We start from the raw sequence: 55215 nt of genomic DNA on the forward strand, positions 1-55215 counted from the left end.
GACGGCCGCCCCGGTGGTGTGTCGGGGCGGCCTTCCGGAGGATCGCGACGGGGCTTACGGTCAGCCCGCGTTCGCCCCGCGGTGGGCACGGACGATGTCCGCGTAGCGGCGTCCGCTCGTCTTCACGGTCCTGCGCTGGGTGGCGTAGTCGACGTGGACGAGGCCGAAGCGCTTGTCGTAGCCGTAGGCCCACTCGAAGTTGTCCAGGAGGGACCAGGCGTAGTACCCGGCGAGCGGGGCGCCCTTGCGCAGGGCGCTGGCGCAGGCCGCGAGGTGCTGCTCCAGGTAGCGGGTGCGCTCGGGGTCGTGGACCTCGCCGTCGGGGCCGACGGTGTCGGGGAAGGCCGAGCCGTTCTCGGTGACGTACAGCTTCCGCACGCCGTAGTCCTCGGTGAGCCGCAGCAGGAAGGCCTCCAGGCCGCCGGCGTCGATCTGCCAGTCCATGCCGGTGCGCGGCACCTCGGGGAGGCGTACCTCGCGGGCGTACGGGGCGGGTCCCGTCGGGTCGTCGGCGACGGTGACCGGGAAGTAGTAGTTGAGGCCGTGCCAGTCGAGCGGGGCGGCGATGGTCTCCAGGTCCCCGGGCCTCTCGGGCAGGTCGACCCCGTACAGCTCGCGCATGTCGGCGGGGAAGCCGCGGCCGTACACCGGGTCGAGCCACCAGCGGTTGGTGTGGCCGTCCGCGCGGGCGGCGGCGGCGATGTCCTCGGGCCGGGTGGAGGCGGGCGCCACGGTCGAGTGGTTGGTGACCAGACCCACCTGGGCGCCGGGGGCGGCGGCGCGGATGGCCTGGGTGGCGAGCCCGTGGGCGAGCAGGAGGTGGTACGAGGCGCGGACGGCGGCGGTGAGGTCGGTCAGGCCCGGGGCCATCCGCCCCTCCAGGTGCCCGATCCAGCCGGAGCAGAGCGGTTCGTTGAGGGTGGCCCACTGGGTGACCCGGTCGCCGAGGCGTTCGGCGACGACGGAGGCGTAGGCGGCGAGGTGCTCGGCCGTGGCCCGCTCGGTCCAGCCGCCCCGGCTGTCCGTCACCCGGTCCTGGAGGGCCTGCGGCAGGTCCCAGTGGTAGAGGGTGACGGAGGGGGTGATGCCGGCGTCGAGGAGTCCGTCGACGAGCCGGTCGTAGAAGTCGAGTCCGGGCGCGTTGACGGGTCCGTCGCCGCCGGGGAGGACGCGCGGCCAGGCGACGGAGAGCCGGTAGGCGTCGGCGCCGAGGCCCTTCATCAGGGCGACGTCCTCGGGCCAGCGGTGGTAGTGGTCGCAGGCGGTGTCGCCGTGGTCGCCGTTGTCGATCGCGCCGGGGACGCGGGAGAAGGTGTCCCAGATGGACGGAGCCCTGCCGTCCTCGGCGACGGCGCCCTCGATCTGGTAGGCGGAGGTCGCGGTGCCCCAGGAGAAGTCCGGCGGGAAGGCCTCCAGGTCGAGCGTGGTGCGGGAGTCGGTGGATTCGGACACGGGGAACCTCTTCGTGATGGGTGTGGAGAGGGACGTCACTTGACCGCACCTGCGGTGAGGCCGGCGACGAGATAGCGCTGGAGGAGCAGGAAGCCGACGACGACGGGGACGCTGACCACGAGGGAGGCGGCCATCACCTGGTTCCAGTAGACGTCGTTCTGGGTGGCGTACCCCTGGAGACCGACGGCGAGGGTGCGGGTGGTGTCGTTGGTCATGACGGAGGCGAAGAGGACCTCGCCCCAGGCGGTCATGAAGGCGTAGACGGCGACGGCGATGATGCCGGGGGACGCGGCCGGGACGATGACGCGGAACAGCGCGCTGATCGGCCCGCAGCCGTCGACCTTCGCGGCCTCGTCGAGCTCGCGCGGGATCGAGTCGAAGTAGCCGGTCAGCATCCAGATGGAGAACGGCAGCGAGAAGGTCAGATAGGTGAGGATCAGGCCTTCCCGGGAGCCGAAGAGGGCGATGCCGGTGGCGTTGCCGATGTTGACGTAGATGAGGAAGAGCGGCAGCAGGAAGAGGATGCCGGGGAACATCTGCGTGGACAGCACCGTGACCGTGAAGACCCGCTTGCCGCGGAAGGTGTAGCGGCTGACGGCGTACGCGGCGAAGATCGCGACCATCACCGAGAACACCGTGGCCGCGCCCGCGACGACGATCGAGTTCATGAAGTAGTCGGCGAGCGGGACGGTCTCCCAGATGTCGACGTACGGGCGGAGCGTGAGCCCGGACGGGAACCACTCGAACTTCCCCGAGACGTCCTCCAGCGGCTTCAGGGAGCTGGAGACCATGACGTACACCGGCAGCACCACGAACGCGGTGAGCAGGGTGAGGAAGATCCGGCGCGCCCAGAGGAACGAGCGGGGCGCCGCCATGGGGGAGCGCGGAGCCGCGCGCCGGGATGCGTGCTCAGACATCTGAGGTCTTCCTTCCGCGGCTGGTGAGCAGGAGGTAGACGCCCGTGACGACGAGGAGGAAGAGCAGCAGGAGCACGGACATGGCCGAGCCGGTGCCGAAGTTCCAGGTCTGGAAGGACGACTGGTAGATGTGCAGCGAGATCAGGTCGGCGGACTCGGGCGCCGCCTTGCCGAAGAGCACGAACGGCGTGTTGAAGTCGTTGAACGTCCACAGGAACAGGACGAGCACGAGGACCTGGTTGACCGAGCGCAGCGACGGCAGGGTGATGTGCCGGATCTGCTTCCAGACGCCGGCGCCGTCGAGCGCCGCCGCCTCGTACATGTCCCGGGGGATGTTCTGCAGTCCGGCCATGACGGTGAGGAAGGCGAAGGGCCAGCCCTTCCACACCGAGACGACGAGCAGCGTGTAGAAGGCGTTGTCGCCGATGAGCCAGAAGGCGGGGCTGTCGCCGATGCCGAGCTGGTCGTGGAGGACGTGGTTGATGAGGCCGTTGTCCCGCTGGAACATGAACGCCCAGGTGATCACGGCGGCGTACACGGGCAGGGCGTACGGGACGAGGAACAGGGTCCGCAGGAAGCCGCGGCCCCGGAAGTTCTCCTGGAGGAAGATCGCGGCGGCCGTCCCGAGGAACCAGCACAGCCCCACGGAGAGGACGGTGAACAGACACGTCGTCAGGAAGGACTTCAGCAGCGCCTGCCCGACGGGGGCGTCGAAGTCGATCGCGACGGTGTAGTTGTCCAGGCCCGACCAGGGAGCCTCGCCCCAGTTCCGGATGTAGAACTGGGTCAGCTCCTTGAAGCTCATGGCGATGCCCATGAGCATCGGCACGAGGTGCACGAGGAGTTCGAGGAGCAGGGCGGGCAGAAGCAGCAGGTAGGGCAGTGCGATGCGGCGACGCCCGGAGCGGCGTGGTGCGCGTGCCTCTCCGGGTGTGGCCTTGCGCACCGCCGGCTCGGTCGGGTGAGCGACGGCGGTTTCGGTCATGGTGGGGCGGCCTACTTCTTGGGCATCTGCTGCTGGGCCTTTTCGAGCTTGGCCTTCACGGACTCCGTGGTGACCGGGCGGCCGGCGGCGGCGTCGGCGAACAGCTCCTTGACCGCGGTGCCCACGACCGTCTCGAACTGCGACTCCTCGGGCACCTGCGGCAGCGCCGCGGCGCTGGTGGCGAGGGTGTCGCGGATGACGGTGAGCGAGGGGTCGGCGAAGGCGGCGTCCTGCTGGGCGCTCTTGACCGGCGGGACGGAGCCGTACGCCTTGTTGAGGGCGATCTGCTCCTCGTCGCTCGTCATGTACTTCACGAACTTCAGCGCGCCGTCGAGGTTCTTGGTGTTCTTGAAGACGGCCAGGTTGATGCCGGCGACCATCGAGTTGGTCTGGGCGCCCTGACCGGGCTTGCCCGACGGGACCGGGGCGGGGGCCACGCCCCACTCCTCCGGACCCATGCCCTGCGAGGAGAAGGTCTGCGACGGGGTCTGCCACAGGACCATGCCGGTCTTGTTCTTGGCGAAGTCGCTCAGGGACTGGTTCTGGGCGTACTCGGCGTTGCCGGGGGCGACGATCTTCTGCGCGGCCATCAGGTCGATGTACTGCTTGACGGCGGCGACGGCACCGTCGGAGGTGAAGTCGGGCTTGCCGTCGGCGGTGAAGAAGTCGGCGCCGTGCTGCTTGCCGAGGACGAAGACCTGGTGGATGTTGTTGGAGAGGTTGGAGCCCTCGACACCGATGCCCGCGTTGCCGCCCTTGCTGAGCTTCTTGCCGGCCGCGATCACCTCGTCCCAGGTGGTCGGCGGCTTGGCTATGCCCGCCTCCTTGAACATCTTCTTGTTGTAGTAGAGCGCGTAGGCCATGGAGTACAGCGGGACGGCGGCCGGGTCCTTGCCGGGGACGCCGGTGGAGCCGAGTGCGGAGTCGACGAAGCGGCCCTTGCCGCCGATGGCCTCCAGGTTCTTCGCGTCCCACGGCAGGAGGGCGCCGGTGGACTGGAGCGAGGCGCTCCAGGTGTTGCCGATGTTGAGGATGTCGGGGCCCTGGCCGGAGGTGGTCGCGGTGAGGATCCGGTTGAGGAGGTCGGACCACGGGATCACCTCCAGCTTGACCTTGATCCCGGTCTCCTTCTCGAACTGGTCGAGCTCGGGCTGCAGGACCTTCTTGTCGACCTCCAGGCTGGCGCCCTGGTTGGAGGCCCAGTAGGTGAGGGTCTTCGGCGACGACTCGCTCCCCTCACCCCCGCCGCAGGCGGTGGCGGTGAAGGCGAGGGAGAGGGTGACGACACCGGTGACAGCGGCTCTGACTCTGCGCATGGCTCCTGGGCCCTTTCGGGGACGAGGGGATCGCCGATGTGAGGGGCGGCTGGAGGCCTCGCCGTAACATCGGCTTAATTTAGGATGTGAGTTAAACCCCATGAGAAGGTCGCGTCAAGGCTTGTACTGCGGGTATGTTGCAACGAACGACTTCAGAGACGGGGACCAAAGTGCACGCGAGAACTGGCCGCACGGTGCGTGACCTGCGGCGCGAGAACCGCACCGCCGTTCTGCGCAGGCTGTACTTCGACGGACCGATGAGCCGCCTCATGCTCGGCCCCGCGACCGGACTCAGCTCGGGCTCCGTCAGCAACGTGGTCGCCGAACTCGTCGCCGACGGCCTCGTCGAGGAGGCGGGCAGCGTCGACTCCGCCGGCGGTCGCCCCCGCACCCTCGTCCGCATCACCCCCGCCAGCGGCTTCATGATCGGCGTCGACATCGGCGAAACCCGGGTCAGGATCGAGCTGTTCGATCTCACCCTCACCGAACTCGCCCGCACGGAACGCCCGTTGGCCTGCTCCGGACCCCGTACCGCCCGCTACGACGTCGACCTCGTCGTCGACCACCTCCGCGAGGGCATCGCCGAGGTGCTGCGCATCGCGGACGTACCCGCCGACCGCCTCATCGGTGTCGGCGTCGGCGTGCCCGGCATCGTCGCCCGCACCGCCGAGGACGGCGCGGTCGTGCACGGCCAGACCGTCGGCTGGGACGCCGTCCCCTTCGAACGCCTCCTCCGCGCCGCCGTCGACCTGCCCGAGTCCGTCCCGTACTGGATCGACAACGGCGCGAAGACCCTGGGCCAGGCCGAGATGTGGTTCGGCGCCGGCCGGGGCGCGCGCAGCGCCGTCGTCGTCCTCTTCGGCTCGGGCGTCGGCGCCTGCGTGGTCACGGACCCGATGGGGCCGGGCCGGGCGATCGAGTGGGGACACCTGACGGTACGGGTGCGGGGCCGCCGCTGCCGCTGCGGCGCCCAGGGCTGCCTGGAGGCGTACGCCGGATCCGAAGCCCTCCTGGAGCGGTGGCGGGAGGCCGGCGGCGTGCCCCCGGCCGGTGCGGACGAGGAGACGGCGCTGACGGCGATGCTGGCGGCCGCCTACCCGGCGGAGCCCGGGACGGAGCCCGACGCCACGGCGCTCGCCGTCCTCGCGGAGACCGCCGAGTACCTGGGCGCCGGATTCGCCGACCTCATCAACCTCTTCCAGCCCGAACGCATCCTCGTCGGCGGCTGGGCCGGCCTCCAGCTCGGCACCCGCTTCCTCGAGACCGTGTCCGGCTACGCACGGGAGTACGCGCTCACGTACCCGGCCAGCCGTACCGGCATCGGTCTCGGCACCCTCGGCCCGGAGGCCGTCACCGTCGGCGCGGCCCTGCTGCCGCTGGTCGACTTCTTCGCCCAGGGAGGCCGACGCCCCGAGAGCAAGCCCACGATCCCCGCCCCCGCCTGGCAGTCGGCCCTCCAGGACCGCGTCTCGCCCTGAAGCGCGTCGACCGGGCCGGGGGACCCCGCCGGGCGGCACCCGTGCCGCCCGGGGCCGTCGGCAAGGCCCCGGGACCCCGGCAGTGCGGCGGCTTCAAGAGTCGTCAAAGACCTTCTGCGCGTTGGGCAAGGCAAGGCCGGGCGGTCCCACGGAGTCGTACGTTCCTGGTGTGACTCCTCCTTCTGAACCTCACATATCCCAGGGCCCGGCCGTGGCCACCTCCTCCTCGCGCCGCACCGTGCTGCGCACCGCCCTCACCGGAGCGGCACTGACCGCAGGAGCGTGGGCAGGTGGCCTTCCGGCGGCATCGGCGACACCACCGGCGAACGGGAAACCGCGGCCCACCACACCCGCCGCGGCCTTGCGCGAGCTGAACGCGGGCAACCGGCGCTGGCGCAGCCACCACGAGCGACACCCCCACGAGTCGCTCGCCGTCCGGAGGGAGATGGTCTCCGGACAGCATCCGTTCGCCGTCGTCCTCGGTTGCATCGACTCCCGCGTCGCGCCCGAACTCGTCTTCGACCAAGGCCTGGGCGATCTGCTCACCGTGCGTTCCGCCGGAGAGGTCCTCGACGAGGCGGTGCTCGGCAGCGTCGCGTACGGAGTGCTGGAGCTTGCCATCCCGCTCGTCGTGGTCCTCGGACACCAGTCGTGCGGCGCCGTGTCCGCGGCCGTCCACGCGGACCGGACCGGTGAGCGTCTTCCCGCGCACATCCAGTACATCGCCGACCAGATCAAACCCGCGATCGACCGTGCGCAGGAGGGCGCCGCCCGCGTCGACGCGACCGTCTCGGCGCAGGTACGGCGCGTGCGGTCGCAGCTCGCGGCGGAGCCCGACCTCGCTTCGAGGATCAGCGAGGGACGGCTGGCGATCGTCGGCGCGCGCTACGAGCTGACCAGTCAACTGGTCCACACGGTCGACTGAGCGTCCCCCTGCCCACCCTTCGGCCGGTACGCCCGCCGGTCGAAGGGGGAGTGGCACGGCCTGGGGCTGAAGCCCCGCTTCGCGGGGGTCAAGAGGCGTCACGCGCGCTTCCACGCCAAAAAGGGGGTGGTCCGACGTGCGGTTAATGGCTGGGCGCCACCCTGCCCCGAGGTGCGCGGGCACCTAGCATTCGACCATCCCCGCTCACAACTGCGGGGCGGTCGGACAGAGTTCATACGCATGATAGTTCAACCGTTGCCGGTTGGACTACCCCGCTGCGTACGTCCGGCCTCGTCGATCTCCCGCACCTCGCACCAGTTCTCACCGCATCAGGTCTCCACCGCACCAGGTCCATGACGGCCGCCGCCCTCGAGCGCGGCGCGCCGCATCCCAGCCCGTGGCCCGGACGCACCCGTACGTCCGAGCCCATCGGGAACCGAAGCACCGGATGGGAGAAACATGAGAGGTCCCCTGCTCGTGAGCGCGGCGGTCGCCGCCCTGTTCGCCTCGGCCCTGCCCGCCCAGGCCGGACCGGGGTCGATCGTCGACCCGCCGCCGGACAGGATCGTCATCGACATCGCGACGGTGAACGGATCCGGCTGCCCCCTGGGCACCGCCGCCATCGCCGTGTCCGAGGACAACACGGCCTTCACCGTCACCTACAGCGAGTACCTCGCGCAGGTGGGCGGCGGCTCGTCCCCCACGGCGGCCCGCAGAAACTGTCAGCTGAACCTGCTGGTGCACGTGCCACAGGGCTTCACGTACGCGATCGCCAGCGCCGACTACCGGGGCTACGCCTCGCTCCAACGCGGGGCGAGCAGCACGGAGAAGGCCTCATACTACTTCCAGGGCTCGCCCAGCACGGCCTCCCGCACGCACACCTTCCGAGGCCCGTACGAGGACAACTGGCAGGCGACCGACGACACCGACTGGGCACAACTGGTCTGGGCGCCCTGCGGCGTCCAGCGCAACTTCAACATCAACACCGAACTCCGGGTGAACGCCGGCACGTCGAGCCCGAGCACCACCAGCTACATGACCATGGACTCCACGGACGGTGACATCAGCACTGTCTACCACCTGGCGTGGAAGGAGTGCCCGGCCGGCTGACGCGCGCGGCGGCCGCGGCGCACCACCGCGCCCGGCCGCCGACCGGACACGGTCCCGCAGTCCGGCTCCGGCGGCTTCGGCCGCCGCGCCGCGGCCGTCACACGCGGCCATCCGCTCCGACGTCCGTCTCGCTGACGATCTCCCATCACCGCGTAGTACTTGAGGATGATCCGGCGCCCATACGGAGACGGACTTTGCGACCGATGGGGAACCCGGGCCCGAGAGAACCGTCTTGATCCTCGCGTCGGCTTGATCGTCGAGCCGACCCGAGGAGGTTCTGATGGCAGGTCAGGTGACGGAGAGGCCGGCGCGGGCGTCGGCGCCGGAGTACCAAGGGGCGCTGGGGTCGCTGTCGGTGAACGCCTCCCTGCCCGAGGTGCTCGCCCGGGGCGTCCGGGAACTCCGGGCGGCCGAGGAGGCAGGGGACCGTCGGGAGGCGGCGCGCTGCGGTCTCGCCGTGGCCGAGGCCTGCCGCAGGCTCGGGCGGATCGAGGAGGCCGACCGGGCGTGGAAGGCGAGCTACCGGGCGGCGCGTTCGGCCGGTCACGAGGGTGCCATGGCGTGGGCGCTGTGGAGCGGCGGCACCCTGGCCCGCCAGCGCGGTGCGCTCAGGCTGGCGTACCGGCTCCTCGGGCTCGCGGCCGAGGCCGGCGAGCGGGGCGGGGACATCGTCGTACGGGGCTACTCGCTGGCGGGGCTCGCCGAGACCGGACGCATCCAGGGCGACTACGAGGCGGTGGGACGGCTGCACGAGCAACTGCTGGCCGAGGCCCGCCGTCGCGGCGAGGCCCGCCACACGGTGTGGGCCCTGGAGGGCATCGCGCAGATGCATCGCAACACCGGCTCCTACGACAAGGCCCTGGCCCTCTTCGAAGAGGCGGCCGAGACGGCGTCGCGCGCCGAGGACCGCCGCGGGTGGGCCTGGGCCCTGCGGGGCATCGCCGACGTGGTGTCCGTACGGGACGGCGATGTGGAGCGCGCCCTGTCCCTGCTGTCGCGGGCGGAGGAGGCGTGCAAGGAGATACGGCTGGCCAGCGCGCTCGCCTACAACCACAAGATGCGCGGCAACGTGCTGTACCGGGCGGGTCGCTACGAGCAGGCCCGCGAGCTGTACGCGCAGGCCCTGGCGGAGTTCCGCGAGATGGAGGAGCCGCGGGGGACGGCACTGTCGAGGCTGGGACTGGTCAAGGCCGAGGCCCGCCTGGGCCACGACGCCGCGCACACCGCCGCCGAACTGACCGACCTCCGCACGACGCTCGACCGCATCGGGCTCCGGCCCGCCCGGGACATGGTGGACAAGGCCGCGGCCGAACTGGGCGTCGGCCCGCTGCCCGACCACCACGGAGACGGACCGGGTGAAGCCGGCCCCGTGCTGCCGGCCGTCGGCGCGGAAGCCCTGCGGAAGGCCGACGTGGAGGGGCTGCGGTGAGCGCCCTCCCGACATCCGCCCGGCCGGTCCGCGCCCGCACGGGCGCGCCTGGCACCACGGCCGTGACCGTGGTGAGCGCCACCCGCGGTCACGAGTCCTCGGCGACCGCCCTTCTGGACCGGTGCCGTGACCGGGTCCGGCCCGCGCTCGCGGAGGCGGTGGGCCGGCTGCACCCCTGGACCGGAGAGATGGCGGCGTACGCGCTGGGCTGGGCCGACACGGCCGGCACCCCGGACCCCGGCGGATCCGAGGGCAAAGGGGTGCGGCAGGCGCTCGCCCTGCTCGGGGCCGAGGCGGTCGGCGCGGACGGCGCCGACGCGATCCCGGGCGCCGTCGCCGTCGAACTCGTGCACACCTTCTCCCTGCTGCACGACGACATCATGGACGCCGACGCGCTGCGCCGGCAGCGTCCCGCGGTGTGGAAGTCCTACGGGACGGGCCCGGCCGTCCTGGCCGGCGACGCGCTCCTCGCCCAGGCCGTGACGAGCCTGGCGGAGACCCCGGGCCCGCGTACGGCGGCCGCCGTACGGCAGCTCTGCGGGACCCTGACCGCGCTGGTGTCCGGACAGGCGGAGGACCTGCGCTTCGAGGAGCGTCCTTGGTCAGGGCCCGGCGCGGTCGAGCCGGAACAGTACCGGTCCATGGCCGAGGACAAGACAGGCGCCCTGCTGGGCTGTGCGCTCGCGCTCGGCGCGATCCTCGGCGGCGCCCCCGACAGGACCGTGAGCGCGCTCGACCGCGCCGGACGCCGACTCGGCCTGGCTTTCCAGGCGGTGGACGACATCCTCGGGATCTGGGGTGACCCGGGAGTCACCGGAAAGCCCGTCCACGCGGACCTCCGGCAGGGCAAGAAGACCTACCCGGTCCTCGTCGCCCTGGCCGGCGGAGGAAGGGCCGCACGCGAACTCCAGGCGTTCCTCGGGTCGGGACGGCGGATCGACGGCGAGACCGCCGAGCACGTCGCGGCGCTCGTGGACGAGGCCGGCGGGCGGACCGAGACCCGGGAGCAAGCACGCCGACACCTGGCCGCCGCCCGCCACGCGCTGCGGGAGGCGCCGCTGAAGCACTCCGCGGCACAGGAACTGGACGTGCTGTTCACCCACCTGCTCGACCGCACCTGGTGACGTGGGGGCGGGTCGGGGACCCCGCTCAGGAGGCGCCGCGGGCCCCGCGGGGAATCGCCAGTTCCGTCAGGAGCGCAGCACCCGGGCGCAGCCCGGTCCAGGCGCCGGACCAGGTCAGGACGGCGACCGCGGACGTCGGGAACTTGGTCCGCACACGGTCCAGGAGGTCCTCGTCCGCGCCCGCCGTACCGGCCGCCCGGGCCGCCCCGTCGGCCCCGTCCGCGCCCGTCGCGAGCAGGAGGATCAGGTCCTCCAGACCCGGGTTGTGCCCGACCAGGAGCAACGTGCCGACGTCGTCGGACACGCCGTGGAGCACATCGAGCAGTTCCGGGCCGTCCGCCCCGTACAGCCGCAGGTCGTGACGGGTCGGCACAGCGCGCTCCAGCTCCGCGGCCGCCAGCTCCCAGGTGTGGCGGGCACGCCGGGCCGGGGAGCACAGGACCAGGTCGGGCAGCCCACCGGCCTCGGCCAGGAAGCGCCCGACGGCCGGGGCGTCACGCAGCCCGCGCGGGCCGAGGGGGCGGTCCTGATCGGCGACCCCCTCGGGCCATGCGCTCTTGGCGTGGCGCAGGACCAGCAGGCGGCGGGGCCTGCCGTCGGCGCGGCGGGTCCCGGCGGCACGGGTCCCGGGAGAACGGTCGTGCTCAGGGGGCTCGGTGGAGGGCTGCACGACCTTGAGCGTACGGGGTGGTGCGCCGCACGGCCATGGACGCTACGGGCGGGCCCGCGCGGCGAGGCGGCCGGCCCGGCCGCGGTATCGGTTCACAGACGGATGACGACGAGCGCCGTGTCATCCGAGTTGCCGTTGGTGTTCAGGAGGTCCGCGAGGAGGGCGTCGGCGAGGTCCTCGGGGTTGTCCCTCCTGCGCCGGCGCAGGGATTCGGCGAGCCGTGCGAGGCCGGCGTCGATGTCCTCGGTGCGGCGCTCGATCAGGCCGTCGGTGTACAGCACCAGCGTCGCGCCTTCGCTGAAGGCGGCGGTCGCCTGGGGGCGGGAGACGTGCTCAGGGCGGGCGCCGAGCGGAGGGTCGGTCGCTTGGTCGAGGAAGGTCACGTCGCCGCCCGGGCTGAGCAGCGCGGGCGGAGGATGGCCGGCGCTGCTGTACGTCAGGGTGTGCGTGCTCCAGTCGATGAAGGTCGTCGCCACGGTCGACGACTCGGCGCCCTCGACGGAGCGGGCGTAGAGACCGAGGACTTCGAGCGCCTGGGCCGGGCCGTCGGCGACGAGCGTCGCCGCGCTCAGCGCGCTGCGCAGTTGTCCCATGACACAGGCGGCGCTGAGGCCGTGGCCCACCACGTCCCCCACGGCCACCGCCATACGGTCCCCGGGGAGACCGACGAGGTCGTACCAGTCGCCGCACACGTTGAGGCCGCCCACCGCGGGGCGGTAGCGGACGGCGGCGCGATGGTGTCCGACGGGGCCGGGGGAGGGGAGCATCGCCGCCTGGAGGGCCAGTGCCACCTTGCGCTCCCGGGCGTGCGCCTTGCGCAGGCGCTCGTTGACCTCCTGCAGTTCCCGGGAGCGGGTGTAGAGCTCGGCCTCCAGTCGGGCCGCCTTGGTGGTGCCCGCGAGACCGCCACGGGCACGGATGAGCTGAGTGACCTCCTCCACCCGGTGCACGATGAGCACCACCTGATCGTCGGGGCCCAGCACGGGCGCGTTGACCGGGCTCCAGAAGTGCTCCTGCCAGTGGCCGGGCCGCTGGGAGTCCTCGATGTCGTAGCGGAGCAGCGCCATGGTGTCCCGTTCGCCGGTGGCGACCACACGGAGCATCGACGCCTCGGTCTCCCGCATACCGGCGGCGGCCGGGTCGCCGGGGTTCTCGGGGAAGGCGTCGAAGATGTAGCGCCCGACCAACTCCTCGCGGGAACGCCCGGCGAGACGTGCGAAGTCCTCGTTGACGTCCACGTACACCAGCTCGGGCGTGAGCAGCGCGACCATGCCGGGCAGGGCCTGGAACACGGCCGCGTAGTCGACCTGCTGATCGTTCATTCCCTGCCCGTCCCGGCGCCGACCGCCGTTGAGTGCTCTTCCACGATAGGAGGGAACGTGCCACGGAGACCGGGGCGGAGAGCTCCCCAGCCCAAGATCGTCACCCGGTTGGCCCCATGAGGGTCACCACATCGAGACGCCGGAACGTTACGTCATTCAGCTCGCGGAGTCCCCGCCAGGACCGTCGCGCGGAAGGACGCCACCACCGGCCGGAGATCGACCCGGTGCCACGCCGCCCAGAGCCGCACCGATCCGTCGTACCAGGGGAGTTCCCGTACGACGATGCCCTCGGTCGAGCCGCGCACCATGCTCCGCTGGACGAGCGCGAGGCCGAGGCCGGAGGCGACCAGCCCCAGTGCGGTGAGGGCGTCGGCGGCGTCGAGGCGGATGTCCGGGGTGAAGCCGGAGGCGGTGCACGAGGCGACGAACGCGTCACGCCAACCGGGGGCGTGGGAGTCGCCCACCGCGATCCACGGCTGACCGTCCAGATCGTCGGGCGTCACGTCCTCCCGACCCGCGAGGGGATGGTCCGCGGGCACCGTGAGCAGCAGCGGATCCCGCAGCAGGGGCGCGGCGTCCAGGTCCGGATCGTCCTGCGGAGGTGGCGTGCGGACGAGCGCGATGTCGAGGCTCCGCTGGCGCAACCCCTCGAACTGGTCGGCCGAGTCCTGGTCGTACAGCGCCACGTGGATGCCCGGGCGCTCCTCGCGCAGGGTGCGCAGAGCCGTGGGCAGGACTCCCGTGTGCATGGCGTCGGCGACGTACCCGATGCACAGCCCGCCCTCCTCGCCCCGGCCGAGTCGCCGGCCGAGGTTCTCCAGCCGGTCCGCGTGGCGCAGCAGAGCGCGGGCCTCGGTCAGGAAGACGTGGCCGTCCGAGGTGAGCCGAATGCGTTGCTGGCTCCGCTCGAAGAGGGTGAGGCCCAGGTTCTTCTCGAGCTGGGCGATCTGCCGGCTGAGGGGCGACTGGGAGATGTGGAGCCGTTCGGCGGCCCTTCCGACGTGCTCCGTCTCGGCGACGGTCACGAAGTAGCGGAGTTGTCGCAGGTCAAGCATGTGGGACCTCAAAGGACTGAAGTGAGCCCGAGTAAGTCTTGGACAGTCTCATGTAGGGATCCTAACCTCGGAAGCACAAGGTCGACGGATCGGCCATTCATCGGCAATACGTTGCAATTCCAAGCCAAAAGGATCTTTCGTGACCATCTCCTCCCTCCTCCCCGGCACCCTCGGCTTCGGCACCGCCCCCCTCGGCAACATGTTCCGCGCCATCCCCGACGACGAGGCCGCGGCCACCGTCGAAGCCGCCTGGACCCAGGGCATCCGCTACTTCGACACCGCCCCCTTCTACGGCGCGGGCCTCTCCGAGAGCCGCCTGGGCGACGTCCTCGCCCAGCACCCCCGCGACGAGTTCGTCCTCAGCACCAAGGTCGGCCGTCTCGTCCTCGACGAGATCGAGGACCCGGCCGCCCGCGACCTGGGCGAGAAGGGCGGCCTCTTCGAGCACGGACGCCCCCACACGATGGTCAACGACTACAGCGCCGATGCCACGCTGCGTTCCATCGAGGACAGCCTGAAGCGACTCAGGACCGACCGCCTCGACATCGTCTGGGTGCACGACGTCGCGCAGGACTTCTACGGGGACGCATGGCTGGCCGCGTACGAGACCGCCCGCACCGGCGCCTTCCGCGTCCTCCAGCGGCTCCGCGACGAGGGCGTCATCAAGGCCTGGGGCCTGGGAGTCAACCGCGTCGAGCCCCTGGAGCTCACGCTCGACCTCGACGAGCCGAAGCCCGACGCGTTCCTCCTCGCCGGCCGCTACACGCTGCTCGACCACGGCCGGGCCCTGCAGCGCCTGCTCCCCGCGGCCGCGGAACGGGGAGTCGACATCGTCGTCGGCGGCCCCTACAGCTCGGGGATCCTCGCCGGAGGCACCCACTTCGAGTACCAGAAGGCGCCGGCGGCCATCGTCGACAAGGTCGAGCGGATCAAGGCCGTCGCCGCCCGCCACGACGTCGGCATCAAGGCCGCCGCCCTGCAGTTCTCCCTCGCCCACCCGGCCACCGTCGCCGCGATCCCGGGGGCCACGAAGCCCAGCCGCATCGCGGAGGACGTCGCCGCGCTGGAGGAGACGATCCCCTCCGCGTTCTGGAACGAGCTCCGCGCCGAAGGGCTCATCGCGGGCGACGCCCCCGTGTCGGCACCCACCGCCTGACCTGCATCCCCACCGCCGGACAGACCTTCCCCTCCCCCCCACACACACACGCACGCACAGCACCGAAGGAGACCTCCGTGGCCACCACGACCGCGACCATTGACATCCCCGCCTCCCCGGAGAGCGTCTGGCAGCTCATCGGCGGCTTCGACTCGCTCCCGGAGTGGCTGCCCTACATCCCCACCAGCCGCCTGGGGGAGGGAGGCCGCGTCCGCACCCTCACCAACGAGGACGGCGGCGTGATCGTCGAACGCCTCGAGGCCTTCGACGACAAGGCCCGCAGCTACAGCTACTCCATCCTCCAGGCGCCGTTCCCCGTCACCGGCTACCTGTCCACCCTCAGCGTCCACGCGGGAGAGGACGAGGCCACGGCCCGTGTGGAGTGGACCGGCACCTTCACGCCCGACGGCGTCGGCGACGACGAGGCCGTCGCCCTCTTCCACGGCATCTACCGGGACGGCCTGGCCGCGCTGCACGAGACGGTCACCTCGGGCCACTCCCTGCGGACCTCGTGACGCACCCGATCCACGGCGCCCCCGGTCAGCTGTCCGGCAGGACCAGCCAGACCTCGGACAAGGCGAGGCCGTGTTCGCGGGTCACCACCCCGCACGGGCAGCCCAACGACATCCGGCCGTCATCACAGGCCACCGTCCACGGGCCGGTCACACCCGCGCACGCGGGGCACCCGAAGGTCTCGGCCGTCCACACGCCGGCAGCGGGTCTGCCGTAGTGACGGAAACGCCCCGCGTACCGGACCTGCCAGGGGTCGACCCGGGGAGTGACCGGAAGCGTGCCGACGGGGACCGTGCCGACCGGAACCGTGCCGGGCCGGCTTCCGGAGGCCAGCAGGGTGAAGAGCTCGACCAGGGCGGGGAGAAGCGCCTCGCCGGCGTCCGTCGGCGGCACCGACGGGCCGCCCGTCGCCCCGATCGACGATCCGTACCTGGGGGCCGCCGCCGCGGGCGGCGGGTTCGGAGCTCCGTGCCACGGCAGGAACGCGCGGGCGACGGCGGCCAGGAGGGCTGCCGCACGTGGGCTGACGGCGCCGGCGTCGAGATGATGGAGCGCAGTGCGCAGGATGCGCTGGAGCCTCCGGTCCCGATCCGTGAGCGTTGTCCGTGCGGACGCCGCTTGCCGCGACGGGAGCGGAGCCGCGAGGCGCTTCAGCACCGCCGTCGCCGCCCCGGAGTCCGGCGCCGCCGGGCGCCACTCGCCGGCGACCAGGAGTTGCCGCGCTCGCCCGGCCTCGCGAGCGAGCGAGCGCGTGGGCAGCACCGGCGAGCCGAAGTCCGCCCAGGACGCCTCGTGCCCGTCCGTCATGTCGCTGCCCTCCCGGCGGTGTCCGCGGCCGCGTGGTCAGCCGAGGATCGAAGCATCGGACTCGGCCGCCTCGGCGGCAGGCACCGTGACCTTCACCGGCCTGCCGAGCTCGGTGAGCGTCAGCGTGTTGACGGAGGAGGCGGCACCTTCGATCGTCATGGACAGGCGCACCTGCACGGCCCGCTTCCGGCTGTCGACCCATACGTCGACGGTCGCGGGAATCAGGCCTCCCATGAGGTCGCGGAGCCGGTCCGTCTTGGCCCGCATCTCCTTGTTCATCTGCAGGGTGAGCGCCTCGTGGGTGAGGAGACCTCGGTACCGCGTCACGGCGGAGCCGTTCAGGTCCTCCTCGCCCACCTGCTGGAACCTCTCGCCCATGGCGGCCTGGCGCAGCGTGTACTCGGGGTCGTTGGCGGGTGCCCGCAGTATGTGGCGGGCCTCGACCTCGTCGCGGTCGACGTAGGACCACGGCATGGTCTCGTCGCCGGCGGCGCCGCGTATGTACACGCGTCCGTCCGCGAGGACCTCCTCGAACCGGGCTGCCGTCGCGATTCCGATGCTGACGGTGCCACGGTGCTCGGCGAAGTCGTGCGCGCCCTTGCCCGAGATGACGTACGCGGGGACCGAACCCTTGCCGAGCTCCGTCCTGACCGACGTGCGGGCGGTGGTGCGCCCCGTGGCGTCGAGGGCCACCCGTACCGTACGGGTGGAGTCGACGGCGGCCGCGACCGTGGGCGTCGCCGTGGGTGTGGCGCCGGTCGCGCGCGAGGGCGTCGCCCCGGACGCACCGCCGCCGGACTTCGCGGCCCCGCATCCGGTGGACAGAAGGACGCTGCAGACGACGACGGTCGACGAAAGGGCACGGCGCACGGTGGCGGAACTCCCGGTCACATGAGGTGGGGTACGGCAGTGCCCCCTGATCATGCGACACGCCTACTGCGCTGACCAGCGTATAGAGCGAGATCAGCGGTCCCGGCCCCGGGGGCCGACGCACGACACGGCGGCTCGTGGGACGACAGGGCCGGCGGCCTCGCCGTGCGCCTCCGGGAGTCGCCGGACGGGGCCGGGCCGAGGGGCCGTCGTCCTGGTGAGCAGGTCGCGTGCGAGCAGTCCCGCGCCCAGACATGAGGCGCCGTCACCGAGGGCGGCCCGAACGACAGCGGGCGTCCGCTGGAACGTGACGCGTTCCTCCACCGCCGCCCGGAGCGGGGTGAGGAGCGTCTCGCCGGCCTCGGCGAGTCCACCCCCGATGACCAGTGTGCGAAGGTCGAGGACGGTGTGCGCGGCGATCAGTCCGTCGGCGAGCGCGGCGACCGCCTCCCGCCAGACGCGGCTCGCGGCCTCGTCGCCCGCCGCGACGGCTCGGGCGCAGGCGGCGCCGCCCACCGAGGGGTCGCCGCACAGGGTGCTCCAGGCGCGGCCGACCGCGGCCTCGGATGCCACGGCCTCCAGACAGCCGCGCCGACCACAACCGCACGGCGGGCCTCCGGGGCGTACGACGACGTGCCCGATCCGGCCCGCGTGTCCATGGGCACGGGCATCGGCCTCGATGCCGTCGCCGACCCCGATCACCCCGTCGACGGCGCTGCCGAGCGACACGAACAGGAACCGGCCGGCACCGCGCCCCGCCCCGAGGCGGCCCTCGGCGAGACCGGCGGCGCGGGCGCTCCGCTCGACCGCGACCGGCATGCCGTCGAGCCTGTGGCGCAGCGGCTCCCGCAGCGGGACGTCGCGGCGGCCGTGGCGGCCGAGGCGGGCGGAGTGCACGGCGATGCCGCCGTGCTCGGCGGACACCAGGCCGGGGACGGCGACACCCGCGGCGTCCGCGATCGTGCCGAGGCGCTCCCTGCCGCGGGCCCGCAGGTCCCCCGCGAACCGGAGGATCGACTCCACGACGGCAGCCGGGCCGAGCCCGCGCGCGAGGGGCCGCCGCTCCTCGTACAGGAGCCCGCCGTCCAGCGCGACCAGTGCCGCCTTCATTCCGGTGCCGCCCACGTCGAGGGCGATCACATGTCTCATGGGAACACTCGCACGGTGCCTCACGTCGGTGGGTTCCCAGGGGAGGGGCGCTCCGCCTGGGTGGTGCCCCGGCTGCCGGGACGAGACGCCGGGCCCGCCCGGCAGCCGGTCGTTCAGGCGCCGCACGGTCAGATCCCGGGCATGTCCTCGATGCGGACGAGGTGATGACCGCGCATCGTGTAGAGCCGCCCGCGTTCGTCCACGTTGACGTGCGGGCCGCTGTACCAGGCACCGTTGATCTCGGGGACGACGGTGGTGACGGCGAAGGTCCTCGGGTGGATGCGGAAGAGCGTGGTGTCGGAGACGCCGTAGACCGTTCCCCGGCTGGTCACCATGGCCGCGAAGCCGGGACAGATCCCCCGCAGGTCGGCCGTGTGGATCACCCGGCGGGCCGGCAGGTCGACGACGAAGAAGCCGCCCTTCCGCGTGAGGCCGAACAGACGCCGCTCCTGGACCGCCAGTGCCGCCACGCCGGTGGAGAACGGAAGATCGATGCGCCACACCTCCCGCCCCGCGACCGGGTCGAAGGCGACGAGCGTGCCCCGCGGCCCCTGCGCGGTGGGATTGTCACCCCCGAGGTACGCGATGCCGTTCCGCGTGGCCACGGCACGGACCAGCTGGGTCGCGTCGACCGGATTGACGAATACGGCCTTCCTGCCCTTCCTCGGCGAGTAGGTCCACAACGAGCCGCCGCCCTCGGTGTCGGACTGCACGCCGACCAGCAGCAGACGGTTGACCGCGTCGTGGCAGACGTCGAGCGGCCGGTTCTGCTCGCTGGGGAACGACGCGAGCTGGTGGGGCTGTTCGTCGGCCGACGGGTCGTACGTCCACATGCCCTGTCCGCTGTACTGGCCGGTGTAGAGCACCCCGTTCAGCACCTCGGCGTCCTTCGCCTCGCCCGGAGCACGGAGGTTGACGACCTTGCCGGTGCGCAGGTCGTGGCGGGCGATGACGTTGTTGCCGCCGACGTAGACGTACCGGCGGTCGGCGGCGATCCCCATGACGGTCTGCGGATCGACGGACGCGCCCGCCGAGCCGAGGTCGGTGACGGTGGACGTACCGGCCGCGATGTCGACCTCGGCGACGAAGCCGTAGCCGGAGACGACGGCCAGTGTCCCGCCGGTGTGGTCGAGGCCCCAGATCTCCCCGAGTTCGGGCCCCTCGAACGCGACCGGCGCGATGGTCCGGGTCGCCATGGTGTACGCGTGCAGTCCGGCGTCGCCGGCGAAGTAGATCCGCTCGCCGTCCGTCGTCAGGGTCTTCGCCACCTTCCCCCGGGTGGGCGTCACGGTGTACGAGGAGAGGTCGGCCAGGTCCATCACGGCGAGCTTGGCGGCCTCCGTCGATCCCGATGTGCTGACGACGAGCCGGTCGCCGAAGACGGCGATTTCCCGCAGGCTGGGGTCCCCCTCCAGCTCGGGCGGAGTGACGTCGCTGAACGTGCCCGCCGCCCGGTCGTAGGCGTACAGCGAGGCCCTGCTCGCACCGCCCCCGCCGGACAGGACGCTGCCGGCGCCGAAGAAGACGGTCGTGTCCGTGGCCGCGACGGCCCTGGCCAGAGTGGCGTTCGGGTCGGGCACGCCGAGCTTCGTCACCCGTCCCGTGCCGGGGTCGTACATCCACAGTGCGGGCGCCTTCCCCGGCACGCCGCCCACGGCGTACACGGTGCCGTCCGGGGCGACGGCGAGCTCGCGGATGTCCCTGTCCTCGGTCCGGCCGACGCCCACGGCGGGCCTGTCGGGGGTGGTCAGGTCCCAGCGGAAGAGGTTCGGCCCGCCCTCGTCGGCCTTGGCCAGGACACCGGCGTACAGGTACCTGCCCGACGGGTCCACGGCGAGGGCCTGGACCGAGTGGCCCGTCCCCAGGTCGGTACGGGCCACGACCCTGCGGGTCGGAAGACGGAAGGCGATCAGCCGGGTGGGGGTGAGGTTCCGCGAGCCGATGTAGACGGTGTCACCGACGAGGATCCCGCTCATGAGGGCGAACTGCTCGATGGCGGGCCCGAGATCGGTGACGGTCGTACGGGGGCGGGGCGGCGCCGCCTGCGCGGGCGCGCCGAGCAGCGGCGCGGCCGCCGCGCCCAGGCCGAGGGCGCCGCCTGCGCGGAGCAGCTGACGCCTGTCCATCGACGGAGAGTGCTGCATGGGGGACTCCTTGGGTCGTCGTGCGGGACATGGAGGGAGGGGCGGAGGGCCCGGGATCAGGCCGACGTGGCGAGTGCTGCCTGGTGGACGGCGTGGACGAACGGCCGTCCGGCGCAGTACCGCTCGACCTCGTCGAGCGCGCCGGCGGCGATCCGGCGGAGCTCACCGCCCAGCGAGCCCGCGATGTGCGGTGTGAGCAGGACGTTCGGCAGGGAGTAGAGCGGCGAGGCCGTGGGCAGTACCTCGGGCTCGGTGACGTCGATGACCGCGTGGATGCGTCCGGCCGTGGCCTCCACGGTGAGGGCGTCGGTGTCGACGAGCGAGCCCCGCGCCGTGTTGACGAGCGTGGCGCCGTCCCGCAGGAGGGACAGTCGGCGCGCGTCCATCAGATGGCGGGTGTCGGGCAGCGCGGGGGCGTGCAGGGAGACGACGTCCGACGCGGCGACCAGCTCGTCGAGCGCCACGTGCCGCGCCCCGAGCGTCGCGGCCCGTGCCGCGTCGACGTGGGGGTCGGCGAGGAGGAGGTCGAGGTCGTAGGGCCGCAGCAGTTCGAGCACCTTGCGGCCGACGAGCGAGGCACCGACGATTCCCACGGTGCGGCGGTAGTTGCCGAACCCGGGGAAGAGCCGTGACCAGTCGAGCGGGGAGCGCCGGTCGCGGTACAGGCCGCCGATCTCCAGGACCCGCTTGTTGGCGAAGAGGATCGCGGCCACGGTGTACTCGGCGACGGGAACGGCGTTGGCCGCGGCCGCCGAGGTCACCGCGAGCCCGCGGTCCCAGCAGGCCTGCGTCACATGGTGCTTGACGCTGCCCGCCGCGTGCACGACCGCCCTGAGGGCCGGCGCGCGGTCCAGGACGTCGGCGTCGAGGGGAGGACACCCCCAGGAGGTGATCAGGAGTTCCACGGTCTCCAGCCCCGGTGCCCGGGAGAAGTCCTCGACCACATGGTCCGGGTCGAGGTCGACGTACGCCCTGAGGCGTGCGGTCTCGGACGCCGGGAACAGAGCGTCCCGGTGGCGCCGGCCCATGGCGAACAGGGCTCGGGGACGAGGGGGTGTCGTGGTGCCGGCCGCACCGGTGGCCGTGGCGTCGCCGGCCGTGGTGCTGGCGGCCGTGGTGCCGGCGGCTGTGGTGCCGGTCGTGCTCGTGCTCGGGGGCATGGGCGAGTTCCTCGGGTTCCTCTGGTTCGTCACGGTGACGGCCTACTTGACGGCGCCGGCGGTCATGCCGGACTTCCAGAACCGCTGCAGCATCAGGAAGACGGCGATCAGCGGGGCCACGGACACCAGCGAGCCGACGACGGCCAGCAGGTAGTCCTCGGGGTGGCCTTGGGAGAGCGCGGACGAATACCACACGTACAGCCCGAGGTTGACCGGATACAGGTCCTGATCGGACAGCATCACCAGGGGCAGGAAGAAGCTGTTCCAGATCTGGGTGAACTGGAAGAGGAAGATGGTGACGAAGCCCGGGGCCAGCATCGGGAAGGCGATGCGGAGGAACGCCCGGAACTCGCCGGCGCCGTCCATCCGTGCCGCCTCCAGCACCTCGTCCGGTACGTAGGCGGCGCTGAAGACCCGCGCCAGGTACACGCCGAAGGGGAAGACCAGTCCGGGAACGAACACGCTCCAGAAGGTGTTGACGAGCCCCGCTTCGGCGGCGAGCAGGTACAGCGGGATCGCCAGCGCCGTGCCGGGCACCATCACGCCCAGCAGCACGAGCGAGAACAGCCGTTCCTTGCCGGGGAAGGCCAGTTTGTCGAAGGCGTAACCGGCCGCCACGCTGAACATCGCCGCCAGCAGCGCTCCGACACCCGCGTACACCACGGTGTTGCCCACCCAGCGCAGGTAGACGCCCCCGTCGGCGGTGAAGAGGTGCTCCAGGTTCTCCGCGAGGCGGACCTCGTTCCCGAGTGCGAAGCCGTTCGTGCCGAAGAGGTCCTCACGGCTCTTGGTGGACGACAGCAGGAGCCAGGTCAGCGGCAGCAGGGTGTAGAGGGTGGCGAGGGCGAGGAGCGCGGTGACACCGGCCTTGGACAGCAGCGCCGAGGGCCTTCGCGGGGCACGTCCCGGCCGGTGGGGGAGCGGGACCGGCCCGGGCGGGAGCGTCGTCGAGGGCTCGGGGGCAGTCGGGAGAGGAAGGACGGAGGACGTGGTCACGGCTTGCTCCCGCGGCGTGAGATACGGGTGACGACGAACGACAGCGCGGCGGCGAACAGGGCGATGAGCAGCGAAGCCGCTGCCGCCAGGCCGAAGTCGTCGTTCTGGAAGGCGGCGGTCTGGACGTACATGTTGGGGGTCCAGCTGCTGCCGATCGCGCTGGAGGCGTTGTAGATGACCTTCGGCTCCGTGAAGAGCTGGATCGACCCGATGACGGTGAACAGGACGGCGAGGGCCACCGCGGGGCGGATCATCGGGACCTTGACGGACAGGGCCGTCCGTACGGCGCCGGCGCCGTCGACGCGGGCGGCGTCCAGGGTCTCGCGGGGCACGGCCTGGAGGGCCGCGTAGAAGATGACCATGTTGTAGCCGGTCCACTCCCACACGGCGATGTTGGCGGCGGAGAGGACGGCGTTGTCGGCCGACAGGAAACTCAGGTGGATCCCGCCGGATTCGAGGAGGTCGATCACGGGACTGAGGCCGGGCGTGTAGAGGTACACCCAGATCAGCGCGGCGATCAGTCCCGGCACCGCGTGCGGCAGGAACAACGCCAGCTGGAAGAAGGAACGGGCCTTGGCCAGGCCGGTGTCCAGGAGCAGGGCGAGGGCCAGTGCCCCGCCGATCATCACGGGGATGTAGACGGCGCAGTACGCGGCGACCACGAGGAATCCGTCACGGAACTCCGGATCGGACAGGGCGCGTACGTAGTTGTCCCAGCCGGCGAACACACTCTCGGTGCCGCCGAACCCGAGGCCGGAGGTGCGGGTGGTGAACAGGCTCAGCCAGGCCGCGTACAACAGCGGGGCGAGGGTGACGGCCGCGAAGAGGCCGAGGAAGGGTGAGAGGAGCAGCGCGGCGGTCCTGCGCTGTCCGAGGGTGGAGGGGGTCGCCATGACGGCCCTTTCGAGGTGGGGCTGGACTGATCGGGAGGTCCGTTCGGGAGAGCCGGCGGGCGCCCGCCGGGGCGGCCTGCGCCGGAGTGCCCGACCACGGGGCTCCTACGGAGCGGTGACCTTCATGCCCCGCTGCCTCATCTGCGCGACGGTGGTCCGCTCGGCGAGGGAGAGGACGGCGGGCAGCGACGCCGTGCCGTCGGCGACCTTGGGAAGCTCGTCGACGAGGGCGGTGTTGGTGGTCCCCATGACCGGGCCCCAGGTCCAGCCCGGCCGGATCGCCTCGTACGAGGCCTTCCCGACGGCGTAGACGTCCTGGCCGCCGTAGTACGCGGTCCCGAACGCGGCCCTGGTGACGGGAACGAGCGCCGGGTCGGCGGGGAACATGCTGCTGGTGCCGGAGGAGACCCACGCCTTCATGCCCTCGGGATCGGTGGTGATCCAGCGGATGAACTCCGCGGCGGCGCCGCTGTTGTCGGAGCCCTTCGGGATGACGAAGGAGGAACCTCCGTACATGGCCGAGGCCGGCCTGCCGTCCCAGGTGGGCACGGGCGCCAGGGCCCACTTGCCCTTCTGGTCGGGGACGGTCGCCTGGTGCGCTCCGGCGCACCAGCTGGCGCAGACGTAGGCGACGGTCCGGTTCTTCTGGACGCTCGTCCAGAACGGGTCGAGCGAGCTCAAGGAGCGGACGAGGTCCTCGCGGGCGAGGTCGCCCCAGTAGGCGGCGGCCTTGTTCGACGGGCCGTCGTCGAGCGTGACCTTCCAGGAGTCCTTCCCGGCGCTGAACCACTGGCCGCCGGCCTGCCAGGCGAGCGCGGTCAGCAGCCCGGGGTTGTCGGTGAAGAGGACACCGCCGCGGGCTCCGGGGTCGGCCTTCCGCACCTGCTGGGTCATGTCCCGGTAGGAGCTCCATGTGGTGGGCACGGCGATCTTGTGCCGGGCGAAGAAGTCCTTGCGGTACATCAGCACGAGGGGGGCCGCGTCACGCGGGACCGCCCATGTGCTGCCGCCGAGGTCGACCAACTGCCGTACCGCTTCGGGGAACCGCTCCTTGACCACCGGGCCGAGGGTCGCGCTCAGGTCCTCGATCTTGCCCTGGGCCGCGAACTCCGGGAGCTGCGGGTACTCGACGACGGCGACGTCGGGCGCGGTGCCGGCCTTCACGGCGTTGGTGAGCTTGGAGTAGTACTCCTGACCCGACGGGACCGTTTCGAACGTCACCTCGATGTCCGGGTGGCTGCGGTTGAAGGCGGCGGCCACCTGATCGGAACCCTTGACGAAGGACCAGAACGTGACCTTGCCGGTCTTCCTCCCCGTGCCGGGGGAGTCGTCCTGACCGGTCCCTCCGCAGCCGGTCACGAGCAGGGCGAGGGCTGCGGAGCAGGCCAGGGCGGCTTTGGTTCTGCGAAGCATGATGTGCACCGATCGTTCGCTGGGGCGTCGAACGGAATCATTCGACAGCCCTCATGCTTCGTCAATGCTTTCGGCTTCATATGCTGGAAAGTGAAAGTAAGTGAAAGTGAAGTAGTGTGCACGAGACTGCGACGGGCCTTACGGGTGATGCCGGTCGCCCCCCTGAGCGGCGCCACTGGACTCCCGGACCCGCAGCTCCGGGCGGAGCAGCAACTCGGCCAGCGGGGCGCCCGGATCGGCGAGCCGGCGCCGCATCAGATCGACCGCCCAGGCCCCCACGGCCCTCTTGGGCGGCGCCACGGCGGTGAGCGGCACATCGCTGAGCTCGGCGACCTCGTCGTCGTACGTCACGATGGCGAGGTCCTCCGGAACGCGCAGGCCGCGCGCCTGGAGGAGGCCGACCAGCGTGACGGCGTCGAGGTCGTTGTGCACCAGGGCCGCCCGGACGTCACCCGCCTCGACCGCTGTCGCGAGAGCCTCGAACCACTCCGTGGCCGACGGTCCGTCGCTCGGCCCGACCCGGTACTCCGGGCCGGCGGGCAGTCCCAGGGCCTGGCAGGCGGCCAGGTAACCCTCGCGGATCAAAGGCGTGTTGGGGCTCTCGGCCCGGGCCGCCAGGGCGATGCGCCCGTGCCCGAGGCCGGCGAGATGGCGGACGGCCAGACCGGCACCATGGGCATGGTCGGACGCGACCTGTTCCAGTCGGCCGGACTCCGGGCCGGCCCGCCGGTCCACGAGCACCACCGGTACGTCGAGGTCCGCGGGCCACTGCTCGGCCCCGTCCGCGGGCTCGAGCCCGGCGCGCGGCATCAGCAGCAGACCGTCGGCCCCCGCCGCGACGAGCCGCCGTGCCTGCTCCTGGTTGTCCGCCAGCGTCTCACCGGAGACCGCGAGCACGACACGCACCCCGTGTGCGCGAGCGGCCTCCCGCACCCCGCGGATGATCTCGGGGTAGTAGTAGTCCCCGGGCGGAACGACCAGCCCCAGTACGCAGTCCCGGTGGGCTGCGGGGCGTGGTGCCGCGGTGCCGGAGGCGGGAGTCTGCTGGGCCGCCGCGAGGGACATTGCGCCGCCGTGCACGCGGACGAGGAGACCGCGGCCGGCCAGGTCCCGTACGTCCTGCCGGACCGTCACGGCGGAGACACCGGTCTCCGCCGCCACGTCCTTGACCGTGACCGTTCCCCGGCGCTCCACCATGCGCAGGATCGCCTCACGCCGCTCTTCCGTCAGCACCGCCCACCCCTCTCGTCGTGAATGAAGTCGTTTACTTTCACTCGACAAACGAAAGGTACCAACGAAGCACTGCTGCCCGCCCGCCGCTGCCCGCCCTCCTGCCCGCCCGGGTGCCTGGCCGGCCACCGCGACGCGTCAGCGGGTCTCACCGATTCTCACTGATCGAGTACGGCGGCGACGGCCTCGATCTCGACGAGCTGGTCCTTGTAGCCGAGCACGGTGACGCCCATCAAGGTGCTGGGGACGTCGTGGTCGCCGAACGCGTCGCGGACGACCTCCCAAGCAGCGACCAGATCCTTCTGACGGGCCGATGCGACGAGGACCCGGGTGCTGATGACGTCCTGGAGCGACGCACCGGCGGCGGCGAGAGCGACCCGCATGTTCTCGACGGCTTTCGACGCCTGACCCGCGTAGTCCCCGACCGCCGCCGTCGAGCCGTCGTCGTTCAGGGGACACGCCCCGGCGAGGAAGATCAGGCGGGACTCGGCGGGTGCCGTGGCGGCGTAGGCGTATTCGGCGACGTCGGACAGGGCGGTGGAGCGGATCAGAGTGATGGCACGAGCCATGGTGAGGGGTCCTTTCCCAGCGGGTGCGGAGCGCGGACATCCTGCCAACGGGGCGTCGCGGTCGCCTCTCCTTTTCTGCCGAACCGTCACCGGGCACCGGTTCCTGTGGGGCGGACACCCTGATCGAACCGAGCGACTGCATCCTTTGGCCTAGTGCGTTCTCGGCCCTGTGGAGGATGATCTTGCGGCGCCGCCGCGAGAGGCTTGATCCGTGCGAACAACCATCGGATACACCCTCGAAAGCATCGGCTACGTCATAGGGGCCCAGGGGCTTGTCAGCTTCGGCTCGCAGACCCTCTTCGGCACGGAGTGGGGCTGGCTGCACAAGGTCGTCGACCTTCCGTCCGCCGCCTACCTCGGCATCCTCGTCGTGGGGCTGGCGCTCGTCGCCGGCGGCGTGAAGACCCGGAAGGCGGCCGAGCGCGGGAAGGTCGCCTGACCGACGGGCGGCCCGGGCCGGGAACCCGGGGAGCGGGGAGCGGGAGCAGGGGACCGGGGGAGTGCGGGGAGCACGGGTCTACAGGCGGTCCGCGTGGGCAGGCGGCGAGGCGACGGCCGCCCTGATGCGCGGGAGGTACGGGTAGTCGGTGTAGCCGTTCTCGCCGCCCGTGTACATCAGACCCTCCTCGCGGACGGGGTTGACGGGTGCGCCGGACCGCAGCCGCTCGACGAGGTCGGGGTTGGCGAGGAAGGGGCGGCCCAGGGAGATGAGATCGGCTCCGGAGGCGAGGAGCCGCTCGGCGGCGTGCCGTCCGCCGTCGGCGGGCAGGGGCCGGCCCCAGCCGAGCACCGGGTTGGCGATGAGGGTGCGAGGCCAGGCCTCTCGGATGGCGTGGAACAGCGGCTGGTCCGGGTCGGCGAACACGAGGTGCAGGTAGGCCGGGGCGATGTCGTTCAGGGCGGCTACGAGTGCGGGGTAGATGTCCTCGGTGTCGCCCTCCTCGATGCCGTTGACGGTCAGGCCGGGGGCGATCCTCACGCCCACCCGCTCGGGGCCGACGGCGTCGGCGACGGCCCGGACCACCTCCACGACGAAGCGGATGCGGTGGTCGACAGATCCGCCGTACGCGTCGGAGCGGCGGTTGGTGCCCTTGGCGAGGAACTGGTGCAGCAGATAGCCGTTGGCGGCGTGCACCTCGACACCGGCGAAGCCCGCGTCGACGGCCTTGCGGGCCGCGGCGGCGAAGTCGGCGACGGTGGAGCGGATCTCCTCCACGGTCATCTCGCGCGGGACGACGGCGGTGCGGCTGCCGCGCGCGGTGTGGATCGGCTCGGGCAGGGGGATCGGCGAGGGTGCGACGGGCGTGAGCCCGCTGTTGTCGGGGTGACCGACCCGGCCGCCGTGCTGCAGTTGGAGGAACATCCGGCCACCGGCGGCGTGCACGGCGTCGGTGACCTGCCGCCAGCCGACCACGTGGGCGTCGTTGTGGATGGCGGTGATGTTCGGGTACGTCTGTCCGACGGCGTTCGGCGTCGAGGCCTCGGCGATGATCAGGCCGGCCGAGGCGCGCTGGGCGTAGTAGGTGGCCATGAGGGGCAGCGGGACGCCGTCGGCCGTCGCGCGATTACGGGTCATCGGCGCCATGACCAGGCGGTTGGGGAGTTCCAGCGGGCCGAGGACGGCGGATTCGAAGAGGCGGGATTCAACCGGTGCGTTCGTCATGCCCGTACGGTAAAAGTTGACACTGGTGTCAGGTGCAAGGCCGCAATCGGCGATCGGGGTGGGGAATGCGGATCGGTGAACTCGCTCGGCGCAGCGGGGTGAGCGACAGGTCGCTGCGCTACTACGAGGCGCAAGGCCTGCTCGCGTCCGAGCGAACGCCCGGAGGACAGCGGGAGTTCGGCGAATGGGCGGTCGACCGGGTCATCCGCATCCAGGCGCTGTACGCGGCGGGGCTCACCAGCAAGAAGATCGCGCGGCTGCTGCCCTGCATGCGGGACACGGACGGCGCACCGAGCGAGATCGCGACACCGAGGCTGGTCGAGGAGCTGCACGCGGAACGCGAACGCATCGACCGCACGATCGCGGACCTGATCCGCTCCCGGGACGTCCTCGACGAGGTCATCTCCGCCGCCGCTTCCTCCCTCCCGGCGGCCCGCCGCGCGGAGGCATCGAGCGCCGCCGTGTGACGCACGCGCACCTTTACCACGGCCGACGTGCGGCACCGTCACCGGCGGGGGCGCCCCGGCCCATTACTCCCACGCCTGCTCAGGGCCGTAGCCCGATGCGTTGGAGAGCGACCGCGCTGAGGTCGGCGATGGCTTCCCGGTCACCCTGACGCCAGGCGTCGGCCCATCCGCCCGGCGGGACCGGCACCTTGGCGAGGGCGCCCGGAGGACCGGTGAGCGCGCGCAGGGCCAGCAGGTCGGCACCGCCGGGAGCCTCGGCGAGCCGACGCAGGGTGCTGCTGCGCCGGATCCAGAGGAGACGCGGCGGGAGCCAGAGCAGCAGGACGAAGAACACCGGGATGACGATCAGAGCCGTCGTGACCACGTTGGCGACCTGGCTGACGGTCTCCTGGAGCGACACTCCCGCGTCGGAGAAGCCGGCGCCGGCGTCGGCCGCGGCTTCGAGGGGCTTCTTCAGGACGCCGCCGATGAGCGGCACACCCGACGCCGCGTCTCCCGCGTTGCCGAGCCCCTCGGCGAGGCGGTCACCGGAACTCTCCACCCTGCGCCCCGGTTCGGCCAGCAGCATGATCGTCTCGCGGACGACGAGGGCCGCCCACACCGCGACGGCGATCAGGGCCACGGCGATCAGGTCCACGAGCACCTGGAGGTTCCGACGTGTGGGTGTCTGGGCGTAGAGGCGCAAGGAGTGACTCCCGTTCGAGGCGTGGCGTCGAGGAGGTCCGGCCGCCCGGGCCGCGACGCGGCCGGCCGGTCGTCGGATTCAACTCTTCCACGGCGCCCCACGGGCAAACATCCGACACACGAGGCGCACCGCCGAGCTGTCGGGGAGCGAGTGCTGACCAGCGCATTCACCAGCCGTTGAGCGGATGTCGATCCGGGTTCGGCAAGGTGACCCGAGAACGGAACAGAACGGACCACGGCGATTCCTCGAACAGGTGACGCACATGCTCAAGATCGGCCTCGGATCCCCCCAGTACGGATTGTTCACCGAGCCCGCGGTGATCTCGGAGTTCGCCGCCACGGTCGAAGCGATCGGCTTCGACAGCCTGTGGGTGGGCGACCGGGCCCTCGTCCCGACCGAGCCCCGTGACCGGTACCCCGGCGGCGGTCACGCGCCGAAGGAGCACCGCACCTTCCTCGACCCCATCGTCACCCTGTCCTTCCTGGCGCACGCCACCCGACGGCTGCGACTCGGGACCAGCACGCTGAACGCACCCTTCTACTCGCCGCTCCTGCTGGCCCGTTCGCTGACCTCCGTCGACATCCTCAGTGAGGGGCGGCTCGACATCGGCTTCGGGCTCGGGTGGTCGTCCGACGAGTACGAGGCCATCGGTGTGCCGTGGCGGGGACGCGGGGCACGGCTGGAGGAGATCCTGGACGTCCTGGACCACGTCTGGTCCGGCTCGACGGCCGAGCACGACGGGGCTCTCTGGAAGATCCCGAGCGCGCACATCGGGACGCTCCCCGTCCAGCGTCCCCGCCCGCCGGTGCTCCTGGGCGGCTTCGCCCCGGCCACGCTGGAACGCATCGGCCGCCGCGCGGACGGCTGGGCGGGGGCAGCGATGCCGTTGCCGCGACTGGCCCACGTCATCGCCCGGATCCGGCAGATCGCGGAGGCGAACGGACGTGACCCCGAGGCCATGCGCACCGTCGTCCGGGTGAACCCCGCGGTGACCTCCGAGGCGGCCCCGAGCGACGCCGTACCGCACCGGGGAACGGTCGTGCAGGTGTCGGACTACCTCCTCGCCGCCCATGCGGCCGGGGCCGACGAGGTCCTCGTCGACCTCCAGCAGACCGCGCGGAACGCGGAGGAGCTGACGGATCTCGCCCATCGCTTCCACGCCCGGCTGAGCAAGGGCTGAAGGGGCCGGCCGGTTCGCGAAGGGCGGGCCGTTCGCGAAGGGCCGGCCGGTCCGCGGCCTCCGCCGGGGACCGGCCCGCAGACGGTCACCCCTCGTGGTCCCTCGTTCCTCGGCCCGGTCAGGCCGCGAGCCGGTTGATCTCGGCGGTCCGCAGGACGTGGGGCCCGGCGCCGTGGAGGCGGGTGGCTGCGAGCATCGCGCGACCCACCTGCTCGGTGCTGGTCACGTAGCGCGGGGCCACACGGCGGATGACCGGGTAGAGCCATGAGGTGAGGCGGTACATCACGCGGTACCAGCGCGTGCCCGACGTCTCGCCGTGGACGGGCTGGATCCATCCGGGCCGGAAGGCGTAGGCATGCATGTCCATGGCCAGGAGGGCGTTCTCCGTGCGTCCTTTGACACGGGCCCATGCCGAGCGGCCCTGTTCGGTGCTGTCGGTGCCCTCGCCGGAGACGTAGACGAACGTCAGCCCGGGGTTCTCGGCGGCGACCACGCGGGCGGCCTCGAGCGTGTAGGTGTAGGTGATGGTCTCGTACTCGGCGGCGTCGCGCCCGGCCGCGGAGACGCCCAGGCAGTAGAAACACGCGTCGGCCCCGCCCAGGTCGTCTGCGATCGGCGTGAGGTCGGTGAAGTCGGCATGGAGGACCTCGCGGAGCTTGGCGGCGGTGCGACCGAGCGGACGGCGGGCCACGGCGAGGACCTCGGTCACCTCGGGGTCCTCCAGGCAGGCGCGCAGCACGCCCTGGCCGACCATGCCGGACGCCCCGAACAGGATCACCTTCAACGCGTGGCCTCTCTCGGGTGGTTCGTGCCGGAAGGACCGGTGCGGCAGTGACCGCGGGCGCCAGGGCGGGCAGGCGGGTCCCTCACGACGGGTCCGTCACGAGTAGACGCCATCGCACCCGGCCGGGCGAGCGGCCACGCCGGGGCCGGGAGGTTCGCGCCTCACGGTTCCGGCCGGGGCGAGGGCTCCGCCGCAGCGGCAGCGCCCTAGGGTGTGGGGGAGCGGACCGGATCTCCGTGACCGTGACGACGCCTGTCGCTCCATGGTCGCTTTATGGGTGCCCGGTGCACTGTATCCGCCGTTGAGGCATTAGGTTAGGCTGACCTTGCCTGACGTGCGGACCCAGGCGTGCTGGGTCGGGTTCCTGTGCTGCAGGTGGGACCCAGAGGACGGATCGGACAAAGGCGGGGCGCAGGTGAGAAGCGGTGACCGGGCTTGTGCCCGTCGTGCGCCCGGCGAAGCGGGACGCCCCATGAGCGTGGCACGGGACGGGGGCTCCGGCCCGGTGCCCGGGACGAGGCGTCGTGGATAAGATCGCGCTCACGGCCGGAGCCCTCTACGTCATCGTCCTGCTTCGCGCCGGAGGGACGTTCGCCGTCGGGTGGCTCGCCGGCGCCGGTGCCCGGCGCAGCAGGTTCGCCGGGCGGATCTCGTCGGCGAAGTTCGGGCGCGCGGAGCGGGCGATCCAGCGGTGGGGCGCGCCGGTGGTGGCCGTCTCCTTCCTGACCGTCGGCTTCCAGACGGCCGCGAACTTCCTCGCCGGCAGCATGCGCATGCCGCTGCCGCGCTACCTCCCTGCCCTGTTCGTGGGCGGAGCGGCCTGGGCACTGGTCTACGCGACCGCGGGGCTCGGGGCGCTCGAAGTGCTGGGAAGGCTTTTCGCCGAGCGGACGGCCCTCGGGGTGTCCGCCGTGGCAGTCCTTCTCCTCGTGGTCTGCGGGGTGGTGGTGTACCGCAGAAGGAGGGCGGTCCCGTCCTCCGCCGACACCGTGGCCGAGGAGTCGTGAGCGCGAGGTGAGAGGATCACGAGATGCCTCTGCCTCAGCCCGATGATCTGACCTCGCTGGTTCTGCGTGCCGATTTCGGTGACGACGGAGCCTGGGGCGCGGTCCGAGCCGCCCTCGACGCGGCCGGCGATCACCCCCATGCCACGTACGTCAGCGAGCCGCGGTTCGCCGGCGTGGGGGTCCAGGACCTGGTGGCCGAGGAGGCCGCCGCGGACGAGGACGACCAGATCGTCTACGTGTTCCTGGCGGACGAGGCCAGGATGAAGGACCCGGGTCACACGCTCCTGGCCGTGGACCTCTCGGACGAGCCCGGCAGAACGTTCAGGGTCCCCGCTCGGTGGTTCCCTGACATCTCGGCCAACCTCAGCATCGCCAACGTGGACTTCGCGGATTTCGCCGATGCCGCTGACGGATCGGGGACCTTCCGGGGCTTCGACGAGGGCTGACGCCGTCTCGCCGCACACGCGGAGCCCCCGGAAGGGCACCCCTTCCGGGGGCTCCGCGCGCAGGGACGCGAACCGTCAGTAGGCCGCGACCGGCTTCGGGCTCGGACCGTAGGCGTTCTGGTGCTCCTCGCCTTCGCCGGCGAGGAAGACGATCAGGATGATGCCGCCGACCACCGGTATCAGACCGAAGAGGACCGACCAGCCGGACCGGCCGGTGTCGTGCAGGCGGCGGACGGTCACGCCCAGGTGCGGCAGGAGCACGGCCAGGAAGTAGATCGGATAGAGCAGCGGGAAGGTGCCGATCGCGAGGTCGACCGTCGCGACGATGATCACCGCGACGATGTTGAACAGGAAGAACATCCAGTGTTCCTTGCGACGTGCGCGTCCACTGAACACCACGTACTTCTTGAGAACTTCGAGATACCAGTTCACTTTTCCCCCATTGGCCAGGTACTGCGATCGGGGAGCCGGTCCCCATGGAGCACGCCGTCGGACCGCGTACTCGGCGGCAGGCGCGGTACAGCGCTGCGAAGTGTACGGAGGGCTCGAAGGGTGTAGTGCGGTAACCGGCCAGATGGGGAAGGGAGTTCACCGTTGCCGGGCTCGGGTGAGGAACGACCTGCCGCAGGCTGTCCGGCACGGCCGAGCAGGCCGCCTCTCCAGCGGGTGGAGAAGGCGGGTCCGAGCTCGTTCCCTCGTTTCAGGCTGCGACGGTGAGGAGGTCGACGACGAAGACGAGTGTCGAGCCGGCCGGGATGAGCGGTGAGGGCGACTGCTTGCCGTAGCCGAGACGTGGGGGAACGATGATCTCGCGGCGCCCGCCGACCTTCATTCCCCTGATCCCTCGGTCCCAGCCCTTGATGACCCTGCCGCCGCCGACGGCGAACTTGAAGGGCTGGTCGCGGTCCCAGGAGGAGTCGAACTCCTTCCCCGATGCGAAGGCGACTCCGACGTAGTGAACCCGGACGACTCTGCCGGGCTTGGCCTCGGCCCCGTCCCCGACGACGAGGTCCCGGATCGTGAGCTCGGTGGGCGGGTCACCCTCGGGAAGGTCGATCTCGGGCTTCGTCAGTTCACTCATCGCGGCCTCGCCAATCTCCGCCGGAGGTCCGGGTACGGACCGGCCGGGCGCGTGGTCGCTCCACGCGGCGGATGGTCACGTTACAGAGAATGCCCGGCCTGAGGTTCGTACGTGCCCCGCTGCCGACGGCCGACCGCCGGGCTCGCGGACCGTCACCCCAGCGGGGTGAGATCCGCCCACAGGGCCACGGCGTCGGGCGAGAGCGGTGTGACCCCTTCTCCCGGCGCGCTGTCGTCCTCGTCCCACCACACACCCTGGCCGGATGCCAGGACAGGCCCGTTCTCGCCGGGCTGCCAGCGGCCGCGCAGGACGTAGAACACCCCGGCGTGTCCCCGTGGCGGCGCGACCCGGACGGCGACCCGCTCCACCCGAGCCGTCCAGTGCGCGCGCCGCACCATGATGTTCAGTACGCGGCAGCCGCCGCCGGGGAGTTCGGCGGAGAGGGCGAGGTCACCGGAGAACGGGACCGGCTCGCCCGTGCGTGCCGGCAGCCGCTCGAACACCCCGGGACTGGTCAGGAGAACGCCGTCTCCCGCAAGCAGGGTGAGCGTCCGGTCGACCCCGGCGAACGTCGAGAACGGCCCCTCCCGGTCGATGTCGGCGACACTCGCACGCCACCCGAAATCCTCGGCGCCTACGGGCCGGGAGATGATTTCCCTGGTCGCGCCGCCGCCGTTGCGCCACCGGCCCGGAGTCAGCGTCTCGACATCGAAGTGGTGCATGGGCGGGCTCCTGAGCTGCGTGCGGTACGGGTACGGATACCCCGGGGTTGCGCCACGGCCCGGCGGCGGCACCTGCGCTGGAGTCGACCGCCGGGTCTGCATCCGCGTCGGGCCGTCGGCGCCGGGGCCCGCCGACGCAGTGTATGCGGCCGGGCAGGCCCGGCCGGCGTCCGAGCCGGTGCGGCCGTTCGGTGTGCAACGGCAGGTTCGCGGTCGAGGCCGCGAGCCGGACCCGCCCTGACGTGCGGAACCGCGGACGGCGCGATCGCATCTCGGTTGTCCTCCCGCCGGTGGAACTGGGCCGTGGGCGCGCGGGGGGCGGGCCCGGGGGCCCCGGGGCGGGGGTTGGGGGGGGGGGCAAACCCCGCCCCCCGCCCCCCCCCGCGCCGGCGCACCCGGGGCCGGCGCTTCCGCACGGGGGGGCCCCCCCCGCGGGCGCTCCGGGGCGGGGCCCGCTCCGGAGCGGGCACGGACGACCGGGTGCAGGAGATGGCGGCGCTCGACATCCCCGACTCCCGGCCCGACGGGGCCACCGTCGCCGGGGGGTTCGAGGAGACGGACGCCGGCTGCTGGGCGGACAGCGGCGACGTCGTGGTGTACGCCGAGCGGCGGAACCTCCTCACTGGATCAGTTCGATGTGCGGATGATCCGGGGATGCCGGGCAGACGTGGAGTTGCAGGTCGTAGCCGCTTGCGATGACGATCATGGTGATGTTCCCCGGAGGGGTGCCGGGGAGGAGCGGCGTGGGATGGGCCCGCTCCTCGTCGGGGATCCAGCTCTCGTTGCCCGAGCTCCATTCGGTGCTCGCGATGGTGAGCAGCGGCACCGCCTCGGTGCCGCACTCGGAGCAGACCCGGGGCAGGGGATCGGTGAGGCCCCAGCGAGTCCAGCCACCCGCCTTCCAGCCGGGAGCGATGGACAGATGGTCCCCGTAGAACTCCTCCGGGGCGACCGCGTACGCGCCGTCCCACGCCTCTCCGGCCTTCTCCCACCTGCTCGGATCCCTCACCTGTTCCTGTAGTTCCTTGCTCAACTCCATGGAGTGGGGGTACTCGGTGACCTGCTCCGGCGCGAGCACACACGGCTCCGGCAGGTAGCCGTCGAACTGGACCGCGGGCGGCTCGGGTGGTGCGTCGAGTACGTCCGTCACGGTCGCGGCGGTCCGCCAGAACACCGCGGTGGTGGGGTGCTCCGAGTGATCGAAGGGGCACCAGAGGACTTGGAGCAGATCGGCCCCCGACTGCCCCGGCGGGCACAGCAGGGGGACGTCGCGCACGTACAACTGAGCGACGGGCACCATGGCGATCGGGCCCTCGGGCCACGGGCGGCCCGCCAGGAGCCGCTCCTCCGCCTCCAGCTCCTCGGGCGTGACCCAGGGCCCCTGGGGATCACGGCCCCGCCGACTCTCCGCCGCCGCCCGGCCGAGACGTAACTCCCGTATGTCCTGCGGCGAGAGGATCACCCTTCCTCCCCGCACATGCGGTCCTTCGCAGTACGGCCACGGCTCGTCGGCGGGCCAGAGCAGTGGCCCGCCGACGGAGCTGTCGCGCGGCGTGGGCGAACCGGGAAGGGGGTGCAGCCGGGTCGCCGTGCGTGCCAGCGGGGCCAGTCCGGGGAAGACGGCGGTGACGTCAAGCGGTCGTGGAGGGGTGGTACGAACGACATCCATGACGACGATGCTGCCAGCGCCCTCTGACACCGGCACCGGCCTTCCGTCCGCATCCGTTGAAGGCGGAGGAGCCTTCGCTCGCTCCGGCGAGGATGCCGGCTGTCAGAGATGGCCTTCGAGGAACGCCCGGACCTCGGCGGTGGTCGAAGGCCCTGCGCCGTGCGCCACCGGCTCGCCGTCCTTCAGCAGGACGTAGGAGGCGGCTCCGGTGATCCCGTACCGCTCGGTCGCCGCCGGACAGCGTGTGATGTCGGTCCGGACAGCCGTGAGGCGGCCCGCGTACTCGTCGGCGACGCCACCGACGACGAGGTCCATCGCCCGGCAGGGCTCGATCGCCTTGGGCCATGTCCCGGTGAAGTACGCGAGGACCGGGACCGCGCTCATTCTGAGGATGAAGTCGAACTCCGCGTCCTCACGGGGCTGGTGAACCCGCTTCGCCATGGAGGCTCCTGACCTCGTGTTCCGTCTTTCCACCCCCATCATCCCCTGCGGGACACGGCGGACCGACCAGGACACCGGACTCCCCGCGCCGAGCCGTGCCGGTGGGCGCGGACGACCGCGGGATCGACGGACAGACACCAGCCAGTCGAGGGCACGTGCCGTCGTGACCGGTCTTCACGATCCGGTGGTGAGGCGGCGGGCGCGCAGGTGCCGGACGCCCTTGATGGCGTACGTGGCGGCGATGATCGCGAAACCGGCGAGGGCGAGCCGGAACCAGGAATCCGCCACCACCAGGCTCAGCATCAGAGCGCCGAAAGCGAGCAGGTTGCCCACGGCATCCACGAGGTCCCAACGCGCCGAGGAGCGTACCGCCGGATCAGCTCCGCGCATCCGGCGGACGACGGGAACAAGGCCGAGGACCTGCAGGACGGCCAGGCCGAGAATGATCCACACGAACCAGTCGGGTATGTCCACGGTACGCACCGTACCGGCCGCCCCTTACGGTTGCCGCCCTTCGAGGTGAACTGAAGGTGGATCCGGGCCTCTTCGCGCGCCGTCAAGGGAGACCGACCGGGTGGTGCGGGGCCTCGGGACCGCGCGGTCGGTGGCGGTGCTCTCGGGGGCTGAGTCGGGTTCGCGGTGGAGGATCGCGACGCTTCCTCTGCCGTACCTGGCGGCCAGCCGCTACCGTGGTCCTCATGGCGCGGGAAATCAGGATCGAGATCAGCGACGAGGCGTACGAGGCGCTGGAGCGTGTCGCAGCCGAGAAGCACGTGCCCGCCGAGGACTACGTGGGCCGGGTGCTGGACGCCGACCTCACCCGGGCACGCTTCGTCGAGGGCGCCCGTTCCTTCGTCGCCCAGCACGGTCAGGCCTTCGCGAAGCACTTCGGCCGCCCCGCCGGCGCCGACGCGGCCTGAGCCCGGCCTCCGCGTGATACTCACCGTCGATCTCTCCTGGCTGCTCGAAATCGCCCAGCAGGAGATCCCCGGCGACCCCGAGATCTCCGACTGGGGCTCACTCGAGGCCGCTCGCGCCCGCCACGCCTTCCGCGTCATGGACGTCCCGGTCTACGAGCGCCCGCACCACCGCGCGGCCGCGCTGCTGGAACAGCTCGTTCGCGTCCCGGCCCTCGAGCACTCCAACGAGCTGTACGGCGTGGTCGTCGCGGCTGCCTACCTGCACGCCTGCGGGTATCCGGTCGACGTGACGGCGGAAGAGGCCATCGACCTCGTCGAGCGGGTAGCCGAAGGCCGGGTCGACGTCCGGCAGGTCGCCGCCGTCCTCAAGGAATGGGTTCGCTGACCCAGGGGCTCCAGCGGCGCGCGAGGGCTGCCGGGGCGCGGGATCCCCTCCTGCTCGGGCTCTTCCCCCGCCGCCGACCAGCGGCCGGGGCAACACCGGTCCTGGTGCCGGGCGCGGGACATCAGCCCCCGCCCGGGGCGATCCAGCGGCAGTGATGGCGGTCATCGGGAGGCACGGCGTGCGTCGCGGGGGAGCACGCCTGATCGCCGTGCCCACCCCGTGACCGCGAGCTGCGCCGTTGTGCGGCGCGCCACGCGAGCCGTGCCTCACGTCACGATCCGCCGGATTCCCGCTCCGTCTCTCCCCAGCCCCGCAGAGCGCCGGAACCGGGCACCGTGCCGGTCAGGCGTACCTCGCCGGCCGCGTTCGTGCGGACCGCCAGGCCCTGCCCTCGTACGGTGGCGGAGACGGGACCCCGGGCGGTGATCGCGGTCACCGCGCGACTGCCGGCGGCGAGGTAGTAGCGGGTCCCGGACGGCGCCGTCCAGTACGTGCCGGCCAGCAGGTGCTGGCCGAAGCGACTGCACGCCGCCGTGTCCTCGGGCGCCGGGCCCGGCACCCGCACCGGCCGGCCGCGTACGTCCGGCCCCTCCCACGCCACCGCCACGCGGCCGCGCCCGTCCCAGTGCTCCGCGCGCGTGCACGTCCAGGTGACGCGTCCGGCCCGCTCCGGGAGGGTCTGGCGGGCGAACTCCCACCGGTTCACTGCACGTACGCCGGTTCCCCGCAGCCCGGGCAGCTCGCAGGCCGAGCGGGCCCAGGCCGCGAGGCCCGCCGCCGACGTCGCCTCCCGCGGCTGGCGAGCCGGGGCTCCCGTCCCCGGTGCCGGGGTCCACGTGAGGTGCGTGGGGCTGAGCTCCCCGAGGTCCGCAAGGAGGAAGGAGTGGTCCTCGACGATCCGGGTGGAGGACCGCACCTGCAGGGCGGGTACCTGGCGGCAGTCGCCCGGCGCCTGCGGTACGGGGTCGGTGACGCCGTCTTCGGACACGGCCAGCCGCCGGGCGGGCACGTCGGGCCGCAGCAGGTCCCGCACCGCGCTCTCGTCGATCCAGGGAGCGAGCAGGAACCGTGCTCCGAGTAGGGTCCTGCTCACCGCCACGGCCGCGCCGGTGGTCACGTCGGCGTCGTCGGCCCGGGCCAGTTCGAGGACCGCACCGCCCCGGCCGATGAGCGGCTCGGCGTACCGGACGATCCGGTCGTCGGCGTGCAGGAGGACCACGGCGGAGCCGTCGACCGGGCCGGCGAAGAGCAGTTGGGCCGGTGCGGCGGGCGGGCTCGTCGGTGTGCCCGGCGTGACGGTCAGCCGGACGTCGGTCGGGGCGCCGGTGCCCCGCGCCCAGGCGTCGAGGGCGCGGGACAGCAGGGCCTTGTCGCCGGTCCCGGCCCCCCGAGCGGGCCACTGGGTCAGGTCGACGCGGGCGGTGTCGGACCATCGGTCGGCGGGGGCGCGGAGCAGGAGCTCGGGGTCGGCCGCGCGCGCCGACGCGGCGGCGAGGGCCGTGAGGGGCTGCGACGACACGGGCGGTGGGGGCGGGTCGGACCGCAGGGTGAGCGCCGCGGTCGCGGACCCGGCGAGCAGGAGGGCGGCAACGAAGGCGGTGAGTCGTGTGCGATGCCGGCGGCGCAGCAGGTCCGTCGGCCGTGCCTGCACGGTGCAGGGGTCGAACTCCGTGCCGTGCAGGAGCGATTCGGCATCGGCGCCGACGGTGGAGCGGAAGCGTTCGGCGTCGCGGAGGGCCTCGTCAGGCGCTGCTACGCCCGCCGTGGCCAGGAGACGGGAGGCGGACCGCGCGGTGAGTCCTTCGAGGACGCGCAGGGCGAAGGCGGCCCGTACCTCCGGGGTCGCCGTGGCCAGTGCGGATTCCAGCGCGAGCTCGTCGTCGCCGCCGGCCCCGGGGAAGAGCCGCAGTCCCAGGACGGTGGGGAGCGGGGTCCGCCCGAGGGACCACCGGGGGCGGGCGGCCGCGCGCAGCGCGGCGGCCACGACGCCTTGCCGCAGCCAGGCGAGGACGGGTCCCGGCTCGCCGCGCTGCGCGGGAACCGTCGGGCCGGGTGCTGCAGCGGGGCGTGACGGGCCCGCCGTCGCGAGGGACTTCTGCACGAGCGCGTGCGCGGCGAGCACCCGGCGGTGTCTGCCGAGGGAGGGCGGAAGGATCAGGTGGGCGAGCCGGACGAGCCGTGGATAGTGCTCGACGAGCGCCGCCTCGGCGTCGCTCCGGCCGGGGCGAGGGGGCGCGGAGTGCGGTATGTCGGTGCTCGGGAAGGTGTCGTGGGACTGCATGCCTGTGCAAACGAGAAGGGCATGGAGCGGTCACCTCGGACGCGTGCTCTGGGGGTCCCCCGGACCGCGAGCCTCCCTCGCAGCGTCACGCATCGCTCGCATCGTTTGTGCAACACGCCGCGGCGGGGAGGGAGGCATGACCGACGCGGAGCGCGGCGGGACCTCGGGGCCGCAGCCCGGAGCCTTGAGGCCTCCCCGGTTGCGCCGTGGTCGCGAGATGAGGTGGTACGGGAATCGGCCCGGCGGCGCCTGGGGACGAGGCCCGTACCGCGTCGGACGTGGTCGCCTTCGCCTCGGGTGAGCCGCCCGCTCATTCCCTGGAGGCGGGGCTCCACCGCGAGCCAGACACCGGCCGACACCGGCCGACACCGGCCGGCACAGGGCGGCACAGGGCGGCACTGTCCGGCACAGGGCGGACACCTCGTTCGGCGTCGGGTGAGCCCGGACGGCGGCCGGAAGCCCGCCGAGTGCGGCGGGGCGCCGATTCCGCAGGGCCGCCGGATCCGCGCGACGGCCCCATCCGCGCGTCGGCCCCATCCGCGCGTCGGCCCCATCCGCGCGTCGGCCCCATCCGCGCGTCGGCCCGATCCGCGCGGCGGCTCGACGCGGCCTGTGCTGCCCCCCCGCCCGCGTCGACCCCTGCCCCTGCCACCCACTCACGTCTCAACCCGGCCCTCCCCGCCGGGCTCAGCCCCCTGACTCCGCCCGCGACAGCAGCGCCGCGGTGAGTGCGGCAGTGCGACGGTGCCAGTGGACGGCGCCGTGGAGCATCGCGTGCCCTCCGGTCGGCATCGGGATCCCGACCGCCTCGGCGCCCGCCGCCCGGGCCCGCCGCACGAAGTCCCAGGACTCCCGGGCGGAGGTGATCCGGTCGGCCTCGTCGTGCAGGACGTGGATCGTGCGTCCCTCGAGGTGCTCGACGGGTTCTCCCGGTGGGCACCAGGGCGCCAGGGCCACCACACCGCGCACCATCAGGTCGCCGGCGGCGCTCAGCGCCGCGCGGCCGCCCATCGAGTGGCCGATGAGGACGACGGGGATCCGCCCGGCCCGCTCTCGCAGGAGCACGAGCGCCGCCGCCGCGTCGAGGGCCGCGTCGCGGCGTGCGCCGTTCCAGCCCCGGTGCCGGTAGCGGACCTCCGCGACGAGGACGTCGCGGTCGGAGAGCGCACGGGCGACGGCGGTCGCGAACGGGCGCATGCGCAGGGCGGCCAGGTCGACGAGGGGTGGCGGCCCGAGGCCCTCGGAGCGGCCGCCGTGCAGCAGGAGCACGGCTGCGGCGGGGACGGTCGGCGCGCTGCGTACGACGAGACGAGCCGATGCGCCGCCCCGCCGTCCCGCGCCCCACAGCCTCCGCCGTTCCCGACGTCCCGCGCTCCCCGCTTCCTGCCGTGCCCCCCGCCATGTCTCCCGCCGCAGGGACTCCGTGGCGGGAGACCCGGGTGAGGCCGGGACCGGTCGGGCGGCGTCGGGTGTCATCGGGCCTCGGTCCTGCGCGCGGTACGGCGGGGCGGGCGGGGCAGGAAGCCGCTCGTGCGGGCGGCGTAGGCCGCGTAGCCCGAGCGCTGCGCCATGTGGGCCTCCAGGAGGCGTTTGCCGCTGCCCCAGATCAACAGGGCGCTCATCACCAGCGGTGACACCAGGACGAGGAGCGCGGTCCGCCAGTCCGCGCAGGCGGTCAGATAGAGCCCCCACCAGACCAGGAAGTCCCCGAAGTAGTTGGGATGCCGCGTCCAGCTCCAGAGCCCCCGGTCCATGATCCGTCCCCGGTTGGCGGGGGCGGACTTGAAGCGGGCGAGCTGATGGTCCCCGACCGTCTCGAAGCCGAGGCCCGTCGCCCAGAGCACGAGGCCGAGCACGAGCAGGGGGTCCGGTCCTTCGGGCAGGTAGGCCGCGGCCTGGACGGGCAGGGAGACGAGCCAGACGAGGGCGCCCTGGAGGAGGTAGACGGTGCGCAGCGCGTAGAGCGCCGGGTGGCCGGGGGCCCGGGCGAGCATCTTCGCGTAGCGGGGGTCTTCGCCGTGGCCACGGCCCCGGCGGGCGATGTGGAAGGCGAGTCGCAGCCCCCAGAGACTGGTCGCGAGGGTCACGGCGAGTCTCCGTCCGTCGTCCCCGTACCCGGCGGAGAGCGCCCAGGTGACGACGGCGACGGCGGTGAACGCGAGACCCCAGGCGACGTCGACGATCCGGTGGACGCCCTTCACCGAGGCGATCGCGAAGGTCACCAGCATGACGGCGAGGGCCGCTCCGGCCGAGGCGGCCAGATTGACCGCCAGCGCGGACGCGTTCATCGGAGCGTCCCGGGCATCCCGTGCGGCCCGGGCATCTCGTGTGCCCCGGGCATCCCGGGCGCCCCAGGCACCCCGGAGGCATCGGCGGCATCGGAGGCGACGAGGCGGAGCTGGCGGACGTCCAGGTAGTGCGCGCGGAAGCCTGCCTCGGAATAGGCCAGGTACAGCTCCCACATGCGCTGGAAGACCCGGTCGAAGCCCAGGGCGCCGACCGCCGCCGACTCCTGGACGAACGTCTCCCGCCAGAGTCGGAGCGTCTCGGCGTAGTGCGCCCCGTAGCCGGTGTCGTGGGTGATGCGCAGGCCGGCGGCGGCGCTCTCGCGGACGAGGGAGTCCGGCGACGGGATGAGGCCGCCGGGGAACACGTACTTGCTGATCCAGGTGTGGGTACGGGCGGTGTGCAGCATCCGCTCGTGCGGCATCGTGATGGTCTGGAGGGCGACGGCCCCGCCGGGCGCGAGGACGCGGCGCAGGGCGTCGAAGTACGTGGGCCAGTACTCGGCGCCGACGGCCTCGATCATCTCGACGCTGACCACGGCGTCGTACCGGCCGTCGACCTGCCGGTAGTCGCGCAGTTCGACGCGTACCCGGTGCGACAGGCCGGCCTCGGCGATCCGGCGCAGCGCGAGCGCGCGCTGCTCCTCGGAGAGCGTGACGGTCAGGACGTCGGCGCCCCGGGACGCGGCGCGTATCGCGAGTTCGCCCCAGCCGGTGCCGATCTCCAGGAGCCGGGTCCCCCGGCCCACGCCGGCCAGGTCGAGGAGGCGGTCGATCTTGCGGTGCTGCGACGCGGTGAACGCGTCCGGCGTGGCGGGGAGGGTGTCGAACACGGCCGAGGAGTAGGTCATGCTCGGGTCGAGGAAGCGGGCGAACAGGTCGTTCGACAGGTCGTAGTGCCGGTGGATGTTGTCGCGTGCGCCTTCGATGGTGTTGCGGTCGTGGGCCGGGCGGCGGCGGACCCAGGCGCCCCGGAGCCGCCGCAGCGGTGCCGGTACGAGCTCGTCCACGTGGGTGGCGAGCACGGTGAGGAGGCCCACGAGGTCGTCGCTGTCCCACTCGCCGGCCATGTACGCCTCGCCGAAGCCGATCAGCCCGTCGGAGCCGATCCGCCGGTGGAAGGCGGCCGGGTCGTGCAGCGTCAGGGTGGGTGGGCCGACTCTGCCGGCGGCGGCCTCGCCCGTAGCGGGGCGGGTTGCGGAGCCGGCTCCTCCGGGGGCGGGGCGGGGTACGGTTCCGGCTTCTCCGGTCGTGGGGCGGGGTACGGAGCCGGGCGGGCCGCCGTGGTGCGTTCGTAGCGGCAGCCGGGCGAAGGCACGGGCGAGTATCCGCCTGGCGATGGCCGTACGCAGGGCCGAGGCGCGCGGGAGGCGGGCGACGTCGGGCCAGCGCTCCGGATCGACGGGCGGGTGGCCGAGGTTCGTGACGCTGGGGGCGGCCGGCGGGACGGAGACGGTCACAGCATGCCTTCTCGGGTGGGCGGGACGGGACGGGGGCGGACGGGAAGTCCCTTGAGGTACAGGCGGATCCCGTGCCAACGGATGCCGGCGCTGACGGCGGCGGTCGACCACGGGTGGCGCAGCGCCGCGGTGAGCAGACCGCGCGTGTCGGCGGGCCGGCGGTGGCCGCGGACGGTGGCGGTCAGCGGCCGGCTTCCGTCGCCGTGCCGCAGCTGGACGGTGACGTCGAGGCGCTCGCCGGGCAGCGGCAGCCGCATCCGGTAGGAGCCTTCGACGTCGAAGAACGGGGAGACGTAGAAGTCCTTGGCGACATCGGCGCGTCCGGAGGCGTCGGGCCGCAGGAGGTAGCAGTGCCGACCGCCGTACGTGTTGTGGACCTCGGCGACGACGCAGACGGGGCTGCCGCTCGTGTCGTGGCACCAGTACAGGGTGAGCGGGTTGAAGACGTGACCGAGCACGCGCGCGTGGGCCAGCATCAGCACCCGTCCGTCGGCGTTCCGTACGCCCTGGGACGCGAGGTAGGCGTCGAGGCCCGCGCGGAGGGTGGGGGCCCGGCCGCCGAAGTGGTCGCGGGCGTCGAAGCGGGCGAGCGGGCGCAGGACGCGGGGGAGGCGGGGCAGGGCGTCGAGGTCGACCAGCCACAGGTACGTGCGCTGCCGCAGGCTGTGGCGCACGGGCTTGACGCGGGTGTGGGCGACCTCGCAGGGGTAGAGAGCCGGCACGACAGGTGAGGTGGGCGCGGTCGCCGTGGCGGGCGCGGCGCGGGTGGTGGTCACCAGGTCACCCCCAGAGCGCGGGCCGCCTCGACTCCGGAACGGCAGCCGTCCTCATGGAACCCCCAGCCGTGGTAGGCGCCCGCGAAGGCGGTCACGGACGTGGCGAGGCCGGGCAGTTCGCGCTGGGCGGCGACGGAGCGGGGCGTGTAGACGGGGTGCTCGTACACCATGCGGGCGAGCACCGTGCTCTCGTCGACGCGGCCGTCCGCGTTGAGGGTGACGAGGTGCGGCTCGTCCACCGGGAGGCGCTGGAGCCGGTTCATGTCGTAGGTGACCTTGACCGCCCCGGGGCGCGCGTCGCAGGAGGGGAGCCAGTAGTTCCACGAGGCCCGGGCATGGGGCCCGGCCGGCAGCACGCTGGTGTCCCGGTGCAGCACGGTGGGGTTGTGGGAGTACGTGAACGCGCCGAGGACCCGGCGCTCGTCGGGGGTGGCGTCGGCGAGCATCCGCAGGGCCTGGTCGGGGTGGACGGCGACGACCACGGCCGCGTGGGTCTCGGACTCGCCGTCCTCGGTGGTGACGCGGACCCGGTCCGTGCCTCGTTCGATCGCGCGGACCGGGGTGGCGGTGCGGACGTCGGCAAGCTGCTTGGCCACCTTCTCGACGTACGCACCGGATCCTCCCGTGACGGTTCGCCACTGCGGCGAGCCGGTGGTGGAGAGGAGCCCGTGGTGGTCGAGGAACCGGAAGAGATAGGCCGCCGGGTACAGCAGTGCGGTGTCGGGAGCACAGGACCACACGGCGGAGACGAGCGGGACGGCGAAGTGGCCGACGAAGTACGGCGAGAACCCGCCGCGTGCCAGGAACGCGCCGAAGGTCTGGCTGTCGTCCGCGGCGGCGAGCAGCCGGCGGGCCGCCCGGTGGAAGCGCGGTACGTCGGTGAGCATCCTCAGATGACGGCCGCGGCGGAGGTTGCCGCCGCCGAGCAGGCCACGGGCGCCACGGGCACCCGCATAGTTGAGACCGCAGCCGTCGCACCGTACGGACATGCTCATCTCGGCGTCCTGGGTCGCGACGCCGAGCTCGCGGAAGAGCCGCAGCAGCTGCGGGTAGGTCCGCTCGTTGTGGACGATGAAGCCGGTGTCCACGCGTACGGTGCCGCCTTCCCGGGTCGGCAGCTCATGGGTGTGTGCGTGCCCGCCGAGCCGGGCGTCCGCCTCGTAGAGCACCACGTCATAGGTCCGCGACAGCACATGAGCGGCTGTCAGGCCGGCCACGCCCGACCCGACGACCGCGACGGTTCGCCGGTCCATTCGTTCCCCCTCGCGTCACGGGGCGTCCGCACACGGGTCGTGCGAAGCGTGCCCATGGGTGATTCGGTGCCCTGGCCGGTTCGGATGGGTGCGGGTTCTCCGGACCGTGCCTGGTGTGCGGGCGGATGCTCTGTGCCTCTTCAGGCTCCGGCGTAGGGAGGCAGCCGCTCAAGACGCATCGGTTGTGCGTCGTTCCGTCCGGGTCGGGAGATGATCACTTCATGACTGAGATCGTTCTGATGTCCGACCCGAAGGTCGCAGCCGTACCGGTCCGGGAGTGTGGTGAACGGCTCGTGGACGTGCGACGAGGCGGCGCCCTGCTGGTCGACCAGCGCAAGTCGCAGGACTCCGCAGGCGCCTTCGTCCATCTGCGGGAAGGCGTGCTCGACCGACTGCTCACCGCGCAGGCGCAGCTGCCCCGGGGAATGCGCTTGCTGTACGTCGAGGGGTACCGCCCGCCGGCCCTGCAACGTCACTACTTCGACGAGTACGCGGCCCGACTGCGGGCCGAGCATCCGGAATGGGCCGCGGAGCGCATCCGGTCGGCAGCCAGCCGCTACGTGTCCCCGCCGGAGATCGCCCCGCACAGCGCCGGAGCGGCCGTCGACCTGACGCTCGCCGACGACGCGGGGCGCGAGCTCGACATGGGCACCCGTATGAACGCCTCTCCGGAGGAGAGCGCGGGCGCTTGTTACACCCGGGCCGACGGCATCGGCGAGGAGGCCCGCTGCCATCGGGACATCCTGGGAACCGCGCTGTCCGCTGCCGGCCTGGTCAACTACCCCACGGAGTGGTGGCACTGGTCGTACGGAGACCGCTACTGGGCCTTGCAGACAGGAGCGGAGGCCGCCCACTACGGGCCGAGGGAACTCGACTGACCCAAGACCTCGGACTTCACGAAGGGCCCGGGCCACGGGCGTGGAGGGCGGAGCGTTCTCCGCCCGGGGAAGGGAACCCGGCTGCCGGGCTGCCGGGCTCCCTCCCCCTCGGCGCGGCCGTCAGGCCAGCACGACCGGGAGGTCGAACAGGTCGTTCTGCGTGACCACCGGCTTGTTGCGCAGCTTCTCGGGGGCGACGGCGAGACGCAGCCCCGGGAAACGCGCGTACAGGGCGGGCAGGGCCACCGACGCCTCCAGGCGGGAGAGGGCGGCGCCCGGGCAGACGTGCGGGCCGTGACCGAAGGAGATGTGACGGTTCGGCGTACGCGTCACGTCGAACGAGCCCGCCGTCGGGCCGTGCTGCTCCTCGTCCCGGCCGATCGCGCCGAACGAGACGATCAGGGCCTCGCCCTTGGGCAGGACCCGGTCGCCCACCTCGATGTCCTCGGTGGCGAAGCGGATCAGCACGTGCGAGGTCGGCGTCGACCAGCGCAGGGTCTCCTCGATCACGTTCGCCCACGGCACCTCACCGGAGAGGACCAGGGCACGCTGCTCGGGGTGGGTCTCCAGGGCCACGACGGCGTTCACGATGAGGCTGATCGTCGTCTCGTGCCCGGCCGCCACCATCAGCTGGAGGGTGTTGGTGATCTCCTCCGTGGTGAGCCGGTCGCCGCCCTCCGACGCCTCGAGCAGCGCGCTCGTCAGATCGTCACCGGGCTTCTCGACCTTGCCCGCCACGATCCCCGCGAACAGCGTGCCCAGGTCCGCCATCATCTGCGGCACCTCCTCGGGCGGCGTCTGCGTCGAGAAGAACTTCTCGAACAGGGCCTTCATCCGCGGGTGGTCGACCGGGTCGACGCCCATGAGGTCGCTGACCACGTTCATCGGCAGCGGGTAGGCGAACTCCGCCTTCAGGTCGACGGTCTCACCCTCCGGGCGCTCCGCGAGCCGGTCCAGCATGCCCGTCGTCAGGGCCTCGATGCCCTCACGCAGCCGCTCCACCCGGCGCGCGGTCAGCGCCTGCGCGACCAGCGTGCGCAGCCGCCGGTGCTCGTCGCCGTCGACCGTCAGCATCGACCTGCCGGGGTTCGCGAGGCCGATCAGCGGCCAGTCCAGGGGTATCTCGCCGCGCTGCCAGGCACCCCAGACCTCGATGTCCTTGACCACACGGGCGTCGGTGAGCAGCCGCCGCGCCTCCGCGTGGTGGGTGACGGCCCAGCAGGCCACGCCACCGGGCAGGACGACACGGGCCAGCGGGCCCGCGGCCCGCAGCCGGGCGCTCTCGCCGTCGAGGTCGGTGACGAACGGGTCCAGGGCGATGGCGTCGGCGGCGGACGCGGCGTGGGCGTGCGGGCAGGTCATCCGATGGCTCCAAGGGCGGGGGTCGGGGTGTAGGTCACGGGGAGCGCGGTGAGTCCGCGCAGCCAGGGCGAGGGACGGCGGGCGAGGTCGGCCGCGGGGACCGCGAGGTCGACGTCCGGCAGCCGGTCGAGCAGCACCTCGATCCCCGTACGGGCGATGGTCTCGGCGACCTCCTGCGCGGGGAAGGGACAGCGGTGCTCCCCGTGGCCGAAGGACAGGTAGGCGTTGTTGCCGCCGGTGAGCCGGCCCGCGTCGGCGCGCACGTGCGGGTCGGAGTTGGCGGCGGCCAGGCCGAGCAGCAGCAGATCGCCGCGGCCGATGCGGCGCCCGCCGAGGTGGGTGTCGCGCGAGGCCCAGCGACCGGCGACGTTCTGGGTGGGGGTGTCCTCCCACAGGACCTCGTTCATCGCCTCGCCGACGCTGTGCCGGCCGCCGGACAACGAGGCGGCGAACCGGTCGTCGGTGAGCATCAGCCGCAGCGAGTTGCCGATCCAGTCGGCGGTGGGCTGATGGCCTGCGGCCAGCATCACCATGAGGTCCTGGGCGACCTCCTCGACCGTGAAGCCGGCGGTGTTGCCCAGCATCCGGGAGGCCACGTCGTCGCCAGGCTCCTCCGCCTTCGCGGCGAGCAGGGCGACCATGGACTCCGCCAGATGGCGCTGACCCTCCAGCGCCCCCTCCTGGCCGTTGATCATGTCGTTCAGGGCCGTGACGAGCCCCGGCCCCTGCTCTTCGGAGAAGCCGTAGACGCTGGCGAGGACGCGTACCGGCAGCAGCATCGCGTACTCGGCGATGATGTCGCAGCTCCCCTTGCCGCACAGCACGTCGATCAGCTCGTCGGCGAAGCGCTCGGCCCGCTCCTTCAGCACGAACGGGTCGATCCCCTCCAGGGCCGAGGAGATGACGTTCGCGCGTTCGCGGTGCCGCTCGCCGACGGTGTAGAGGATGGACGGCTGCTTGCGGCCGATCATCGGCAGTAGCGGCCAGTCCGCCGGAATGGCCTCCCACTGGTTCCACAGATCGGAGTCGCGGGAGAAGAGGACCGGGTCGCTGGTGACCTGGTGGAGCTCGCGGTAGCCGAGGACCAGCCAGGCCGGTATGCCGCCGTCCAGCACGACGGGGGCCACGGCCCCGTGCTCGCGCCGGATCTGCCGGTACAGCTCGGTCGGGTCGGTCTGGAAGCGCGGCCCGCTCAGGGGGACGGGCGGATGCTCGGGGAGGGTCACGGGGTGGGCTCCGGGATCGGCTGCGGGACCGGCCGCGTGGCCGGGGCGACGACGGTCCGCAGGTGCTCGACGAGCGAGATGAGGACCTGCTTGCTGGACTCGCGCGACCGGGCGTCGCAGAAGACCAGCGGAACCTCGTCGGCGAGGTCGAGGGCCCCGCGGATCTGGTCGGGGGTGTGGGCGGGACCGCCGAAGTCGTTGCAGGCGACGACGAACGGCGTCCCGTGGTGCTCCAGGCGGTCGATGGCGTACCAGGAGTCGGCGAGCCGGCGGGTGTCGACGAGCACCACCGCGCCGAGCGTCCCGGAGAACAGCCGGTCCCACAGGAACCAGAACCGCTCCTGGCCGGGCGCGCCGAACAGGTACAGGACGTTGTGGGCGTCGAGCGAGATCCTGCCGAAGTCGAAGGCCACCGTGGTGGCCGATTTGGCGGAGACCCCGGCGGTGTCGTCGACGTCCTCGCCCGCCTGCGTCATCGTCTCCTCGGTGTTCAGCGGACGGATCTCGCTGACCGAGCGGACGAGGGTGGTCTTGCCGACTCCGAATCCGCCGACGACGACGATCTTCAGTCCGTTGTCGGCGGTGCTCTGCAGGGTCTGGCGCTGTTCAGAGGTTACGGAGTCCAACGAGCACCTGCTCCAGGATGTCGTGATCGGGAAGGCGGTACGACGCACGGGGATGCCGGGCGCTGATCCGGCCGGTGTCGTGCAGGTCGGCCAGGAGGATCCGGGTGATCGACACCGGCAGTCCGAGCCCGGCCGCGACCTCCACCACCGCGGTGGGGTACCGGCACATGCGCAGGATCGCGGCGTGCTCCGACTGCATGCCGGGGACCGGGTCGCTCTCGGAGACCACCAGGGTCACCAGGTCGAAGGCGTCGGACCCCGCGCGGCTGCGGCCGCCGGTCAGGGTGTAGAGCCGGTCGGGGGAGTCGTCCCGGCCCGGCCTGCCGCGGCTCATCCCCGGGGCCTCGCGACCAGGTGCTCGCCCAACTGCTCCACCAGCTCGGACATGTTGTGGCCCACGAGGCCGGCGTCGGCGTCCTCGTCGGCGACGACCGCGAGGTGGGCGCCCTCGCCGGCCTCCACGATGAAGAGGATGCCGCCGTAGAACTCGGCGATCGCGGAGCGGACCCCGCCGGTGCCGTCGCCGAACTCCACGGACGCACCGTGCGACAGGCTCTGGATGCCGGCGGCGATCGCGGCGAGCTGGTCGGCCTGGTCGACGGAGAGCTCGGGGGTGCGGCAGAGCTTGAGGCCGTCACGGGAGAGCACCAGGGCGTGCCGGGTGCCCGGGGTGCGTTCCAGCAGGCCCTCGAGGAGCCAGCTGAGCTTCTCGTCGGTGGTGGAGCCGGTCATTACGAGGTGCCTTCCGGGTACGGGGGGTTCGAGGTCGGCGACGGCGTCCGCGGAGCGGACGCCGGGCCGGCCGGGTCGGTGGGTACGGCGGGGGAGCCGGGACGGTCGTCCGCGGCGGACGTGGCGGGGGAGCCGGGACGGTCGTCGGCGGCTGACGGGACCTCCGCCGCGGGGCTGCCCTCGGGCTCGTCCTCCGGCCGGGCGGCGGTGCCGCGGACCGCGCGGCGGAACGTGCCGAACCGGTTCGCCGCGCCCGCGGCCGCGCCGGTGCGGGGCGCTTCGGCGGAAGGCTTCCCGGTGGCCTGCGGTCCCTCGGGGTGGGCGGCGGCCATGGCCCGGCCGCGGCGGCGCTGGGGCAGGCCGCTCTCGCCGAACCGCGGGTGCTCGCCGGTGCTCTCGGCCGCGCTGTCGTGCACGGTCTCGGGCTCGGGGCCCGCGTCGCGGGCGCCGGTCGCGGCGCCGGTCGTGGCGGGCGCGGACACGCCGCGGCCGGATACCGGCGGCAGCGTGTCCTCGGGCGTGGCCGCCGCCTCCGCGGGTGCGTGGCTGATCAGTTCCTGCGGCAGCATCAGCAGGGCGCCGGTGCCGCCTCGCGCGGAGGGGCGGAACGACACGGTGAGGCCGTGCTTGCGCGCCAGCCGGCCGACGACCGCGAGGCCGAGGCGGGTGCCGGAGAGGCCGGCCAGGTCCTGCGGCGCGGAGCCCACGGCGGCCTCCGCGCGGCGCTGCTGCACGTCGCTCATCACGAGGCCGCTGTCCTCGATGGCGATGATGACGCCGGCCGGGACCTCCTCGACGTAGACATGGACCTCGGCGGTCGGCGGCGAGAAGTTCGCGGCGTTGTCCATGAGTTCGGCCAGGGCGTGCATGACGCCCTCGGCCGCGTGACCGGCGACGGCCGCGTCGCTGCTGGAATGCAGCCGCACCCGCTGGTAGCCGCTGATCCGGCCCATGGCGCCGCGGAGTATCGACTCCATGACGATGGGGCGGGCCCAGCGCCGGCCGGACCTGGCCCCGCTGAGGACGGCGACGGAGTCGGCGAGCCTGCCCGCCTGCGCGGTGCGGTGGTCGAGGTGGAGCAGGTCGGTCAGGACGTCCTCGTCGGCGTGCCGGTGCTCCATCTCCCGGAGGTCGGCGAGCATGCTCGTCGCGAGGGCCTGCATGCGGCCGGCGGCGTTGGCCGCGGCCGCCATGGCGGCGGACCGGCCGGACTCGGCGCGGCGCAGCCGGGTCTCGAGCCGCGCGGTCTCGGCGGAGTGTTCCCGAACCAGCACGGCGATCTCGGCCGCGTGGGAGCGGGCCATCTCCTCGGACCGGGCCGCGTGCGCCGCTCGGGCGGCGGCGGTCTCCGCCTCGTGGCGGTCCTTGAGGGTGGCCGTCTCGCGCTCGGCGCTGGCCGTGAACCGGGCGACGTACGCGTCCTTGGAGGCGGCGTCGGTGGCGAGGGTCTCGGCCCGCCTGGCGAGTACGCGCGAGGTCCGCCCGTACCAGGTCACGGCGAAGGCCGCGGCCGAGAGCAGCAGGACGCCGCAGACGGCGAACCAGCCGAGCGGGGCGCGAACTCCGCCGGGTGCCGCGGCGACGGAGGCCACGGCGAGCGCACCGCCTGCGGCGGCGGTCAGCAGCGAGGCGGTCAGGGCAGGACGGAAGGGGGAGGGTGACGCCGACATCAACCAGACTCTCGGGAGCGGGCACGCGGGGAAGGGAGTCGCAACGACGGCACTATAGATGTGTTGTTGATCAGTTCGGAACTCGCGTGATCGGATCGGCATCCATTGATGGGCATACTTTTCCGGTACTGCGCCCAAGAAGGTCCGAACTTGTTGGTCCCGCAGGAAGTACCGCGGGGCAAGCGCTTCCTGACTTTCCCTCGGTTCCGCGCGCTGCCCTACTGGTCCCGGTGCGGCGTGGGTTGGGCCTCGAAGGGGTGGAGGGGGCGGTCGTTCGCCCGATGGCGGTCACAGTGAGTGACCTTGTCGAACGCCGTTCAGTCCATCAGACGGGGCCGAGTGCCGGGGGTCAGCGCGATCCAGACGGCATCGCTCTCCCGGATGACGTAGATCTCGTCCACCTGCGCGTTCCAGTCCCGCGGCACCACGAAGTAGCGGCCGTCGTGTTCGGCGAGCAGTCGCAGATCCGAGTACCGGTAGGGGTGCAGGCGGTCGTTCGAGAACCTCTCCTCCCTCACCGAATCCGTCGGCAGGCTCAGCGGTCTGGTGCTGAGCACGAGCACTCCCGTCCAGTCGGTGACGGCCGCGGCGTGTGCCCGAGCGTCCTGCCTGCCCTGCTGCCAGGCGATGTTGGTCACCGTCCAGAAGAGGAAGACACCGGCGGCGAAGACCGGTACGGCCTGGCGGCGGAAGCCCTGAGGCCGGTGCCCCTCGGCGTTTCGGCACAGGCTCAGGAGCAGCCCGGCGGCGATGGTGAGCGGTCCGACCCAGCCGTACGGCTGGATCTCCTGCCAGAGCGCGAGCAGCACGATCCCCGTGACCACGACGAGTGGGTACCAGCGCGCCGCGGCGGCCTCGACCGGCGTCACACGACGGGGCCGACGGCTCCACGGGACACAGGCCAGCAGGAACACGCACCCGGCCGCCACCATGATGTCCAGGTTCAGCAGGTTCAGGCTCTCCAGGGCGACCTGGCTGAACCCCAGGTTCATCGATCCCCAGTGGAGATTGAAGTAGTCGTAGTACGTGCTGGTGTAGATCGCGCCGATGTAGAACATCAGCGCGGCGATGAAGGTCCCCTGGGCGACGACGATCTTGACGAGGCCGGACGGCCCGTCGAGATCGCCCCCGGCCTGGCGCCATGCCTTCCCGGCGCCGGGCGGGCGCTGCTCCGCCCCGTGCGCGGAGGGCTCGGTCACGGGGTCTCGGGAGCGGGCTCGGGGTTCCCCGGTGAGGTCTCCTCCGGCAAGGGCGAGGCGGGCGGCTGGGTCGGATCGAAGGGCGGTTCCGGCGTCTCGTCGCCGGTCTCCTCCGGCGGGAGGGGCGCGGGAGGGACATAGCCTCCGGACGACTTCTCCGCCGGATCCCGCGTCTCGTCCGTCGGAGGACCGTCCGTGTCCTGCGGCGGAGGAGGCGTATCCGTGTCATCGGCCGGGGGAGCGTCCGTGACCCCGGCAGGCGCGGTCGTGGGGGCGGGGTCCGGTTCATCGGGATCGCAGGCGGCAAGTCCCGTCACACCCAGCAGCATCAGCAAAGCGAGCACCGCGGCACGCGCGCCACGGACGATCCGGTACGGCATCCGACCTCCTTGATCGTCACCGAGCGTAGCGGCTGACAGGGCGGAGAGCCGGGACCCACACCTCCGGGTCCCGGCCCTCCGCCCGATCGGACGCCACATCAGCCGCCACCGGGCCGGACGGCGGCTACGTCGGACGGCGGCGCAGGTCGGACGGCGGCACGAGCCGGACGGCGGCACTGGCCGGACGACGGGCCGGGCCGGACGGCGGCACAGCACACGAGCCGGCACGGATCTTCCTGGGCCGGGGACACTTCGCTCGTCGGGTGCTGCTCCCGCCATCAGAGGCCCCGAAGGAGAACTCCCTGAACGAGCCCTGTGCCGCGGGGCTCAGTACGGACTGGCCGGACGCGGCTTCGTGGTCCGCCGGTACGTGCCGGGGGCCGCTCCGTGTGTGCGTTTGAAGGCATGGGCGAAGGCGAACTCGGAGGTGTAGCCCACCTGGGCGGCGACGGATCTCAACGGCGCGTCCGACGTCCGGAGCAGGCGCGCCGCCACCGTCATCCGCCACCAGGTCAGGTAGCCGACGGGCGGCTGACCGATCAACAGGTTGAAGCGCCTGGCGAACGGAGCCCGGGAGAGCCCGGATTCCGCCGCGAGCTTCGCCACCGTCCACGGCTGCGCCGGATCTCGGTGGATGGCGTGGAGTGCGGCGGTGACCGGGGGATCGTTGAGTGCCGCGGCCCATCCGATGGGGTCGACCTGGGAGGACTGTTCGTCGAACCAGATGCGCAGGACGTAGAGCAGCAGCGCGTCCAGCAGCGCGGGAACGGCGGCGTCCGTGCCCAGGCGCGGGTTCTCCAGCTCCGCGGCCAGGAGGCTCACGGCCGAACTCAGCTCCGGATGGCGGCCCGCCCGCGCCGGCAGGTGGATCAGGTCCGGGAGGCTCAGCAACAACGGGTGCGTGCGGGACGGGTCGAGTTGATAGGCCCCGCAGAGCACTACGGTCACCGGACC

55 protein-coding genes (1 of these 55 only partly in view) are annotated in these 55215 nt (G+C 72.4%); 15 read left to right on the plus strand and 40 right to left on the minus strand.

Annotated elements, in window-relative coordinates; all coding sequences use genetic code 11:
* Nucleotides 1-60: 60 nt before the first annotated feature.
* Genes ACFQ79_RS05485 through ACFQ79_RS05500 form a run of 4 tightly spaced genes read right to left on the minus strand, consistent with a single transcriptional unit; the run spans nucleotide 61 to nucleotide 4670 of the window.
* Nucleotides 61-1452 carry a GH1 family beta-glucosidase gene (locus ACFQ79_RS05485; protein ID WP_383579519.1) on the minus strand — a complete coding sequence of 464 codons (1392 nt, stop codon included), beginning with the start codon at nucleotides 1450-1452 and terminating at the stop codon, nucleotides 61-63.
* Nucleotides 1453-1487: 35 nt separating this feature from the next.
* Nucleotides 1488-2327, minus strand: a complete 840-nt coding sequence (locus ACFQ79_RS05490; protein WP_073918348.1) for a carbohydrate ABC transporter permease — start codon at nucleotides 2325-2327, stop codon at nucleotides 1488-1490.
* A 34-nt stretch (nucleotides 2328-2361) separates the two neighbouring features.
* Nucleotides 2362-3354 carry a carbohydrate ABC transporter permease gene (locus ACFQ79_RS05495; RefSeq protein WP_383579520.1) on the minus strand — a complete coding sequence of 331 codons (993 nt, stop codon included), beginning with the start codon at nucleotides 3352-3354 and terminating at the stop codon, nucleotides 2362-2364.
* A gap of 11 nt (nucleotides 3355-3365) precedes the next feature.
* On the minus strand, nucleotides 3366-4670 hold the full coding sequence (locus ACFQ79_RS05500; RefSeq protein WP_383579521.1) for an ABC transporter substrate-binding protein: 1305 nt from the start codon (nucleotides 4668-4670) through the stop codon (nucleotides 3366-3368).
* A gap of 134 nt (nucleotides 4671-4804) precedes the next feature.
* Between ACFQ79_RS05500 and ACFQ79_RS05505 the strand changes: the two genes are divergently transcribed.
* From ACFQ79_RS05505 to ACFQ79_RS05525, 5 genes are all read left to right on the plus strand, one after another.
* Entirely contained in the window at nucleotides 4805-6148 is a 1344-nt protein-coding gene (locus tag ACFQ79_RS05505; RefSeq protein ID WP_383579522.1) for an ROK family protein, read from the plus strand.
* 169 nt (nucleotides 6149-6317) lie between these two features.
* Complete coding sequence (locus ACFQ79_RS05510) at nucleotides 6318-7073, plus strand: carbonic anhydrase (RefSeq protein ID WP_383579523.1); 756 nt, start codon at nucleotides 6318-6320, stop codon at nucleotides 7071-7073.
* A gap of 459 nt (nucleotides 7074-7532) precedes the next feature.
* Complete coding sequence (locus ACFQ79_RS05515; protein ID WP_383579524.1) at nucleotides 7533-8183, plus strand: DUF4360 domain-containing protein; 651 nt, start codon at nucleotides 7533-7535, stop codon at nucleotides 8181-8183.
* Between the two features lie 280 nt (nucleotides 8184-8463).
* Nucleotides 8464-9612, plus strand: coding sequence for a tetratricopeptide repeat protein (locus tag ACFQ79_RS05520; protein WP_383579525.1), 1149 nt, complete (start codon nucleotides 8464-8466; stop codon nucleotides 9610-9612).
* A gap of 62 nt (nucleotides 9613-9674) precedes the next feature.
* Nucleotides 9675-10736, plus strand: a complete 1062-nt coding sequence (locus ACFQ79_RS05525; RefSeq protein WP_383579638.1) for a polyprenyl synthetase family protein — start codon at nucleotides 9675-9677, stop codon at nucleotides 10734-10736.
* Nucleotides 10737-10761: 25 nt separating this feature from the next.
* On the opposite strand, the gene ACFQ79_RS05530 is transcribed toward ACFQ79_RS05525, so the two are convergent.
* The 3 genes from ACFQ79_RS05530 to ACFQ79_RS05540 form a co-directional block, all read right to left on the minus strand.
* The gene (locus ACFQ79_RS05530; RefSeq protein ID WP_383579640.1) at nucleotides 10762-11316 is read right to left on the minus strand and encodes a SixA phosphatase family protein; all 555 of its coding nucleotides are present in this window, start codon (nucleotides 11314-11316) and stop codon (nucleotides 10762-10764) included.
* Between the two features lie 182 nt (nucleotides 11317-11498).
* The gene (locus ACFQ79_RS05535) at nucleotides 11499-12728 is read right to left on the minus strand and encodes a PP2C family protein-serine/threonine phosphatase (RefSeq protein ID WP_383579526.1); all 1230 of its coding nucleotides are present in this window, start codon (nucleotides 12726-12728) and stop codon (nucleotides 11499-11501) included.
* Between the two features lie 152 nt (nucleotides 12729-12880).
* Complete coding sequence (locus ACFQ79_RS05540; protein WP_383579527.1) at nucleotides 12881-13783, minus strand: LysR substrate-binding domain-containing protein; 903 nt, start codon at nucleotides 13781-13783, stop codon at nucleotides 12881-12883.
* Between the two features lie 139 nt (nucleotides 13784-13922).
* Between ACFQ79_RS05540 and ACFQ79_RS05545 the strand changes: the two genes are divergently transcribed.
* Both ACFQ79_RS05545 and ACFQ79_RS05550 read left to right on the plus strand, forming a co-directional pair.
* Nucleotides 13923-14939, plus strand: a complete 1017-nt coding sequence (locus ACFQ79_RS05545) for an aldo/keto reductase (RefSeq protein WP_383579528.1) — start codon at nucleotides 13923-13925, stop codon at nucleotides 14937-14939.
* Nucleotides 14940-15016: 77 nt separating this feature from the next.
* Entirely contained in the window at nucleotides 15017-15454 is a 438-nt protein-coding gene (locus tag ACFQ79_RS05550) for an SRPBCC family protein (RefSeq protein WP_383579529.1), read from the plus strand.
* A 25-nt stretch (nucleotides 15455-15479) separates the two neighbouring features.
* Here the strand turns inward: ACFQ79_RS05550 and ACFQ79_RS05555 are convergent, their stop codons facing one another.
* From ACFQ79_RS05555 to ACFQ79_RS05600, 10 genes are all read right to left on the minus strand, one after another.
* On the minus strand, nucleotides 15480-16259 hold the full coding sequence (locus tag ACFQ79_RS05555) for a hypothetical protein (RefSeq protein WP_383579530.1): 780 nt from the start codon (nucleotides 16257-16259) through the stop codon (nucleotides 15480-15482).
* 36 nt (nucleotides 16260-16295) lie between these two features.
* Complete coding sequence (locus ACFQ79_RS05560; protein WP_383579531.1) at nucleotides 16296-17150, minus strand: hypothetical protein; 855 nt, start codon at nucleotides 17148-17150, stop codon at nucleotides 16296-16298.
* Nucleotides 17151-17222: 72 nt separating this feature from the next.
* Nucleotides 17223-18278 (minus strand): ROK family protein, encoded by a 1056-nt coding sequence (locus ACFQ79_RS05565; protein WP_383579532.1) that lies wholly within the window; start codon nucleotides 18276-18278, stop codon nucleotides 17223-17225.
* A 128-nt stretch (nucleotides 18279-18406) separates the two neighbouring features.
* Complete coding sequence (locus tag ACFQ79_RS05570) at nucleotides 18407-20422, minus strand: PQQ-binding-like beta-propeller repeat protein (protein ID WP_383579533.1); 2016 nt, start codon at nucleotides 20420-20422, stop codon at nucleotides 18407-18409.
* A 56-nt stretch (nucleotides 20423-20478) separates the two neighbouring features.
* Nucleotides 20479-21450, minus strand: coding sequence for a hydroxyacid dehydrogenase (locus ACFQ79_RS05575; protein ID WP_383579641.1), 972 nt, complete (start codon nucleotides 21448-21450; stop codon nucleotides 20479-20481).
* A gap of 174 nt (nucleotides 21451-21624) precedes the next feature.
* A complete protein-coding gene (locus ACFQ79_RS05580; protein ID WP_383579534.1) occupies nucleotides 21625-22578 on the minus strand; it encodes a carbohydrate ABC transporter permease in 954 nt (317 codons plus the stop codon).
* Nucleotides 22575-23471 (minus strand): carbohydrate ABC transporter permease, encoded by an 897-nt coding sequence (locus ACFQ79_RS05585; RefSeq protein WP_383579535.1) that lies wholly within the window; start codon nucleotides 23469-23471, stop codon nucleotides 22575-22577. Before ACFQ79_RS05585 ends, ACFQ79_RS05580 begins: the two co-directional genes overlap by 4 nt.
* 105 nt (nucleotides 23472-23576) lie before the next feature.
* Complete coding sequence (locus ACFQ79_RS05590) at nucleotides 23577-24884, minus strand: ABC transporter substrate-binding protein (protein ID WP_383579536.1); 1308 nt, start codon at nucleotides 24882-24884, stop codon at nucleotides 23577-23579.
* Nucleotides 24885-25022: 138 nt separating this feature from the next.
* Nucleotides 25023-26117: a LacI family DNA-binding transcriptional regulator gene (locus ACFQ79_RS05595; protein WP_383579537.1), complete on the minus strand. Its 1095-nt coding sequence runs from the start codon at nucleotides 26115-26117 to the stop codon at nucleotides 25023-25025.
* A 155-nt stretch (nucleotides 26118-26272) separates the two neighbouring features.
* A complete protein-coding gene (locus ACFQ79_RS05600; RefSeq protein ID WP_383579538.1) occupies nucleotides 26273-26683 on the minus strand; it encodes a RidA family protein in 411 nt (136 codons plus the stop codon).
* Between the two features lie 211 nt (nucleotides 26684-26894).
* Here ACFQ79_RS05600 and ACFQ79_RS05605 point away from each other — a divergent pair, with 211 nt between their 5' ends.
* The gene (locus ACFQ79_RS05605) at nucleotides 26895-27122 is read left to right on the plus strand and encodes a hypothetical protein (RefSeq protein ID WP_383579539.1); all 228 of its coding nucleotides are present in this window, start codon (nucleotides 26895-26897) and stop codon (nucleotides 27120-27122) included.
* Nucleotides 27123-27200: 78 nt separating this feature from the next.
* Here the strand turns inward: ACFQ79_RS05605 and ACFQ79_RS05610 are convergent, their stop codons facing one another.
* Entirely contained in the window at nucleotides 27201-28346 is a 1146-nt protein-coding gene (locus ACFQ79_RS05610) for an alkene reductase (RefSeq protein ID WP_383579540.1), read from the minus strand.
* Between the two features lie 65 nt (nucleotides 28347-28411).
* On the opposite strand from ACFQ79_RS05610, the gene ACFQ79_RS05615 reads away from it, so the two are divergent.
* Nucleotides 28412-28813 (plus strand): MerR family transcriptional regulator, encoded by a 402-nt coding sequence (locus ACFQ79_RS05615; protein ID WP_383579541.1) that lies wholly within the window; start codon nucleotides 28412-28414, stop codon nucleotides 28811-28813.
* Nucleotides 28814-28892: 79 nt separating this feature from the next.
* Here the strand turns inward: ACFQ79_RS05615 and ACFQ79_RS05620 are convergent, their stop codons facing one another.
* Nucleotides 28893-29498 carry a hypothetical protein gene (locus ACFQ79_RS05620; protein ID WP_383579542.1) on the minus strand — a complete coding sequence of 202 codons (606 nt, stop codon included), beginning with the start codon at nucleotides 29496-29498 and terminating at the stop codon, nucleotides 28893-28895.
* Nucleotides 29499-29760: 262 nt separating this feature from the next.
* Here ACFQ79_RS05620 and ACFQ79_RS05625 point away from each other — a divergent pair, with 262 nt between their 5' ends.
* Entirely contained in the window at nucleotides 29761-30678 is a 918-nt protein-coding gene (locus ACFQ79_RS05625) for a TIGR03619 family F420-dependent LLM class oxidoreductase (protein WP_383579543.1), read from the plus strand.
* Nucleotides 30679-30796: 118 nt separating this feature from the next.
* On the opposite strand, the gene ACFQ79_RS05630 is transcribed toward ACFQ79_RS05625, so the two are convergent.
* Nucleotides 30797-31456: an NAD(P)H-binding protein gene (locus tag ACFQ79_RS05630; protein ID WP_383579642.1), complete on the minus strand. Its 660-nt coding sequence runs from the start codon at nucleotides 31454-31456 to the stop codon at nucleotides 30797-30799.
* Between the two features lie 530 nt (nucleotides 31457-31986).
* Here ACFQ79_RS05630 and ACFQ79_RS05635 point away from each other — a divergent pair.
* Both ACFQ79_RS05635 and ACFQ79_RS05640 read left to right on the plus strand, forming a co-directional pair.
* Nucleotides 31987-32469 (plus strand): DedA family protein, encoded by a 483-nt coding sequence (locus tag ACFQ79_RS05635; protein WP_383579544.1) that lies wholly within the window; start codon nucleotides 31987-31989, stop codon nucleotides 32467-32469.
* A 23-nt stretch (nucleotides 32470-32492) separates the two neighbouring features.
* Nucleotides 32493-32915: a DUF6924 domain-containing protein gene (locus tag ACFQ79_RS05640; protein WP_383579545.1), complete on the plus strand. Its 423-nt coding sequence runs from the start codon at nucleotides 32493-32495 to the stop codon at nucleotides 32913-32915.
* A gap of 75 nt (nucleotides 32916-32990) precedes the next feature.
* Here the strand turns inward: ACFQ79_RS05640 and ACFQ79_RS05645 are convergent, their stop codons facing one another.
* From ACFQ79_RS05645 to ACFQ79_RS05670, 6 genes are all read right to left on the minus strand, one after another.
* Complete coding sequence (locus ACFQ79_RS05645) at nucleotides 32991-33347, minus strand: DUF805 domain-containing protein (RefSeq protein WP_383579546.1); 357 nt, start codon at nucleotides 33345-33347, stop codon at nucleotides 32991-32993.
* Nucleotides 33348-33615: 268 nt separating this feature from the next.
* A complete protein-coding gene (locus ACFQ79_RS05650; RefSeq protein WP_383579547.1) occupies nucleotides 33616-33996 on the minus strand; it encodes an FKBP-type peptidyl-prolyl cis-trans isomerase in 381 nt (126 codons plus the stop codon).
* A 152-nt stretch (nucleotides 33997-34148) separates the two neighbouring features.
* Entirely contained in the window at nucleotides 34149-34718 is a 570-nt protein-coding gene (locus tag ACFQ79_RS05655; protein ID WP_383579548.1) for a HutD family protein, read from the minus strand.
* Between the two features lie 619 nt (nucleotides 34719-35337).
* Nucleotides 35338-36387 (minus strand): hypothetical protein, encoded by a 1050-nt coding sequence (locus ACFQ79_RS05660; protein WP_383579549.1) that lies wholly within the window; start codon nucleotides 36385-36387, stop codon nucleotides 35338-35340.
* A 102-nt stretch (nucleotides 36388-36489) separates the two neighbouring features.
* A complete protein-coding gene (locus ACFQ79_RS05665; protein ID WP_383579550.1) occupies nucleotides 36490-36828 on the minus strand; it encodes a thioredoxin family protein in 339 nt (112 codons plus the stop codon).
* Nucleotides 36829-37002: 174 nt separating this feature from the next.
* On the minus strand, nucleotides 37003-37302 hold the full coding sequence (locus tag ACFQ79_RS05670) for a hypothetical protein (RefSeq protein ID WP_383579551.1): 300 nt from the start codon (nucleotides 37300-37302) through the stop codon (nucleotides 37003-37005).
* 224 nt (nucleotides 37303-37526) lie between these two features.
* Between ACFQ79_RS05670 and ACFQ79_RS05675 the strand changes: the two genes are divergently transcribed.
* Both ACFQ79_RS05675 and ACFQ79_RS05680 read left to right on the plus strand, forming a co-directional pair.
* Nucleotides 37527-37748, plus strand: a complete 222-nt coding sequence (locus ACFQ79_RS05675) for a hypothetical protein (RefSeq protein ID WP_383579552.1) — start codon at nucleotides 37527-37529, stop codon at nucleotides 37746-37748.
* Nucleotides 37749-37761: 13 nt separating this feature from the next.
* Entirely contained in the window at nucleotides 37762-38133 is a 372-nt protein-coding gene (locus tag ACFQ79_RS05680) for a fic family toxin-antitoxin system, toxin component (protein WP_383579553.1), read from the plus strand.
* A 271-nt stretch (nucleotides 38134-38404) separates the two neighbouring features.
* On the opposite strand, the gene ACFQ79_RS05685 is transcribed toward ACFQ79_RS05680, so the two are convergent.
* From ACFQ79_RS05685 to ACFQ79_RS05710, 6 genes are all read right to left on the minus strand, one after another.
* Nucleotides 38405-40414: a hypothetical protein gene (locus ACFQ79_RS05685; protein ID WP_383579554.1), complete on the minus strand. Its 2010-nt coding sequence runs from the start codon at nucleotides 40412-40414 to the stop codon at nucleotides 38405-38407.
* 687 nt (nucleotides 40415-41101) lie between these two features.
* Nucleotides 41102-41683, minus strand: a complete 582-nt coding sequence (locus tag ACFQ79_RS05690) for an alpha/beta family hydrolase (RefSeq protein ID WP_383579555.1) — start codon at nucleotides 41681-41683, stop codon at nucleotides 41102-41104.
* Nucleotides 41684-41886: 203 nt separating this feature from the next.
* Nucleotides 41887-42702, minus strand: a complete 816-nt coding sequence (locus ACFQ79_RS05695; protein WP_383579556.1) for a DUF1295 domain-containing protein — start codon at nucleotides 42700-42702, stop codon at nucleotides 41887-41889.
* A complete protein-coding gene (locus tag ACFQ79_RS05700) occupies nucleotides 42699-44159 on the minus strand; it encodes a class I SAM-dependent methyltransferase (RefSeq protein WP_383579557.1) in 1461 nt (486 codons plus the stop codon). Before ACFQ79_RS05700 ends, ACFQ79_RS05695 begins: the two co-directional genes overlap by 4 nt.
* The gene (locus ACFQ79_RS05705) at nucleotides 44156-44881 is read right to left on the minus strand and encodes a DUF1365 domain-containing protein (RefSeq protein ID WP_383579643.1); all 726 of its coding nucleotides are present in this window, start codon (nucleotides 44879-44881) and stop codon (nucleotides 44156-44158) included. Before ACFQ79_RS05705 ends, ACFQ79_RS05700 begins: the two co-directional genes overlap by 4 nt.
* Before the next feature lie 50 nt (nucleotides 44882-44931).
* The gene (locus ACFQ79_RS05710; protein ID WP_383579558.1) at nucleotides 44932-46188 is read right to left on the minus strand and encodes an NAD(P)/FAD-dependent oxidoreductase; all 1257 of its coding nucleotides are present in this window, start codon (nucleotides 46186-46188) and stop codon (nucleotides 44932-44934) included.
* Between the two features lie 221 nt (nucleotides 46189-46409).
* Here ACFQ79_RS05710 and ACFQ79_RS05715 point away from each other — a divergent pair, with 221 nt between their 5' ends.
* Nucleotides 46410-47066 carry a M15 family metallopeptidase gene (locus tag ACFQ79_RS05715; RefSeq protein ID WP_383579559.1) on the plus strand — a complete coding sequence of 219 codons (657 nt, stop codon included), beginning with the start codon at nucleotides 46410-46412 and terminating at the stop codon, nucleotides 47064-47066.
* A 120-nt stretch (nucleotides 47067-47186) separates the two neighbouring features.
* On the opposite strand, the gene ACFQ79_RS05720 is transcribed toward ACFQ79_RS05715, so the two are convergent.
* The 8 genes from ACFQ79_RS05720 to ACFQ79_RS05755 form a co-directional block, all read right to left on the minus strand.
* Nucleotides 47187-48428 (minus strand): cytochrome P450, encoded by a 1242-nt coding sequence (locus ACFQ79_RS05720; protein ID WP_383579560.1) that lies wholly within the window; start codon nucleotides 48426-48428, stop codon nucleotides 47187-47189.
* Nucleotides 48425-49654 carry a cytochrome P450 gene (locus tag ACFQ79_RS05725; RefSeq protein ID WP_383579561.1) on the minus strand — a complete coding sequence of 410 codons (1230 nt, stop codon included), beginning with the start codon at nucleotides 49652-49654 and terminating at the stop codon, nucleotides 48425-48427. Before ACFQ79_RS05725 ends, ACFQ79_RS05720 begins: the two co-directional genes overlap by 4 nt.
* Nucleotides 49651-50280 (minus strand): ATP/GTP-binding protein, encoded by a 630-nt coding sequence (locus tag ACFQ79_RS05730; protein WP_383579562.1) that lies wholly within the window; start codon nucleotides 50278-50280, stop codon nucleotides 49651-49653. Before ACFQ79_RS05730 ends, ACFQ79_RS05725 begins: the two co-directional genes overlap by 4 nt.
* Nucleotides 50261-50614, minus strand: coding sequence for a DUF742 domain-containing protein (locus ACFQ79_RS05735; RefSeq protein WP_030317245.1), 354 nt, complete (start codon nucleotides 50612-50614; stop codon nucleotides 50261-50263). Before ACFQ79_RS05735 ends, ACFQ79_RS05730 begins: the two co-directional genes overlap by 20 nt.
* Nucleotides 50611-51012, minus strand: a complete 402-nt coding sequence (locus tag ACFQ79_RS05740) for a roadblock/LC7 domain-containing protein (protein ID WP_017236514.1) — start codon at nucleotides 51010-51012, stop codon at nucleotides 50611-50613. Before ACFQ79_RS05740 ends, ACFQ79_RS05735 begins: the two co-directional genes overlap by 4 nt.
* The gene (locus ACFQ79_RS05745) at nucleotides 51012-52682 is read right to left on the minus strand and encodes an ATP-binding protein (RefSeq protein ID WP_383579563.1); all 1671 of its coding nucleotides are present in this window, start codon (nucleotides 52680-52682) and stop codon (nucleotides 51012-51014) included. Before ACFQ79_RS05745 ends, ACFQ79_RS05740 begins: the two co-directional genes overlap by 1 nt.
* A 317-nt stretch (nucleotides 52683-52999) precedes the next feature.
* Complete coding sequence (locus ACFQ79_RS05750; protein WP_383579564.1) at nucleotides 53000-53881, minus strand: hypothetical protein; 882 nt, start codon at nucleotides 53879-53881, stop codon at nucleotides 53000-53002.
* Nucleotides 53882-54588: 707 nt separating this feature from the next.
* Nucleotides 54589-55215, minus strand: partial view of an AraC family transcriptional regulator gene (locus ACFQ79_RS05755; protein ID WP_383579565.1) — the 3' portion only. The gene runs 378 nt beyond the window's last position; only the last 627 of its 1005 coding nucleotides appear in the window; the start codon falls outside the window, past its right edge; its stop codon occupies nucleotides 54589-54591.

Source organism: Streptomyces sp. NPDC056480 (assembly GCF_042795405.1).
In the GTDB taxonomy this organism is placed as follows: Bacteria; Actinomycetota; Actinomycetes; order Streptomycetales; family Streptomycetaceae; genus Streptomyces.

What these genes read in the sequence shown, in the direction of transcription:
- ACFQ79_RS05490 (WP_073918348.1), bottom strand. Translation starts at nt 2,327, where the DNA reads ATGGCGGCGCCCCGCTCGTTCCTCTGGGCGCGCCGGATCTTCCTCACC.
- ACFQ79_RS05495 (WP_383579520.1), bottom strand. Translation starts at nt 3,354, where the DNA reads ATGACCGAAACCGCCGTCGCTCACCCGACCGAGCCGGCGGTGCGCAAG.
- ACFQ79_RS05500 (WP_383579521.1), bottom strand. Translation starts at nt 4,670, where the DNA reads ATGCGCAGAGTCAGAGCCGCTGTCACCGGTGTCGTCACCCTCTCCCTC.
- ACFQ79_RS05505 (WP_383579522.1), top strand. Translation starts at nt 4,805, where the DNA reads ATGTTGCAACGAACGACTTCAGAGACGGGGACCAAAGTGCACGCGAGA.
- ACFQ79_RS05515 (WP_383579524.1), top strand. Translation starts at nt 7,533, where the DNA reads ATGAGAGGTCCCCTGCTCGTGAGCGCGGCGGTCGCCGCCCTGTTCGCC.
- ACFQ79_RS05520 (WP_383579525.1), top strand. Translation starts at nt 8,464, where the DNA reads ATGGCAGGTCAGGTGACGGAGAGGCCGGCGCGGGCGTCGGCGCCGGAG.
- ACFQ79_RS05535 (WP_383579526.1), bottom strand. Translation starts at nt 12,728, where the DNA reads ATGAACGATCAGCAGGTCGACTACGCGGCCGTGTTCCAGGCCCTGCCC.
- ACFQ79_RS05540 (WP_383579527.1), bottom strand. Translation starts at nt 13,783, where the DNA reads ATGCTTGACCTGCGACAACTCCGCTACTTCGTGACCGTCGCCGAGACG.
- ACFQ79_RS05555 (WP_383579530.1), bottom strand. Translation starts at nt 16,259, where the DNA reads ATGACGGACGGGCACGAGGCGTCCTGGGCGGACTTCGGCTCGCCGGTG.
- ACFQ79_RS05565 (WP_383579532.1), bottom strand. Translation starts at nt 18,278, where the DNA reads ATGAGACATGTGATCGCCCTCGACGTGGGCGGCACCGGAATGAAGGCG.
- ACFQ79_RS05570 (WP_383579533.1), bottom strand. Translation starts at nt 20,422, where the DNA reads ATGCAGCACTCTCCGTCGATGGACAGGCGTCAGCTGCTCCGCGCAGGC.
- ACFQ79_RS05575 (WP_383579641.1), bottom strand. Translation starts at nt 21,450, where the DNA reads ATGGGCCGGCGCCACCGGGACGCTCTGTTCCCGGCGTCCGAGACCGCA.
- ACFQ79_RS05585 (WP_383579535.1), bottom strand. Translation starts at nt 23,471, where the DNA reads ATGGCGACCCCCTCCACCCTCGGACAGCGCAGGACCGCCGCGCTGCTC.
- ACFQ79_RS05590 (WP_383579536.1), bottom strand. Translation starts at nt 24,884, where the DNA reads ATGCTTCGCAGAACCAAAGCCGCCCTGGCCTGCTCCGCAGCCCTCGCC.
- ACFQ79_RS05600 (WP_383579538.1), bottom strand. Translation starts at nt 26,683, where the DNA reads ATGGCTCGTGCCATCACTCTGATCCGCTCCACCGCCCTGTCCGACGTC.
- ACFQ79_RS05610 (WP_383579540.1), bottom strand. Translation starts at nt 28,346, where the DNA reads ATGACGAACGCACCGGTTGAATCCCGCCTCTTCGAATCCGCCGTCCTC.
- ACFQ79_RS05615 (WP_383579541.1), top strand. Translation starts at nt 28,412, where the DNA reads ATGCGGATCGGTGAACTCGCTCGGCGCAGCGGGGTGAGCGACAGGTCG.
- ACFQ79_RS05625 (WP_383579543.1), top strand. Translation starts at nt 29,761, where the DNA reads ATGCTCAAGATCGGCCTCGGATCCCCCCAGTACGGATTGTTCACCGAG.
- ACFQ79_RS05640 (WP_383579545.1), top strand. Translation starts at nt 32,493, where the DNA reads ATGCCTCTGCCTCAGCCCGATGATCTGACCTCGCTGGTTCTGCGTGCC.
- ACFQ79_RS05650 (WP_383579547.1), bottom strand. Translation starts at nt 33,996, where the DNA reads ATGAGTGAACTGACGAAGCCCGAGATCGACCTTCCCGAGGGTGACCCG.
- ACFQ79_RS05655 (WP_383579548.1), bottom strand. Translation starts at nt 34,718, where the DNA reads ATGCACCACTTCGATGTCGAGACGCTGACTCCGGGCCGGTGGCGCAAC.
- ACFQ79_RS05660 (WP_383579549.1), bottom strand. Translation starts at nt 36,387, where the DNA reads ATGGATGTCGTTCGTACCACCCCTCCACGACCGCTTGACGTCACCGCC.
- ACFQ79_RS05665 (WP_383579550.1), bottom strand. Translation starts at nt 36,828, where the DNA reads ATGGCGAAGCGGGTTCACCAGCCCCGTGAGGACGCGGAGTTCGACTTC.
- ACFQ79_RS05675 (WP_383579552.1), top strand. Translation starts at nt 37,527, where the DNA reads ATGGCGCGGGAAATCAGGATCGAGATCAGCGACGAGGCGTACGAGGCG.
- ACFQ79_RS05685 (WP_383579554.1), bottom strand. Translation starts at nt 40,414, where the DNA reads ATGCAGTCCCACGACACCTTCCCGAGCACCGACATACCGCACTCCGCG.
- ACFQ79_RS05695 (WP_383579556.1), bottom strand. Translation starts at nt 42,702, where the DNA reads ATGAACGCGTCCGCGCTGGCGGTCAATCTGGCCGCCTCGGCCGGAGCG.
- ACFQ79_RS05710 (WP_383579558.1), bottom strand. Translation starts at nt 46,188, where the DNA reads ATGGACCGGCGAACCGTCGCGGTCGTCGGGTCGGGCGTGGCCGGCCTG.
- ACFQ79_RS05715 (WP_383579559.1), top strand. Translation starts at nt 46,410, where the DNA reads ATGACTGAGATCGTTCTGATGTCCGACCCGAAGGTCGCAGCCGTACCG.
- ACFQ79_RS05720 (WP_383579560.1), bottom strand. Translation starts at nt 48,428, where the DNA reads ATGACCTGCCCGCACGCCCACGCCGCGTCCGCCGCCGACGCCATCGCC.
- ACFQ79_RS05735 (WP_030317245.1), bottom strand. Translation starts at nt 50,614, where the DNA reads ATGAGCCGCGGCAGGCCGGGCCGGGACGACTCCCCCGACCGGCTCTAC.
- ACFQ79_RS05740 (WP_017236514.1), bottom strand. Translation starts at nt 51,012, where the DNA reads ATGACCGGCTCCACCACCGACGAGAAGCTCAGCTGGCTCCTCGAGGGC.
- ACFQ79_RS05745 (WP_383579563.1), bottom strand. Translation starts at nt 52,682, where the DNA reads ATGTCGGCGTCACCCTCCCCCTTCCGTCCTGCCCTGACCGCCTCGCTG.